We start from the raw sequence: 55,794 nt of genomic DNA, 5'->3' as shown, positions 1-55,794 counted from the left end.
CGTCGGCGGGCTCTTCCGAGCCTTCGGGCCCGAGGCGCTCGAGAAGGATCAGCGCCGCGACGGCTTCCCGCTGCTGCTCGTGCTGCTGGCGGTCGCCGGCGCCGTCACCGAGTGGTTCTTCATCGGCAACGAGGTCGCCGCGAACATCAGCGCGTACTCGTTCGGCCTCATGATCGGCCGCGTGGCCTTCGTCTTCCCGGTGGCGCTGCTGCTGCTGGCGGGGTGGCTGTTCCGTCACCCGTCCTCCGTGCACGACAACGGCCGCATCGGCATCGGCTTCGCGCTGCTCACGATCACGGTCGCCGGCTTCTGCCACATCGCCGGTCTCCGCCCCGAGCCGTATCAGGGGATGCCCGCGCTGAGCCAGGCGGGCGGCCTGCTCGGCTGGATGGTCGGCGAGCCGACGGCGCTGCTGCTCAGCGACGTCGGCGCGTACGTGCTGCTGTCGCTCGTCGCGGCCCTCAGCGTGCTGATCATCACCAAGACCCCGCCGAACCGCATCGGCCGTCGCCTGGGCGAGCTCTACGCCTGGATGTTCGGCGCCGAGCGTGCGGAGGAGGGCGAGAACGGGACCGCGAAGGGCCAGACGGCGCCCACCGAGGTGCTCGACGCCGACGAGCAGGACGACCACGTGCCGTGGTGGCGCCGCAACAAGTCGGGGCGCGAGGAGGATCCGGACGTCGTCGACTCGCCGCAGGACCTCACCGAGCTGCTGACCGAGCAGTCGGACGGCGGATACGACAAGGCCATCGTCGTGGCCGAGCCCGAGCCGGACCCGCGCGACGCCGCGACCCAGGTGCTCAGCTCGATCAGCGGCGTCACGGGCTCGCTCGCCGAGGGCGGCTCGACCGGCCTCGTGGGGGACGGCGACGACTCGGACACGGGTGAGCTGCCCGGACTGCTGGGCTTCGGCACGGACGGCCCCGGCGCGCGCGGCCCCCAGCCGCCGTCGGCACCGTACGTGCTGCCGTCGCCGGCATCGCTGTCGGCCGGCCCGCCCTCGGTGGCGCGCAGCGAGGCGAACGACCGCGTCGTCGAGCAGCTCACGCGCGTGCTGGCCGAGTTCAAGGTCGAGGCCAAGGTGACCGGCTTCTCGCGCGGCCCGACGGTGACCCAGTACGAGATCGAGCTCGCCCCCGGCGTCCGCGTCGAGCGGATCACGCAGCTGCAGAGCAACATCTCGTACGCGGTGGCCTCGAACGACGTGCGCATCCTCGCGCCGATCCCGGGCAAGAGCGCGATCGGCATCGAGATCCCGAACACCGACCGCGAGACCGTCGCGCTCGGCGACGTGCTGCGCTCGGCCGCCGCGCAGAAGTCGAGCCATCCGCTCACGGTCGGCGTGGGCAAGGACGTCGGCGGCGGGTTCGTCGTCGCCAACCTCGCCAAGATGCCGCACCTTCTCGTCGCGGGCTCCACGGGCTCCGGAAAGTCGAGCTTCATCAACTCGATGATCACGAGCATCCTGATGCGCGCGAAGCCCAGCGAGGTGCGCATGGTGCTGGTCGACCCGAAGCGCGTGGAGCTGACGAACTACGCCGGGGTGCCGCACCTGATCACGCCCATCATCACGAACCCCAAGAAGGCCGCCGAGGCGCTGCAGTGGGTCGTGAAGGAGATGGACATGCGGTACGACGACCTGGCGTCGTTCGGCTTCCGCCATGTCGACGACTTCAACGCGGCGCTCGCCAAGGGCGAGGTCGAGGTGCCCGTCGGCAGCGAGCGCGTGCTCAAGCCGTACCCGTATCTGCTGGTCGTGGTCGACGAGCTCGCCGACCTGATGATGGTCGCTCCGCGCGACGTCGAGGACTCGATCGTCCGCATCACCCAGCTGGCGCGCGCCGCGGGCATCCATCTGGTGCTCGCGACACAGCGCCCGTCCGTCAACGTCGTCACCGGCCTCATCAAGGCGAACGTCCCGTCGCGTCTCGCGTTCGCGGTGACGAGCGTCACCGACAGCCGCGTGATCCTCGACGAGGGCGGTGCCGACAAGCTGATCGGCCAGGGCGACGCGCTGTTCTCGCCCATGGGGTCGTCCAAGCCGTTGCGCGTGCAGGGCGCCTGGGTCACCGAGGACGAGATCGACCGCGTCGTGGGGCACGTCACGGGGCAGGCGCGCCCGGAGTACCGCTCCGACGTCGCCGAGGCGATCGAGTCCAAGAAGAAGGAGATCGACGAGGACATCGGCGACGACCTCGAGGTGCTGCTCGCGGCCGCCGAGCTGGTCGTCACGAGCCAGTTCGGGTCGACCTCGATGCTGCAGCGCAAGCTGCGTGTGGGGTTCGCGAAGGCGGGCCGCCTCATGGACCTCCTCGAGTCGCGCGAGGTCGTCGGGCCGTCGGAGGGCTCCAAGGCCCGTGACGTGCTGGTCACGCCCGAGCAGCTGCCGCGGGTCCTCGCACGGATCAAGGGCGAGGAGCCTCCGGCGGGCGCCGCTCCCGCCGCAGCTCCCGCTCCCGCCGCCGGATCCGAGGCGCCCGCCGCGGCGCCGTCGGACGACGACGGCTACGGCGACGACGACCGTTACGGCGACGACCCGATCGAGGCGCAGTTCCAGGGCCGGCCGGTCGAGGACGACGAGGGCGACGAAGACGCCTGGCAGCTGACCGGCCGGGACTGACCGCGATGGCCATCCCGAGGCAGCTGCCGAACGCGATCACGATCGCCCGCATCCCGCTCGCCGTCGTCTTCTTCGTCCTCCTGCTCCTGGGCGGCTGGTTGGGGTCCGCCGACCTCGGCCTGCGCATCGCCGCGGCGGTGATCTTCATCGTCGGCATCTCGACCGACTGGGTGGACGGCTACCTCGCGCGGCGGTACGACCTCGTCAGCGATTTCGGCAAGCTCTGGGATCCGATCGCCGACAAGCTGCTCACCGGCTCGGCGTTCGTGGGCCTGGCCATCCTGGACGAGGTGCCGTGGTGGATGGTGGTGATCATCCTGATCCGCGAGTGGGGCATCACGATCCATCGCTTCACGATCGTGAAGCAGCACGACGTCGCCGCCGCCTGGATGGGCAAGCTCAAGACCGCCGTGCAGGGTGTGGCGCTCGGCTGGGCCCTCCTGCCGCTGCAGGGGATCATCGGCCTGTTCCCGTGGGCGCTCGGCACCGCGGTGCTGATGTGGGCGGTGCTGATCCTCACGGTCGCGAGCGGCATCGACTACATCGCGGCGCAGGTGCGCGGCGCGCGGACGGTTCGATGAGCCCGACGGTCGACCCCGTCGCCCTGCTCGCCGCGCTCCGCGACCGCGGATGGACGGTGGGTGTCGCCGAGTCGCTGACGGGAGGCCTCGTCGTGGCGACGCTGGTGGACGTTCCGGGCGCTTCGGCGAGCGTTCGCGGCGGCGTCGTCGCCTACGACACGGCCGTGAAGGCGTCGCTGCTGGGTGTCGATGCGGCGCTGCTCGCGGAGCACGGCCCGGTGCACCCCGAGGTGGCTCGGCAGATGGCGGACGGTGTGCGTCGCGCGATGGCCGTCGACGGTCGGCCGGCGGACGTCGGCATCGCGACCACGGGCATCGCGGGCCCGGAGTCGCCGGACGGACAGCGGGTCGGCACCGTCCACATCGGCGTGGCGACGCCCGACGGGGTGTCGGCGACGTCGTGGGTGTTCGCGGGCGGTCGCGCGGCGGTGCGGGAGGCCGCGCGCACGCAGGCCATCGTCGACCTCGCGCGCGCCGTGGGCCTCGGCGGATGAGCCGGCGCCGCGCGCGTGTGTTTCCTCCGCGTGAAAACTTGGACGATTCCCACCCCGCGCATAATCACGCGGGATTAGATTGGCCGCAACGGTGTTGTACTGTTGTGCACCCGGATGGGACGCAGTGAGGAGGGGGCCCGAGATGATCCTGGTTCGTCAAGAGATCGGCGATGTTCTGCGTAGCATGCGCCAGCAGAAGGGTCAGACCCTCCGACAGGTCGCCGGCAAGGCGAGCGTCGCGCTCGGCTACCTCAGCGAGGTGGAGCGCGGCCAGAAGGAGGCGTCGAGCGAGATCCTGGCATCGGTGGCCGAGGCCCTCGACGTGCCCATCTCGTCGATCATGCGAGAGGTCGGCGATCGGATCGCCGTGCTCGAAGGCGTGCAGCCTTTCCCGGACGTCGTCCCCGACGACCTCGTGGCCGAGGTCGGCCCGGAACTGTCGCTGCGCTGAGCCCGGCATGAGGCGCAGCGAGTTCCTGCGCGCCGTGGACGACGAGTTCGGCGCGCGCGCATCGTCCCTGTTGAACGATCTGGTGCTGCCGGGGATCGGACGAACGGCGTCTGAGGCGCTGGACGTCGGCGTGCCCCCTCGCGACATCTGGCTCGCGCTGTGCGTCGAGACCGACGTGCCGCCGTCGCGCCGCTACGGCGCCGGCCGGCTCGAGCCGCGCCGCTGACCCGGTCCCGCGCGGAATTCGAAACACGCGCGTCTTCTTTCGGCGTGTCATCGAAGATGTGTTCGAAGGCGGCGTAGTGTCGTCCACAGGTGGTGAGTGCCGCTCATCTGCTCTCCAGGGCAGGGCTCAGCGATGTGATGTCGGTGGTCCTCCCTAGCGTTGCAGGTGGCACATGAGCCACGCGCCTTGTCGCTGGATCCGGTCACCGAGGCCGGGCGCGACAGCCTACAGGCGACGGACACACGAGCAGAAGGAGCAGGTCATGGCAGCAGCAGCCGATCGCGAGAAGGCGTTGGACGCGGCACTCGCGCAGATCGACAAGCAGTTCGGCAAGGGCTCGGTCATGCGGCTGGGCAGCGACGAGCGGGCACCCGTCGAGGTGATCCCGACCGGCTCGATCGCCCTCGACGTGGCACTCGGCGTCGGCGGCCTGCCGCGCGGGCGCATCATCGAGATCTACGGGCCGGAGTCGTCGGGTAAGACGACGCTCACCCTCCACGCGATCGCCAACGTGCAGCGTGCCGGCGGCATCGCGGCGTTCGTCGACGCGGAGCACGCACTCGACCCCGAGTACGCCAAGAAGCTCGGCGTCGACATCGACCAGCTGCTCGTCTCCCAGCCCGACACGGGTGAGCAGGCGCTGGAGATCGCCGACATGCTGATCCGCTCGGGCGCCATCGACCTCGTGGTCATCGACTCCGTCGCCGCGCTCGTGCCTCGCGCCGAGATCGAGGGCGAGATGGGCGACTCGCACGTGGGCCTGCAGGCTCGCCTGATGTCGCAGGCTCTCCGCAAGCTCACCGGTGGCCTGAACCAGACCAAGACCACGGCGATCTTCATCAACCAGCTGCGCGAGAAGATCGGCGTCTTCTTCGGCTCGCCCGAGACGACCGCCGGCGGCAAGGCGCTGAAGTTCTACGCGTCGGTGCGCCTCGACATCCGTCGCATCGAGACGCTGAAGGACGGCGCCGACGCGGTGGGAAACCGCACCCGTGTCAAGGTCGTCAAGAACAAGATGGCGCCGCCCTTCAAGCAGGCCGAGTTCGACATCCTGTACGGCACGGGCATCTCCCGCGAGGGCAGCCTGATCGACTTCGGTGTCGAGCACGGCATCGTGAAGAAGTCCGGCTCCTGGTACACCTACGACGGCGACCAGCTCGGTCAGGGCAAGGAGAACGCCCGCAACTTCTTGATCGAGAACGCGGACATCGCGCTCGAGATCGAGAACAAGATCAAGGACAAGCTGGGGATCGGTCAGCGCGCCGCCGCCACCGAGACCGCGCCCTCTGACGAGGTGGCCGCTCGTCGCACGGCGTGATGACGATCGTCGACGCAGCTCGACGCAAGCGTCTCGGCGCGGCACGGTCGACGGGGGAGAGCGATGACTGACGAGGACGATCGTCTCGCCCCCGTGATCCCGCTGTTCGGCGGTGGTCAGACGGTCTCCGGCGCCACCGCCGAACCGACGGCACCGGAGACCGAGCCCGCAGAGGCGGCGGCCGAGCAGGCCGGGGACGATGCACCGAGCTGGCACACGACCTGGCGTGACCTCGGCTCGAGACCGGGGGAGCGCCGCCCACGGGCGGTCAAGCCGCTCGCGGTGAGGAACAGCGGCGGCGTCCACTTCGTCGAGATGCCCGAAGAGGACGACTCTGCCGAGCCGGACCTCGACGAGGTGCGCGCGGAAGCGCAGGAACGGCTCGTCAAGGCCCTTCGGCGACGTTCGCTGTCGGTGTCCGAGGCTCGGGCGAAGCTGCGCGAGAGCGAGCTCGATGCCGAGTCCATCGACGAGATCGTCGAGCAGCTGATCCGCTTGGGGGCACTCGACGACGCGGCGCTCGCCGACCAGCTCGTCTATGCGGGCGTGGAGCGGAAGAATCAGGGACGCCGCGCGATCGCGCAGTCGCTCTCCGCGCGCGGCATCGACCGAGCGGTCATCGACCGGGCGCTCGCCGAGCTGCCGGACGACGACTTCGAGCGCGCCCTCGAGTACGCGCGGGGCAAGGCCCGGCAGCTGCTGCGCTTCGACGACGACACCGCCCTTCGCCGGCTATCGGGCCAGCTGGCCCGTCGCGGATACGGCGGCGGACTGGCGCTGACCGCCGCGCGGGCGGCCCTGGATGAGGCACGGCGTCCGAGCTCCGGCGTCCGCTTCGACTGACCCGCAGGCTCCGTTCGACTCATCGCACGACGCGGGCCGTGCACGTCCGCTTCTCGGGTGCGAATCGTAGAATGGCCTCGCCATGACCACTTCAGCCAGCGCTCCTTCGAACGCCCCCACGCTCATCGAGCCCTCCTCCGCAGCCCTCGCCCTGGACGGCCGGCCGCGCTCGTACGAGGTGCGCACCTTCGGGTGCCAGATGAACGTCCACGACTCCGAGCGGCTCTCGGGGTCGCTGGAGAGCGCCGGATACGTCCGGGCCGAGGCCGGCACCGACGCCGACGTCGTCATCATCAACACCTGCGCCGTGCGCGACAACGCGGCGGGCAAGCTGTACGGCACGCTCGGCCATCTCAAGTCGCGTAAGGACAAGCACGAGGGAATGCAGATCGCCGTCGGCGGATGCCTCGCGCAGATGGACAAGGACGCCGTCCAGACGAAGGCGCCCTGGGTCGACGTGGTCTTCGGCACCCACAACATGGGGTCGCTTCCGAGCCTGCTGGAGCGTGCCCGGCACAACGGCGAGGCCGAGCTGGAGATCCTCGAGTCGCTGGAGACGTTCCCGTCGACGCTGCCGACGAAGCGCGACTCGGTCTACAGCGGCTGGGTCTCGATCTCGGTCGGCTGCAACAACACCTGCACGTTCTGCATCGTGCCGAGCCTGCGCGGCAGGGAGAAGGACCGCCGCCCCGGCGACATCCTGAACGAGATCCGCCTGCTGGTCGACGACGGCGCGATCGAGGTCACCCTCCTCGGCCAGAACGTGAACTCCTACGGGGTGGAGTTCGGAGACCGGCAGGCCTTCGGCAAGCTGCTCCGCGCAGCGGGCGAGATCGACGGGCTCGAGCGCATCCGCTTCACCAGCCCGCACCCCGCCGCGTTCACCGACGACGTGATCGACGCGATGGCAGAGACGCCTGCGGTGATGCCGCAGCTGCACATGCCGCTGCAGTCGGGCAGCGACCGCATCCTGCGACAGATGCGTCGCTCGTACCGCAGCGCGAAGTTCCTCGGGATCCTCGACAAGGTGCGAGAGCGCATCCCGAACGCGGCCATCTCGACCGACATCATCGTCGGCTTCCCCGGCGAGACCGAGGAGGACTTCCAGGACACGATGCGCGTGGTCGAGCAGGCCCGTTTCGCGAGCGCGTTCACCTTCCAGTACTCGATCCGTGAGGGCACGCCGGCGGCGACCATGCCCGACCAGGTCCCGAAGGAGATCGTGCAGGAGCGCTACGAGCGCCTGGTCGCGCTGCAGCAGCGCATCACGTTGGAGGAGAACCAGCGACAGCTCGGGCGTTCGCTTGAGGTGCTGGTGTCGACCGGCGAGGGCAAGAAGGACCAGAGCACCCACCGCCTCACGGGCCGGGCCGAGGACAACCGCCTGGTCCACTTCGAGGTGCCCGCCGGCTCCGAGGCGCCGCGCCCAGGAGACGTCGTCACGGTCGTGGTCACCCACGCCGCGCCCTCCCACCTGCTCGCGGACTCGACGGACGGCGCGCCGCTGCGCATCCGCCGAACGCGCGCCGGCGACGCCTGGGACCGCTCGCAGGCCGAGTCGTGCGCCGTGCCGGCGGCACCGACGACGGCCGACGGAGCGGTGCGGCTCGGGCTGCCGACGCTGCGCGTGGGCGTGTGAGGTGCCGCTGCGCGCGGCCGAGGCGGACGACCACGATGACACGGGAGGCGCGGCGGCGCGTCTGATCGCGATCGTCGGGGCCACCGGCACCGGCAAGAGCGATCTCTCGCTGGACCTCGCCGAGTATCTCGAGGCCCGCGGCACCGGGGCCGAGGTCGTCAATGCCGACGCCATGCAGCTTTATCGCGGCATGGACATCGGAACGGCCAAGCTGCCCGTCGACGCGCGGCGCGGGGTGCCGCACCACCTCCTCGACGTGCTCGACGTCGTGGAGGACGCCGCCGTCGCCCGGTACCAGGCCGACGCGCGCGCGGCGATCGAGGACATCCTCGCCCGCGGCCGTCACGCCATCCTCGTGGGCGGGTCGGGGCTCTACGTCTCCAGCGTGCTGTTCGACTTCCGCTTCCCGCCTCGTGACGAGGCGCTGCGGGCTCGGCTGGAGGCCGAGCTCGAGAGCGAGGGGTCGGGAGCCCTGTACGAGCGGCTGCGCCGGGCCGACCCCGCCACCGCCGAGCGAGTCGATCCGCGCAACGGCAGGCGCGTGGTGCGAGCCCTGGAGATCCTGGCGCAGGGGGAGCGCACCCACGGCGCTGCTCTGCCGGAGGCGCCCGAGGCCTGGCGCCCTGCGACGGTCCTCGGCCTGCACGAGGACCGCGCGACGCTGGTCGAGCGTCTCGACCGCCGAGTCGAGCGGATGTGGGCGGAGGGAATGGTCGACGAGACCGCGCGCCTACGCGAGCAGGGACTCGACCGCGGTGCGACCGCGGGGCGCGCGATCGGCTACGCGCAGGCGCTGGCACAGCTGCGCGGCGAGAGCACGCAGGCGGAGGCGATCGCGCAGACGCAGGCGTTGACCCGCCGCTACGCGCGGAGGCAGGTGTCGTGGTTCCGCCGATACTCCTCATCCGCGACGGTGCGGGTGCGGTGGGCCGAGGCGGGGGCGGTCGACGTCCAGGAGCTGGCGGCGGGGGCCTGACCCACGTCGGAGGCCCGTGCCACGCTCGAGACATGGACATCCGATTGCGCGAGGTGGGAGAAGACGACCTCGAGGTGCTGTTCGCGTTCGAGCAGGAGCCGGAGGCCGTCTCCCGTTCGCGGTTCCCGCCGCGCGATCACGACCGCTTCATGGCCCACTGGCGCGCGAACGTGATGCGGGGCGACGGCGTCCTCGTGCGGGCCGTGGTGGTCGACGGCACGGTCGCGGGAAGCCTCGTCACGTGGGACGAGGACGACGGACGACGCTTCCTCGGGTACTGGCTCGGGCGGGCGTTCTGGGGCCGAGGCATCGGCACGGCAGCCCTTCGTGCCTTCCTCGGCATCGACCGGAGCCGTCCCCTCCATGCCGACCCGCACGAGGGGAACACCGCCTCGCGTCGGGTGCTGGAACGCGTCGGGTTCGCGGACGAGGGCGTCGTCCTGCACGGCGCCCAGCGCCACGTGCTCTACGTGCTGCGCTGACGGCGGGGCGCGTGCAGAACGACGGGAGCCTCGGCGCCCGTCACGACGAGGCGCTGCGGTGCGGGCCCGATCCGCCGCCCTGGCAGAATCGCTCGGGTGACGATCACCATCCGCCCCCTCCACGCCGCAGACGACGACCAGGCCGTCGCCCTCTGGAACACCGTGGGGCTCGTCAAGCCCTGGAACGACCCGCACCGCGACCTGTCACGAGCGCGTGCCGTCTGGCCCGACCTGCTGCTCGCCGCCGCCGACGGCGACGAGGTCGTGGGCACGGTCATGGCCGGCTACGACGGCCACCGCGGCTGGCTGTACTACCTGGCGAGCGCGCCCCACCGCCGCGGCGAAGGCATCGGCCGCGCCCTCGTGGCCGAGGCGGAGCGGCGGCTCGAGGCACTCGGCTGCCCCAAGGTGATGCTGATGGTGCGCGCCGACAACGAGCCCGTCCTGGAGTACTACGACGCGCTCGACTACCAGCGCGAGACCACGCGGCTGACCGGACGCCGGCTGATCCCCGACGTGTGAGGGGCGGCGGGGCGCGCCGACCGGCGGGCGAAATAGACTCGAGGGCATGGCAGAGATCGCGTTCACCAAGGGCCACGGCACGGGAAACGACTTCGTGATCGTCGCGGACCCGGACGGTGAGCTCGATCTCGGCGACGCGCAGGTCGCCGCCCTGTGCGATCGCCGCTTCGGCATCGGAGCGGACGGGCTGCTGCGCGTGGTCCGCTCGTCCCGCATCCCCGAGGGGGCGGCGTCGCTCGCCGAGGAGCCCGACGCCGAGTGGTTCATGGACTACCGGAACGCCGACGGCTCCAAGGCCGAGATGTGCGGCAACGGCGTGCGCGTCTTCGTCCACTACCTGCTGGAGTCGGGCCTTGCCGACCTGCCGGCGGGGTCCACGCTGCCTGTCGGGACGCGAGCCGGCGTGCGCGACGTGATGCGGTCGGAGACCGGCTATCAGGTGGACCTCGGTCGCTGGCGCGCGGAGGAGGGCGAGCCCACCGTGCGCGCCAGGGGACTCGGGGTGCCGCGTCCGGGCCTCGGGATCGACGTCGGCAACCCGCACGTCGTGGTGGCCCTGGCCTCGGATGACGAGCTCGACGGCCTCGAGCTGACGGCGAAGCCCGAGATCGAGCCCTCGCCGCCGCACGGCGCGAACGTCGAGTTCGTGGTGCCGCGGGAGCCGCTCGTGAAGGACGGCGTCGGGCGCGTCCGGATGCGCGTGTTCGAGCGCGGCGTGGGCGAGACCCTCAGCTGCGGCACCGGCGTCGCCGCGACGGCCCTGGCGGTCCGAGACTGGGCGGGGCGGACCGCCCCCGATCACTGGCGGGTCGATGTCCCCGGCGGCACCCTCGGTGTGCGGATGTTCGCGGCGGAGGACGGCGAGCACGTGGCGCTCTCCGGGCCTGCGGCGCTCGTCTACTCGGGCACCGTCACGCTCGCCTGAATCGGACCATGGGCGAGGGCGGCGTGCTGCGGGGCATCGTGCTCGCGGGCGGCCGAGCGTCTCGTCTCGGTGGGCTCCACAAGCCGGGCATCCCGATCGCGGGCGAGCCGATGGTCGCCCGGGTCGTCGGCGCGTTGCGTCAGGTCGGCGCCGAGCCGCTGGTGGTCGGCGAGCACGAGGGCGTGCCGGATGGCGTGCCGGTCGTGCGTGAGGACCCGCCCTACTCGGGCCCGGTGTCGGCCGTGTCCGCGGGGATGCGGGCGCTGCCCCCACGGTCCGGGACGGTGCTGCTGCTGGGCGGGGACATGCCGTTCGTGACCGCCGCGGCCCTGCGCTCGCTGCTGCGCGCGCGCACGGGCCCCGTCGCCCTGGCCGTCGACGGCTCGGGGCGGGATCAGCCCCTGTGCGCGGCGTGGGAGGAGGAAGCCCTGCGGGAGCGCCTGGCGGCGATCGGCGACCCCCGTGACCGTCCTCTGCGGGCTCTGCTCCAGGGCGAGGAGCGGATCGTCCGGCTGCCGTTGCCGGACGAGGTGCTGTTCGACGTGGACACCCCCGACGACCTGCAGGCGGCCCGCGGCGACGAGCCGTGACGTCTCAGAACGCGGGCAGCTCCACCGGCTCCGTGGGCGGCGAGCCGTGGCGGCGCACCTTCAGGACCCGGTAGCCCTTGCCCGTGGCGGTGCGGTAGACGCTGAAACCGGCGTCGAAAGTGGACGCCAGCCATCGCTGCAGCGAGTCGGAGCCGAGGTCCCGCTTCACGACCAGGTGCGCGTCGCTGCGCTCGGCCAGGCGCGGGATCCAGGTCTCCATCAGCTCGTGCAGCACGGACTTGCCGACGCGGATCGGCGGGTTCGACCAGATGGCGCGGAACGCGATCTCGGTGGGAACATCCGCGGGCAGGACGGCGTTGACGTTGGAGAGTCCGAGGGAGGCGGCGTTGCGACGCACGAGGTCCAAGGCCCTCTCGTTGACGTCGACCGCCCAGACACGGGCGTGCGGCGACAGCGTGGCCAGGCTGAGGGCGATCGGCCCCCAGCCGCAGCCGAGGTCGAGGAAGTCTCCGCCCGCCGGCGGCTCGGGAGTGTTCGCGAGCAGCACCGAGGTTCCCACATCGAGGCGTTCGGGGCTGAACACCCCGCCCGCCGTGGTGAGCTCCACGGTGCGTCCGACGATCGGGACCCGGATGCGTCGCAGGTTCTCGGCACTGGTGGGACTCGCGGAGAAGTAGTGGTCCACCATAGGTGGCCAGCGTACCGGAGGACCCCTCCCGCCGGGAGGGGCACGGGGCCGCGACGGGGAGCCCGCCGGCGCTCCCCGAACGCACCCTAGCCGCGCGTGTCGCGGGAGAATAGGCTGGAGAGCTCGGCATCGCCGCCCCGGTGGCGGCGAGCCGGAACGAAAGGCATGGATGACTGACACGACCCCCGACCCGACCGTCGAGCGGACCGACGCGGTCCAGGGCGGAACCGACCCGGTGGCGAACGACCTGATCGATCGCGTGATCTCGCGCGCCGACGCGCGCACGGGCGCGCGCCTCTTCGGTGCGGCGCAGGCCCTGCAGGAGCGCGGCACCACGGGCGACGGCCAGGCGGACGGCGAGCAGTGGGATCGCGAGGAGCGCGCCGCTCTGCGGCGCGTGGCCGGGCTGTCGACCGAGCTCGAGGACGTCACCGAGGTCGAGTACCGCCAGCTCCGCCTGGAGAACGTCGTCCTGGTCGGCGTGTACTCGCAGGGCTCGCTGGGCGACGCGGAGAACTCGTTGCGCGAGCTGTCGGCGCTTGCCGAGACCGCCGGCGCCGTCGTCCTCGACGGGGTGCTGCAGCGCCGTCCGCATCCGGACCCCGCGACCTACATCGGTCGAGGGAAGGCCGACGAGCTCAAGGACATCGTGGCCGCGGTCGGCGCGGACACCGTCATCGCCGACACCGAGCTGGCGCCCAGTCAGCGGCGCGCGCTGGAGGACGTCGTGAAGGTGAAGGTGATCGACCGCACCACCGTGATCCTCGACATCTTCAGCCAGCACGCCAAGAGCCGAGAGGGCAAGGCGCAGGTCGAGCTCGCGCAGCTCGAGTACCTGCTGCCGCGCCTGCGCGGCTGGGGCGACTCGATGAGCCGTCAGGCCGGTGGACAGGTCGGCGCCGGCGGCGCCGGCATGGGCTCCCGAGGACCGGGTGAGACGAAGATCGAGCTCGACCGGCGGCGCATCCGGACCAAGATGGCGCAGCTGCGTCGGCAGATCCGCGAGTTCGCCCCCGCCCGCGAGGCGAAGCGGGGGGAGCGCAAGCGCAACACGATCCCCTCGGTCGCCATCGCCGGCTACACCAACGCCGGCAAGTCGAGCCTGCTGAACCGTCTCACCAGTGCGGGCGTGCTGGTCGAGAACGCGCTGTTCGCGACCCTCGACGCCACCGTGCGGCGCTCCGAGACCTCGGACGGCCGCGTCTACACGATCGCCGACACCGTCGGGTTCGTCCGCAACCTGCCGCATCAGCTGGTCGAGGCGTTCCGCTCGACGCTCGAGGAGGTCGCCGACGCGGACGTCATCCTGCACGTCGTCGACGCACACCACCCCGATCCGGCCGGGCAGATCCAGACGGTCCGCGACGTGATGGGGGACGTCGGTGCGCGGGAGATCCACGAGATCGTCGTGTTCAACAAGGCGGACCTCGTGGACGAGGACACCCGTCTCGTCCTGCGCGGGCTCGCACCGTCGGCCGTCTTCGTCTCGTCGCGCACCGGAGAGGGCGTCGATGAGCTGCGAGCCGTCATCGAGGATGCGCTGCCGCTGCCCGAGGTCGAGATCCGAGCACTGGTGCCGTACGACCGCGGAGAGCTGATCTCGCAGATCCACGAGCACGGGCACCTGCTGGTTCGATCGCACGAGGAGGGTGGCACGCTCGTCCACGCGCACGTGTCCGAGCGACTGGCGGCCGCGCTCGAGCCGTACCGGGTCGCCTGAGGTGCGGATCCGTCCCTACCTTCCGGCCGACCGCGATGCGGTGGCGGACGTCTGTCTGCGCACCGCCGACGCCGGGGCGGACGCCACAGGGGTGTTCGAGGACGACGGCCTGTGGGCGCAGGTGTTCGCCCTCCCGTACGTCACCCGGCACCCGGAGCTCGCGCGCGTCGTGGAGGGGGAGGACGGCCGGGCGGTCGGCTATGTGGTGGCGACGGACGACACCGACGCGTTCGAGGACTGGTTCCACGACGAGTGGTGGCCGTCGATCGCCGAGCGCCACCCCTTCCCGCCCGTGGAGCGCAGCCGGCAGGACGGCACCCTGATCTACGCGTACGGACGCCGCGCCGGCGCGGAGCCCTATGCGGCGCTCGGCTACCCCGCGCATCTGCACATCGACCTGCTGCCCGAGGCGCAGGGCAGCGGGTGGGGGCGCCGCCTGATCGGCGCTCTCCTCGACGATCTGCGCGCCCGCGGGGTCGCCGGGCTGCACCTCGTCGCGGCGGAGCGCAACGCGGGTGCCCTCGCCTTCTACGATCGCCTGGGATTCCGGCGACTCGACTCCCACCCGGGCGTGCAGGCGTTCGGCATCCGGCTGGACGGCTCCGCGGACGACGAGGCGTGAGCGAGCCGGAGCCCGCCGGCGCCCGCGTCGTCCTGTGGGACTTCGACGGCACGCTGGCCCGCCGCGACGGTCTCTGGGCGGGAGCGATGCTCGACGCGGCGGCCCGCGCCGGCGTGGGCTCGTCGCTGCGCGCCGAGCTCCTGCGTCCGCAGCTCGTCAGCGGCTTCCCCTGGCACACGCCTGAGGCCCCGTGGGGTCCGCTCCCCGCTTCCGAGTGGTGGGGACGGATGCGGCTGGTGCTGCAGGCGGCTTACGCGCGTGCAGGGCTGACGGAGCCGGATGCCGCTCACGCGGCCGAGTTCGTCGCGCTCGAGTACTACCGCCCCGACGCCTGGGCGGTCCTCGACGGAGCACGGGAGGCGCTCGCGATCACGCAGGAGGCGGGCTACCGCAACGTCGTGCTGGGCAATCACCCTCCCGAGCTCGGCGGTCTCGTGACCGCTCTCGGGCTGGCGCCGTTGATCGAGCTCGTCGTCACGAGCGCCGATGCCGGCGCCGACAAGCCCAATCGGCTGATCTTCGAGCACGCGCTGCGTGTCGCGGACGCGGGCGACGACGTGTGGATGATCGGCGACAACCCGATCGCCGACGTCGCCGGCGCGGAGGCAGCGGGCATCCGAGCCCTGCTCGCCGACGGCGCGTATGCCGACGCCGTCGGCCTGACGGTGCGGGACGCCGCGCGTCACGTCGCCGACGAAACCGGCTGACCGGTCGAGGGCCGCCGGTCAGTCGAGCGGCAGCGCCGGGACGCCGGGGGTGTCGAAGCCGAGCACGCCGCCGAGGAACGCGAGCTCGGCCTCGAAGGCGCGCACGAGCGTCTCGGCCCCGCGGAAGCCGTGCGACTCGCCCTCGAAGAGCAGATACGCGTGAGGCACGCCGTTCATCGCGAGCGCGTCGCGCAGCGCCTCGGACTGGGACGGGGGCACGACCGGGTCCTCCGAGCCCTGCAGGATCAGCAGCGGAGTGCGCAGCGTCTCGGGGCGCGAGAGGGGGGAGCGGCTGACGTACAGCGGCTCCGCCTGCGGCAGCGGGCCCACCAGGCCGTCGATGTATCGCGCCTCGAAGTCGTGCGTGTCGGCTGCCAGCCGCCGCAGGTCCGCGACGCCGTAGCGGCTGATGCCGGCGGCGAAGGCGTCGGTGTCGGCGACCGCGCACAGGACGGTCCAGCCCCCCGCCGATCCGCCCTTGATGGCGATGCGTGACGGGTCTGCCAGGCCGGCCGCCGCGAGGCCTCGGGCAGCCGTCGCCGTGTCGGCGACGTCCACGATGCCCCAGCGGCCCAGGAGGCGCTCGCGATACGCGCGACCGTATCCGGTGGACCCGCCGTAGTTGACGTCGAGCACGCCGATCCCGCGGCTCGTGAAGTACGCGACGGCGAGCGACAGCTCCCCGGAGACGTGCGCGGTGGGTCCGCCGTGCACGAGCACCAGGTAGGGCGGCAGCTCGTCCTCGGGGGCGGAGACGTCCGGGTTCGTCGGGGGGTAGGCGAAGGCATGCACGTCGCCCTCGGGGCCTTGGAAGGTGAGGGCGCGGGAGCCGGGCAGCCACGAGGGGTCCACCGGCGGCACTCCGCCGCGCACGGCCGAGAGGGTGCGGGCGTCGGCGTCGAGCAGCCACAGGCCGCTCGGGACGAGCCTGCCCGCACCGGAGAGCAGCACGCGCGGACCACGTGCGTCGCGGACCAGCACACCGCCGGACAGAGGCGTCTCCAGCGGCTCCGCGGCGCCGCTCTCGGGATCCACCACCACGAGCTCGTCGCTGCCGTGCGTGCGGACGGCGACGATGCGCCCGTCCTCCAGGGGCGCGAACCAGCGAGCGCCGAGGTTCCACAGCGGGCCGCCCGTGTCCGCGTCGTCGGCGAGGATCGGCTCGGGTGGCGTCGCCTGCAGGCCGTCGAGCCGCACGCGGTGCAGGTTCCAGCGCCCCGTGCCGTGCGGTGCGGGCGGGTCGGCGCTGAAGACGAGCTCGTCGTCCGACGTCCACTCCGGTTGCAGGGCGGCGACCGGGCCGGCCGGGGTGTGCCCGCCCGCGAGGACGACGTGCTCGGCGATCGTCCCGTCGGCGCCGAGTCGGCCGACGCGCAGCTCCGCGGCGTCCCAGGGCATGTCGGGGTGCTGCCAGGCGATCCAGGCGAGGCGATCGCCGCGCGGGGCGGGCGCGGCGAGGAAGTCGGATCCCGCGACGACGCTGACGATCGCGGAGGGGTCGTCGGCGGCCGAGCCGTCGAGGGGGATCGTCACGATGTCCCGCGCCGGCACACGAGAGTCGCCCTGCGTCTCCCGCACGGCGAACAGCAGCGCGCCGGACGGCCCTTCGGCGAACGTCAGGTCGCCGAAGGCCATCCCCCGGGCCGCGGGGGTGAGCGGGACAGGCTCTCCGCCGGGCGTCAGGCGATGGACGCGCTGGTCTGAGCCCTCGACGAAGAGCAGCTCGCCGTCGTCCGTGGTCGTCCAGGCGCCGCCGCCGTACTCGTGCACGCGGGAGCGGGCGCTCCACGGGGCCGGCAGCACGACGTCGTCGTCCTCGCCGCGCCGCCGCCGGACGGCGGTGCGACCGCGCTCGGCCGGCACGCTCTCGCTCCACCAGATCTCCGCATCCGCCCCGACGAAGCGGGCGCCGTCGATGCGCGGCGAGCCGCCCGCGATGTCGGCGGCGGAGATCGGCGACGGCCAGGAGCCGTAGGGGAGGGTATGGGGCATGTGCCCCACGCTAGGGCACACGCCGCGCACCGGCGGCCGGGCGCCGACCCGACGTCAGACGGCGCGCATCACCGCGACGATCTTGCCGAGCACCACTGCCTCGTCGCCCAGGATCGGCTCGAACGCCGAGTTGCGGGGCAGCAGCCAGGTGTGGCCGTCACGCTGCCGGAAGACCTTCACGGTGGCCTCGCCATCGAGCATGGCCGCGACGATGTCGCCGTTCTCGGCGGTGTTCTGCACCCGCACGACCACCCAGTCGCCGTCGCAGATGGCGGCGTCGATCATCGAGTCGCCGCTGACCTTGAGCATGAACAGCTCGCCCTTGCCGACGAGCTGACGGGGCAGCGGGAAGATCTCCTCGACCTGCTGGTCGGCCGTGATCGGCACGCCGGCGGCGATCCGGCCGACGAGCGGGACCATCGCCGCGTCGCCCACCGAGGGCACGCCGGCGTCGAGGTTCTCCGCCGCCTGGCCGGGCAGATCGATCAGCACCTCCATCGCGCGGGTCTTGCCCGGGTCGCGTCGGAGGTAGCCGCTCAGCTCGAGCTGCCCGAGCTGATGGGTGACGCTCGACAGCGACTTGAGCCCGACCGCGTCGCCGATCTCGCGCATCGTGGGCGGGTAGCCCTTCGACTGGATGGAGCGCTGGATCACCTCGAGGATCGCCAGCTGCTTCTCGCTCAGGTTCTTGCGGCGCCGGGTACGGCGCTTCTCCTCGAGGTCGGCAGGCGTCTCTACGGCGCTCATCTGCGGTTCTCCTTCTGGGCCGGCCGGCAATGTCGGTGGTCCGTGGTGGGCTGTGCTCTGTCGAAACCGTATCCGAAACAAGCGCGGAATCGGAAGATCCGTTCGAGCGTGTCGCACCGATCGCCGGATCGGATTTCGAAGAAGACGTTGACAGATTCGAAAATTCGAAGATAGGTTCGGAACAGAGCTTCGCATTCGGCCCTCCCGGCCGAGGAGCCGGATGCGAAGCCTCTCCCTGACAGAAGGAGCCACCCATGAGCACGATGAGCATCACCGCCTACGAGGCCCACTCGGTCCGCCCGGCTGCGACGCGCCTGCGGCTCACGCGCCGGGGGCGCCGGGTGCTGGCCACGCTCGCCGCGGCACCCGTCGCCTTCGGTCTCGGCCTCGCCATCATGAGCGGCGGCAGCGCGCTCGCCTCGCGCGAGGACGGCGCTCCTGCCGGCACGTTCGACACCGTGACCGTGATGCCGGGCGGCACTCTCTGGGCGATCGCCGAGGACGTCGCTCCGACCGCCGACCCGCGCGACGTGGTCGACGCGATCATCGCTCTCAACCAGCTGTCCGGGTCCTCCGTCGACGCGGGTCAGCAGATCGCCATCCCCGCGGAGTACTCCGCGGGCTGAGCGGCCGCCGCCGGGCCGGGACGGTCCGGAGCCGTTCGGCTCTAGCATGGAGGGGTGACGGTCACCCTCGACGAGCTGCCGATTCGCGACGATCTCCGCGGGCAGACTCCCTACGGAGCGCCTCAGGCGCCGCTGCCGGTAGCGCTCAACGTCAACGAGAACACGCACCCCGTGCCGACGGAGGTCGCCGACGACATCGCCGACGCCATCGCGCAGGCGCTGCGCGGCGTGAACCGGTACCCGGACCGGGAGTTCCTGTCGCTCCGAGAGGGGTTCGCCCAGTACCTCGGCCACGGCCTCGAGCCCGCGCAGATCTGGGCGGGCAACGGATCGAACGAGGTGCTGCAGCACCTGCTGCAGGCCTTCGCGGGCCCCGGTCGGACGGTCTTCGGCTTCGAGCCGACGTATTCGATGTACCGCCTGCTCACGCGGGGCGTCGGCTCGCAGTGGATCGGCGGCACCCGCGGGCACGACTACACGGTCTCCGCCCAGGACGCCGCCGATCAGGTGGCGCGTGCCCGCCCGGACGTGGTCTTCCTCTGCGCCCCGAACAACCCGACGGGCACGCCGCTCCCGCTCGACGTGGTCGAGGCGGTGTACGACGCGACCGACGGCATCGTCATCGTCGACGAGGCCTACGAGGAGTTCGCGCCCCGCGACGCGCCGTCCGCGGTGACCCTCCTCGGCGGCAGGCCCCGGCTCGCCGTGTCCCGCACCATGAGCAAGGCGTTCGCCTTCGCCGGCGCGCGCGTCGGCTATCTCGCCGCGGACCCGGCGCTCATCGACGCGCTCCGGCTCGTCCGCCTGCCGTACCACCTCAGCGCCCTCACACAGGCGGCGGCGGTGGCAGCCCTTCGCCACGCCGACACGATGCTGAAGATGGTCGACGAGATCGTCGCGCAGCGCGATCGCATGTCCGCGACCCTCGAGGCGCTGGGCTACCAGGTGCACGAGTCGTGGACGAACTTCGTGCTGTTCGGCGGAGTCGCGGATCCCGCGGCGACGTGGCAGGCGCTGTACGACCGCGGCGTGCTGATCCGCGACATCGGCATCCCGGGGCACCTGAGGGTGACCGCGGGCACCGAGGACGAGACCACCGCGTTCCTCGAGGCGCTCGCCGACGTCGGCTCGCGCTGAGCCTGCGGTGCGGCGCCCGCTCGGCCGCGCGAGTGGGGCGGCGGCCGACGTCATTAGACTCGGAGCATGACGACTGCCCGTATCGCGCGCCGCACCCGCTCCACCAGTGAGTCGAGCGTGGAGCTGGAGCTGAACCTCGACGGCACCGGCAAGAGCTCGATCTCGACGGGCGTGCCGTTCTTCGACCACATGCTCACGGCGTTCGCGAAGCACTCGCTGACCGACCTCACGGTGACCGCGACCGGCGACACCCACATCGATGCGCACCACTCGGTCGAGGACGTCTCCATCGTGCTCGGTCAGGCGATCCGCGAGGCGCTCGGCGACAAGGCCGGGATCTCCCGGTACGGCGACGCGCTCGTCCCGCTGGACGAGGCCCTCGCGCAGGCGGTCGTGGACATCTCGGGTCGCCCGTACCTCGTCCACGAGGGCGAGCCCGAGGGCTTCGAGCACCACCTGATCGGCGGGCACTTCACCGGATCGCTGGTGCGGCACACGCTGGAGGCGATCGCGTTCAACGCGGGGCTGACCGTGCACGTGCGCGTGATCTCGGGTCGCGACCCGCACCACATCGCCGAGGCGGAGTACAAGGCGCTCGCCCGCGCGTTCCGTCAGGCCAAGGCGCTCGACCCGCTGGTCGAGGGCGTGCCCTCCACCAAGGGCGCCCTGTGAGCGAGGCCGGCAACGGCGGCGAGCGCCGGCCGATCGTCGCGGTCCTCGACTACGGTTCCGGGAACATCCACTCGGCGGTCAAGGCTCTCGAGGAGGCAGGCGCCGATGTGCGTCTCACGCGCGACCGCGGCCTCGTGATGGACGCCGACGGTCTGCTGGTGCCGGGCGTGGGGGCGTTTCAGGCCGTCATGGAGCAGCTGCACGCCGTGCGCGGTCCCGAGCTCATCGAGCGTCGCCTGGCGGGCGGCCTGCCGGTGCTCGGCATCTGCGTGGGCATGCAGGTCATGTTCGAGCGAGGCATCGAGCGCGGCGTGGACACCGAGGGGCTCGGCGAGTGGCCCGGCGTGGTCGAGGAGCTCACGGCGCCCGTCGTGCCGCACATGGGCTGGAACACCGTCGAGGCAGGGGAGGGGACGCGCCTCTTCCGGGGCCTCGAGGACGAGCGCTTCTACTTCGTCCACTCGTTCGCCGCCCAGGAGTGGGCGCTGGACGCCCACGGGCCGTTCGCGCAGCCGGTGGTGACGTGGGCGCAGCACGGCGGCCGGTTCATCGCCGCGGTCGAGAACGGCCCCCTGTCTGCGACGCAGTTCCACCCGGAGAAGTCGGGAGAGGCGGGCATCCGCCTGCTGCGGAATTGGATCGGGACGCTCCCCGGGGCTACTCTCTGAGATCGTGCCCGGGCGGAAGAGCCGCCACGGCCCAGTCGAACCCGACGCACTGAGGGAGCCATGAACGATTTCGCGTCCACCCCTGCACTCACCCTGCTTCCGGCCGTCGACGTGCAGGGCGGGAAGGCCGTGCGCCTGACGCAGGGCGCCGCCGGCTCGGAGACCGACTACGGCGACCCGTTCGAGGCCGCGGAGAACTGGGCCGAGCAGGGTGCCGAGTGGATCCACCTCGTCGACCTCGACGCCGCCTTCGGCCGCGGAAGCAACGCGGGTGTCCTGCGTAAGGTCATCAAGCACCTGCGCGGCACCAACATCGAGCTCTCGGGCGGCATCCGCGACGACGCATCGCTCGAGGCGGCGCTCGAGAGCGGTGCGCAGAGGATCAACCTCGGCACGGCGGCGCTCGAGAACCCCGAGTGGACCGCTTCGGTGATCGGCCGCTACGGAGAGGCGATCGCCGTGGGTCTCGACGTGCGCGGCACCACCCTCGCCGCGCGCGGGTGGACGCAGGACGGCGGCGACCTCTGGGACGTGCTCGAGCGTCTCGAGGAGGCCGGGTGCAGCCGCTACGTGGTCACCGACGTGACGAAGGACGGCACGCTGCGCGGCCCCAACCTCGACCTCCTGCGCGAGCTGACGTCGCGCACGCCGAAGCCCGTCGTCGCCTCCGGCGGCGTCTCGAGCCTCGACGACATCGCGGCGTTGCGGGAGCTCGTGCCGAACGGCGTCGAGGGAGCGATCGTCGGCAAGGCGCTGTATGCGGGAGCGTTCACGCTCGCCGAGGCACTGGATGTCGCGGGCGACTGACGACGCCGACGCTCCGCACGAGAGCGGCGGCGACGCGGCCGCCGACTCGGCGGGTGTGCCGTGGGAGGGGCGCCACTTCGAGGCGAACCCGCACTCAGGCGACGATGGATCCGCCGATCCCGCGCTGCTGGCCGCCCTGACCGCGTTCCACGCGGGGGACGGGGACCAGACGGCGGTGATCGATGCGCTGCGTCACGCGCGGGTGCTCATCCCGCTCGTGGCGGAGAAGGGCGACGAGGGGATCGGGGCGCACGGTCTGCCCGTCGACAAGACCCAGGAGCTGTCGATCGTGACGGTCGCGGCGCCGGACGGCCGCAAGGTGCTGCCGGTGTTCAGCTCGGTGCAGGCGCTCTCGCGCTGGGACGCCGGCGCGCGGCCGATCCCGGTCGACGCCGTGCGCGCCGCCCTCGCGGCGTCCGCTGAGCAGACCGACCTCATCGTCCTCGACCCGACGTCGGACACCGAGTTCGTCGTGCGTCGCCCCGCGGTCTGGGCCATCGCCCAGGGGGAGCCCTGGCACCCGAGCTTCGCGAACCCCGACGTCTATCTGGGGCTGCAGGAGAGCATCTCCGGCGAACTGGCGGTGATCGACCTCCGGCTCGAGCCGGGCGACCCGCAGGCGCGGCTGCGTGGCCCCGAGCTGGTCGTGCGCCTGACCCTCATGTCGGGCCTGGACCGCACCGAGCTCGACGCCGTGCTGGCGCGTCTCGCTCGGCGGTGGTCGACCGACGACCGCGTCGCGACCCTCGTCGACTCGCTGTCGGTCAAGCTCGACCGCGCCGGCTGAGCACGCCCGTCGCCCACCGCGCCGCGATGGCGTCACGACAGCGCCGAACGACGGGCGAGGGCGCTCCATCTGCCCTGGACCTGGGCAGATATACCCCTGGGTTTGGTGTTGCCTCTCCGCTAGAACGGATGGTTCAACCGATCCGGAGGAGGAGTCTGATGAAGAAGCTCACGAGACCGATCGTGACGGCGGCCCTGGCCGCGGTGCTGGTGCTGGGTGGTGCGACGGCCGCGAACGCGGGCGGAGCGGGATGCGACACATGCCCGTCCGGGGGAACGGGCTACACCGAGATCGGCGGTGGTGGCGGGCTGCCCTTCTTCTTCTACTGAGCCGCCATTCGGTCTTCCCGTGACCCGCGTACACGGGTTCCGTCAGCTGACGGGACCCGTGTACTTCTCGCCCGGCCCCTTGCCCGGGGCGTCCGGGATGGTCGAGATCTCCCGGAACCGCAGCTGCAGCGAACGCAGGCCGTCGCGGATGGGACGTGCGTGCATATCGCTGATCTCGGGGGCGGCGGCGGTGACCAGCCCGGCGAGGGCGTTGATGAGCTTGCGGGCCTCGTCGAGGTCGATGTCGGCCTCTGCCCCGGGGGCGTCGGCCAGCCCGAGCTTGACCGCGGCCGCGCTCATCAGGTGGACGCACGCCGTGCCGATGACCTCGACGGCGGCGACGTCTGCGATGTCGCGGACGGCGGAGGTGTCGGCGCCGGCGCGCTCCTGCTCCTCCCAGCGCGCCTCGCGCGAGGCGTCGAAGGAATGGGTGTGGGCCGGGTTGGTGCTCATGAGCCGCCTTCTGCTAGACTTTCCCGGGCTCCGGCCTTCTCGCACTGAGAGACCGGACGAAAGAGGATTCACTTCCCACCCGCGCTTGCCGTTACAAGGCTACCGGGTCATGCACTCCCTCGCGTTCCACGCGGGTGTTCCGGGCACGCGCTTGCGCGTGGTCGACAGGGTGAGGCCGACGCGTGACGTCTGCCGGGTGGATGCTGAGTCTCTCTCCCGCCCGTGGCACGACATCGCGTCACGGTGGCCGTCATCACCCCACCCAAGGAGTCCGCATCAGCGATCCCCGTACCAACGACCGAATCCGCGTTCCGGAGGTCCGACTCGTCGGCCCCGCCGGCGAGCAGATCGGCGTCGTCCGCATCGAGGCCGCCCTGCGTCTGGCGCAGGAGGCCGATCTCGACCTGGTCGAGGTCGCCCCCAACTCGAAGCCTCCCGTCGTCAAGATCATGGACTACGGAAAGTTCAAGTACGAGGCCGCGCAGAAGGCCAAGGAAGCCCGTCGCAACCAGGCGAACACGGTCCTCAAGGAGGTCCGCTTCCGCTTGAAGATCGACGAGCACGACTACGAGACCAAGCGCAAGCGCGCAGAGGGCTTCCTCAAGACGGGCGACAAGGTCAAGGCCATGATCCTGTTCCGCGGTCGCGAGCAGTCGCGACCCGAGCAGGGCGTCCGCCTGCTGAAGAAGTTCGCGGACGACGTGGCCGAGTTCGGGACCGTCGAGTCGAACCCGAAGGTGGACGGCCGCAACATGGTGATGGTCATCGCGCCGCACAAGAACAAGTCCGAGGTCAAGACCGAGCAGAACGCCCAGCGCGCCGCCAACAAGCAGGCCGCGCGCGAGGCCAAGGGCCAGTCGCCCGACGCCCCGGTCGCCGAGGCCACCGCCGCGGAGTAATCCGCCCCACAGACTCCCGCCTCCCACGGAGCGCCGCCCGGCGGCACTCCCGAAGAACCGGGTGCACACAACGTCGCCCCGAGGGGCGCACTCACGAAGGAAGAGAAGATGCCGAAGCAGAAGACCCACTCGGGCAGCAAGAAGCGCTTCAAGATCACCGGCAGCGGCAAGATCAAGAAGCAGCAGGCTGGTATGCGCCACAACCTCGAGCACAAGTCGAGCCGTCGCACGCGCCGTCTGAACCAGGACCAGGTCATCTCGGGCAACGACCTCAAGCAGGTCAAGAAGCTCCTCGGTCGCTGAGCGCCGAAGAATATTCGTGGAGGTGCCGGGCCGACCGGCGCTTCCGGGTTAGGAAGATAAGAAATGGCTAGAGTCAAGCGGGCAGTAAACGCCCACAAGAAGCGTCGCGTCATCCTCGAGCGGGCCTCGGGCTACCGCGGACAGCGTTCGCGCCTGTACCGGAAGGCGAAGGAGCAGGTCACCCACTCGCTCGTCTACGCGTACCGCGACCGCCGCAAGCGCAAGGGCGACTTCCGCCGCCTGTGGATCCAGCGCATCAACGCCGCCTCGCGTGCCAACGGCATGACCTACAACCGCTTCATCCAGGGCCTCGGCCTGGCGGGCGTGCAGGTCGACCGGCGCATCCTGGCCGAGCTCGCCGTGAACGAGCCCGCCACGTTCGCCGCGCTCGTGGCGACGGCGAAGGCCGCGCTGCCCGCCGACGTGAACGCGCCGAAGTCGGCCGCGTAAGCATCAGCTTCCGAAGGAGGGCGTCCCGAGCGGGCGCCCTCCTTTCGCGTACGTGCGGGCAGCCGGCGCCGGTGGGACCTGTTCGTTCGCCGGGCGTGCGCCGGTCATCCGCGCGTCATTCATCCCGCCTTCACGGCTGTATGCCCGGGCGGCCATAGACTGACTGCGTGCTGGAGAATCCGCGGTCGCCGCGTGTGAGAGCCGTCGCCAAGCTGGCGAAGCGCAACGCGCGCAAGGAGACGGGGCTGTTCCTGCTCGAGGGGCCCCAGGCGGTCCGCGAGGCGCTGCGGTTCGGTCCCGGCACCATCGTCGAGCTGTTCGCGACGCCGACGGCCCTCGAACGGCACCAGGACATCCGCACGCTGCTGCACGACGAGGGCGTCGAGGCCGAGTTCGTCTCGGAGGCCGTGCTCGAGGCGATGGCCGACACCGTGACGCCCCAGGGGTTCGTCGCGGTCGCGCGTCAGAACCCGACGGCGCTCAAGGAGATCTTCGCCGCGGGCCCCCGGCTGGTCGCGATCTGCGAGGAGGTGCGCGACCCGGGCAACCTCGGCACCATCATCCGCGCCGCCGACGCCGCCGGTGCCGACGCGGTCGTCCTGACCGGGCGCACGGTCGACCCCTACAACCCGAAGGTGGTCCGCTCCACCACCGGGTCGCTCTTCCACCTGCCGATCGCGGTCGGGGGAGAGCTCGCCGACGTCGTCGAGCGCGCCCACGCCGCGGGGATCACGGTGCTGGCGGCGGACGTGAAGGGCGACGACCTGCTGACGGCGCGGGCCGACGGGGTCCTCGCGAGACCGACGGGCTGGCTGTTCGGCAACGAGGCGCACGGCCTGGAGGATCACGCCCTCGGCCTGGCCGACCGCGTGCTGAGACTGCCGATCTTCGGGCGCGCGGAGTCGCTCAACCTGGCGACCGCCGCGAGCGTCTGCCTGTACGAGAGCGCGTTCGCGCAGCGCGCCTGACCTCTCGGCGGCGCTCGACACGCCCGGTCCTCTCGGCTGGCGGGAGCGTTCCGCCTCCGCGCGGCGCCTGTTACAAGTCGGTAAAGCGGGGTCCGGCGCGCTGGTCCGCCCCCGACCCACCCCCTAGGGTGAAACGCATGGCAGAGCCCCTCGTCGTCGTCACGGACGTGCAGAAGCACTATGGCGACTTCCACGCACTCAAGGACGTGAACCTCACGGTCGACAAGGGCGAGGTCGTCGTCGTCATCGGACCCTCCGGCTCGGGCAAGTCCACCCTGTGCCGCACGATCAACCGCCTCGAGACGATCACGAGCGGATCGATCACGATCGACGGCAAGGAGCTGCCCAAGGAGGGCAAGGGCCTCGCCGAGCTCCGTGCGGAGGTCGGCATGGTCTTCCAGTCGTTCAACCTGTTCGCCCACCTGACGATCCTCGAGAACGTCACGCTCGGTCCGATCAAGGTGCGCGGCCTGAAGAAGGCCGAGGCCGAGAAGGAGGCGCAGGCGCTGCTCGACCGGGTGGGCGTCGGCCACCAGGCGTCGAAGCTACCCGCCCAGCTCTCGGGCGGCCAGCAGCAGCGCGTCGCGATCGCGAGGGCGCTGGCCATGAAGCCGAAGGTCATGCTCTTCGACGAGCCCACCAGCGCGCTCGACCCCGAGATGATCAACGAGGTGCTCGACGTCATGGTCTCCCTCGCCAAGGAGGGCATGACGATGATCGTCGTGACCCACGAGATGGGCTTCGCCCGCAAGGCCGCCAACCGCGTGGTGTTCATGGCCGACGGCCAGATCGTCGAGCAGGCGACGCCCGACGAGTTCTTCACGTCCCCGAAGAGCGATCGCGCCAAGGACTTCCTCTCCAAGCTCATCACGCACTGACCCTGCCGGGACGCCGTCGGCGCCCCGAACGACACGCACCCCGCGCGACGAGGCGCGGGGCGGACGGACCACCCCACCAAGGAGGAATCACATGTTCACTCAGCACAAGAAGGCGCGGGCGCTCGCGGGCGCCGGCATCGGCCTGACGGCCCTTCTCGCGCTCACGGCGTGCAACAGCGGCTCGCCGACCGATCCGGGATCCGGTGACGGCGACGGCGAGGCATCGGGCGCCGCGTGGACGGTCGCCACCGACGTCGAGCTCGACGGCAGCCCCACGTTCGAGCGGATCACGGAAGACGGCGTCGTCAAGATCGGCGTGAAGGAAGACCAGCCGAACCTGGGCTACCTCGACCCGGTGACCAACGAGCGCACGGGCTTCGACGTGGACATCGCGCGCTGGATGGCCGCGTCCCTCGGCTACGACGAGGACCAGCTCGAGTTCGAGGCGATCGCCTCGGCCAACCGCGAGCAGGCGATCGTGAACGGCGACATCGACTTCTACGTCGGCACCTACTCGATCACCGACGCCCGCAAGGAGCAGATCAACTTCGCCGGCCCGTACTTCGTGACGGGTCAGGGCCTGCTGGTCGCCGCGGACAGCGACATCACGAGCGTCGACGATCTGACCTCCGACACGACGGTCTGCTCGGCCACGGGGTCCACGCCGATCCAGAACATCAAGGACAACTACCCCGACGTGCCGACCAAGGAGTACGACACGTACTCGAAGTGCGTCGAGGACCTGAAGAACGGCCAGGTCGACGCGGTCACCACCGACGAGGCGATCCTCATCGGCTACGCCGCCCAGGACCCGGACAACCTCCAGGTCGTCGGTGAGCCCTTCAGCGAGGAGCGCTACGGCATCGGCCTCGCCAAGGACGACACGGTGCTCGCCGAGTACTTCAACGAGCAGCTCACCGAGGGCGGCGACATCTGGCAGCAGATCTTCGACGACAACCTCGGCGCCTCGGGCGTCACGGCCACGCAGCCCGAGGTCGACGCGGTCGAGTGACCCTGATGGGCAGCCGGTGACCGCACCGGCTGCCCATCCCTCCGGCAAGTTGGACATCCCACCACGCGGACAGGAGCATACGTGGGCGTCATCACAGATCATCTCGACCTCTGGGGCCAGGCCCTGAGCGGGACGCTCGTGCTGTTCTTCGGCGGTGGCCTCATCGCCGTCGTCCTCGGCTTCATCGTCGGCGCCGCACGTGTCTCGCCCGTGCCGATCGCGCGCGCGGTGGGCACCGTGTACGTCAACTGGATCCGGAACACCCCGCTCACGCTGGTGATGTTCTTCTTCGCGTTCTGCCTGCCGATCATCCTCGGCGAGCGCGTGAACGCCCTGACGCTGGCGGTCTGCGCCCTCGGCGTCTACACCGCCACGTACGTCGCGGAGACGCTGCGGTCCGGCATCAACACCGTGCCGGTCGGGCAGGCCGAGGCCGCCCGCGCCATCGGGCTCAGCTTCACCCAGGTGATGCGGTACGTCGTGCTGCCGCAGGCGGCGCGGTCCGTGATCCCCCCGCTGATGAGCGTTCTCATCGCCCTGCTGAAGAACACGACCGTCGCGGCGGGCTTCTCGGTGCTGAACCTCGGTTCGATCCGATCCTGGCTGAGCGAGCAGGGCGAGAACCAGCTCGTCGTGCTGCTGTGGGTCATGGCCATCTTCGTGGTCCTGGTGCTGGTGCTCGGCAGGCTGCAGAGCAAGCTCGAGGAGACCTGGAGGATCGCGCGATGAGCTCGGTGCTGTTCGACGTCCCCGGCCCGAAGGCCATCGTCCGAAACCGTCTCATCGGTGTCGTCACGGTCCTGGTGGTGCTGGCGGTCCTCGCCTGGGTCGTGTGGCGTCTCGCCGCGACGGGCCAGTTCGCCGCGGCGAAGTGGAACATCTTCACCTACACCGCCGTCTGGGGTCGCTTCGCAGACGGTCTGGTCAGCACGCTGTCGGCCTTCATCGTCGCCGCGATCGGCTCGCTCGTCGTCGGGTTCGTCCTGGGCGTCGGCCGGCTGTCGGAGCACGCCTGGGTGCGCGTGCCGGTCGCCTGGATCGTCGAGGTGCTGCGCGCGGTCCCCGTCCTGATCTTCATGATGCTGCTGTACTACGGGCTCCCGGTGCTCGGCATCAAGCTGAGCCCGTACACCGCGGTCGTGGTGGCGTTGATCGCGTACAACGGATCGGTCCTCGCCGAGGTGGTGCGCGCGGGCGTGGAGTCGCTGCCGCGCGGACAGAAGGAGGCCGGCTACGCGATCGGCCTCCGCAAGACCGGAGTGATGTGGCTCGTCCTGCTGCCGCAGGCCGTGCGGGCGATGATGCCGGTGATCATCGCGCAGCTGGTGGTGGCGTTGAAGGACACCGCGCTGGGCTTCATCATCACGTACCAGGAGCTCCTCTACGTGATCAACCAGCTCGGCAACCAGGCGCCCTACGGGTCGCCGCTCATCCCGTCGGCGATCATCGGCGGCTCGATCTACGTGGCCGTGTGCCTCCTCCTCTCGGGCGTCGCGCGGCTGGTCGAGAAGCGCATGCAGAAGTCGCCCCGCGTGCGCGCCACGCAGGCGGCGATCGCCCCCAGGCTGCACGAGGGCACGAACACCGAGCTCATCGGCGTGCAGGACCTCGCGCACCTCGACGACGTGGAGCGCGGCGACGCGGCCGCGAGCCGTCGACAGCTCGGCAAGCACGATCCCGGCGGCACCCCGGGCGCGTCCCTCTAGCCGGGCGGGCGGCATCCGACCGCCCGGCTAGACTCGGTGATCGTGTCCGACGTACCCGAGATCACCCCGCCTTCGATCAGTGCCGAGGCGGTGGAGGCGGCGGTCGCGGATGCGCTGGCGGCCATCGCCGGCGCCCCCGACACCGCGGCCCTGAAGGCCGCCAGGTCCGCCCATGCGGGAGAGGGCTCGCCCCTCGCCGCCCTCAACGCGCAGATGCGGCACGTGCCGAACGAGCGCAAGGCCGAGTTCGGCAAGCTCGTCGGCCAGGCGCGCGGGCGTGTCACGCAGGCCCTCGCGGCCCGCGAGGCCGAGCTCGCCGAGGCCGAGACGGCCGCGCGGCTCGAGGCCGAGCGCATCGACATCACGGCGGTCGCTTCGCGCACGCGGGTCGGCGCCCGTCATCCGATGAGCGTGCTGCAGGAGCAGATCAGCGACATCTTCGTCGGCATGGGGTGGGAGATCGCGGAGGGCCCCGAGCTCGAGCACGAGTGGTACAACTTCGACGCGCTCAACTTCGACGAGGACCACCCCGCACGCCAGATGCAGGACACGTTCTTCGTCGACCCGGTGGCGCGTCACCTGGTGATGCGCACGCACACCAGCCCCGTCCAGGTGCGCTCGATGCTCGAGCGCGACCTGCCGATCTACGTGCTGTGCCCCGGGCGGGTGTACCGCACCGACGAGTTCGACGCGACCCATCTGCCGGTGTTCACGCAGGCGGAGGGGCTCGTGATCGACAAGGGCATCACGATGGCCCACCTCAAGGGCACCCTCGACCACATCGCCAAGGCCCTGTTCGGCGAGGAGGCCAAGACGCGCCTGCGCACCAACTACTTCCCCTTCACCGAGCCCTCCGCCGAGTTCGACCTGTGGCACCCGACCTTCAAGGGCGGCGCGCGCTGGATCGAGTGGGGCGGATGCGGCATGGTCAACCCCAACGTGCTGCGCGCCGCGGGCATCGACCCCGAGGTGTACTCGGGCTTCGCGTTCGGGATCGGGATCGAGCGGGCGCTGATGTTCCGCTCCGACGTGCAGGACATGCGCGACATGGCCGAGGGCGATGTCCGCTTCAGCGAGCAGTTCGGGATGGTGGTGTGATGCGCGTCCCGCTTTCGTGGCTGCGTGAGTACGTGGACGTGCCGGCCTCGGCGACGCCCGAGGACGTCCTGGCGGCGTTCGTCTCGGTCGGTTTCGAGGAGGAGGAGGTCGTCGGCTTCGAGTTGAGCGGCCCCGTCGTGGTGGGCCGCGTGCTGTCGTTCGAGGCCGAGCCGCAGAAGAACGGCAAGACCATCCGCTGGTGCCAGGTCGACGTCGGCCCCCACAACGGACCGGACGGCGAGCCCCGCGGCATCGTGTGCGGCGCGGGCAACTTCGAGACCGGCGACGAGGTCGTCGTCTCCCTGCCGGGCGCCGTTCTGCCCGGGCCGTTCCCCATCTCGGCGCGCAAGACCTACGGACACGTGTCGGACGGCATGATCGCCTCGGCGCGTGAGCTGGGCCTCGGCGATGAGCACAACGGCATCCTCCGCCTCGTCGAGCTCGGCATCGAGGCGGAGCCCGGCACCGACGCGATCGCCCTCCTCGGCCTCGACGACGTGGCGGTCGACGTCAACGTGACGCCGGACCGCGGCTACGCGCTGTCGATCCGCGGGCTCGCCCGCGAGTACGCGCACGCGACCGGCGCCGCCTTCCGTGACCCGGCGCTGGCCGTGTCGCCGGTCGCCGCGTCCGGCTTCCCGGTGGTCGTGGACGACGCGTCGCCGATCCGCGGTCGCGCCGGCGTGGCCGAGTTCGTCACCCGCGTCGTGCGCGGGGTGGACGCCTCCCGTCCTACGCCGCCGTGGATGATCGCGCGCCTGGCGCTGGCGGGCATCCGCTCGATCTCGCTGCTGGTCGACATCACCAACTACGCGATGATCGAGCTCGGCGGGCCGATCCACGGCTACGACCTGGGCAGGCTCCGCGGCGGCATCACCGTGCGCCGCGCGGCGGCGGGGGAGAAGCTCGAGACCCTCGACGGCCAGGTCCGCACGCTGAACGCGGAGGACCTGCTCATCACGGACGAGTCCGGCCCCATCGGCCTGGCCGGCGTGATGGGCGGCGCGCAGACCGAGATGGGCGAGACGACGACGGACGTCCTGGTCGAGGCGGCCGTGTTCGACACGGTCTCGATCGCCCGCACCGCCCGCCGTCACAAGCTGCCGAGCGAGGCGTCGCGTCGCTTCGAGCGCGGGGTCGACCCGCTGCTGCCGCCGGCGGCCGCGCAGCGCGTGGTCGACCTGATGGTCGAGCTCGCCGGCGGCGTCGCGGACGACCTCGGCAGCGCCCTCGGCGCGACCTTCGAGCGTCGCTCTATCGCCCTGCCCGCGGGCTTCGTGCAGGGGCTCATCGGCGTCGACTACACGGCGGCGCGCATCGCCGAGACGCTCACGACCATCGGCTGCGACGTAGAGGAGACCGCCGACGGCTGGCGGGTCGCACCGCCGTCGTGGCGCCCGGACCTCACCGACAAGTGGACGTTGGCCGAGGAGGTCGCCCGCATCGACGGGGTGGACCGCATCCCGTCGGTGCTGCCGACCCCGCCGTCCGGCCGAGGCCTGACGCCCGCGCAGCAGGGCCGACGCCGCGTCGCGAACGGCCTCGCGGCCGCCGGCTTCGTGGAGACCCCCTCGTTCCCGTTCACGACCGAGCAGCAGAACGACCTCCACGGCTCGGCGAGCGGCGAGCACCTGCCGAGCGTCCGCCTGGCGAACCCGCTCGACGGGCAGGCGCCGTTCCTTCGCCGTTCGCTGGTGCCCGGCCTGCTGCAGACCGCGCACCGGAACGTCGCGCGCGGCGCCACCGACCTCGCTCTGTTCGAGGTCGGAACGGTGTTCCGTCCCCTGCCGGGCGTCGACTACGGCACGGCGACCATCCCGCCGGGCGCCGTGCGTCCCGATGCGGAGACGCTCGCGCGGCTCGACGCGTCCATCGCGCCGCAGCCGCGTCACGTGGCGCTGCTGCTCACGGGCTCCGTCGCACCGAAGCAGCCGGGGCGAGAGGCAGAGCCGGCGGGCATCGAGGTCGCCCTCGACGCGGTCCGCGTCGTCGCGGCGGCCGCGGGCGTCGAGATCGAGGTCGCACAGGGCGAGCGCGCAGCGCTGCATCCGGGGCGCACGGGCGTGCTCTCGGTCGTCGGCGCATCCGGGACGTCCACGGTGGTCGGCTACGTCGGCGAGCTGCTGCCGGCGGTGGCGGACGACGCCGACCTGCCCGGGCGCGTGACCGTCGCCGAGCTCGACCTCGACGTGGTCCTGTCGCTGGCGGGCGACCGTGTGACGGTCGCCTCGCTGTCGACGTTCCCGGCGGCGACGCAGGACGTCTCCCTCGTGGTCGACGCCGCGCTCCCGGCCTCGGAGCTGCGCCGCGCCCTGGTCGAGGGGGCCGGCGAGCTGCTGGAGTCCGTCCGCCTCGTCGACGACTACCGCGGCCGCGGCGTCCCCGAGGGGTCGAAGAGCCTGACGTTCGCACTCCGCTTCCGCGCTCCCGACCGCACGCTGACGGCGGCCGAGGCGACCGAGGCCAAGCTGGCCGGCGTCGCGCTCGCATCCTCGCGGCACGGCGCCTCCCTCCGCGAGTAACCGCGACAATCCCTCTTCGCGCCGAGAATGCAGCGACCACACGCATTCTCGGCGCGGAGTCGTATTGTCGGCGTCAACGGCCGCGCAGCGCCGCGGACAGCGAGCGCAGCGGAGCGGACACGGGCGGTCGTACGTGTCGCAGGCCCGCCTGCAGCAGCAGGTCGTCGAGGACCGGCGGGTCGGACGCCTCCGGCCACCCCCAGCGGGCGAAGCCGTCCGACGCCCGGCGCAGCTCGTCCTCGCGGCGCTTCTCGCGCCACAGGCGGCGGGTGTCGTGACCGAACGTCCCGTCGTACTTTATCCGCCCGTCCGTCTCGCCGATGATGCGGCGCGCGCGCCAGTAGAGGTCGGCTCGATGCTCGCGTCCGTGGCGCGAGGGGAACGTCACCTGCAGCTCGGGGTCCGGATAGCCGAGCCACTCGATGACGGCGCGACTCAGTGACTCGAGGGCCGTCTCGGCGAGGGCGGTCGCGCGACCGAGCGACCAGCGTGCGGCGGCGCGGCCTCGGCCGCTCGCGCGCGACTCGTTGAGCTCGACCAGGACTCCGGGATCGTCGAGGCCGAGCATCCGCAACGTGCCGTCCACGGCGGCCAGGCCGACGGCGGGATGACGCGCGCGAGCGAGGTCGACAGCCGTGTCCTCCGGGGAGAGCAGGAGGAGGCCGGACGCGCTGACGACCTCCCGCCGGTCGCTCGTCACGTGGAAGCGGACGTCCCCGATCCGCCGCCCGGCGGTCTGAGCGCTCACCACGTGCACCTCGCTCGGCGATCCGATCACGGGGATGCCGAGCAGCGCGGCCGCCGACTCGAGGCAGAACACCGCGTCCGGATGCTTCAGGGCGTGGGCGTGGACCCGGGCGAGGTAGCGATCCCAGGGCGCCAGCGCGTCCCACATGGCCGACGGCGCGTAGACCCCGTGGGCCACGCGTCGCACCTCGCCACGGCGGTGGGCGAGGTCGAGGCGCTCGATCGACTCGGCCTGCCGCAGGAGGGGGACGGGGGAGGGCTGCAGTGCGCGTGTGGCGTCCATGCCGCCCAGGCTGCGCGCCCCGTCCTCGTCCCTCCGCGCACCGGAGCCCGGGACGGCACAACCGCGGCATCCTGCCGCCCTGGGAGCGACAGAGCCGCCCGCGGCGTCCGCAACCCCCGACAATCCCTCCGCGCGCCGGGAATGCAGCGACCACACGCATTCTCGGCGCAGGGACGGATTCTCGTGCGGGGGTGGAGCGGGGCGGAGGGGCCGCGGTAGGTCGCGGCGTGCGGACTCTGCTACGCTCGCCGCATGTCCGCCTCCCCGATGCTCGCTCCGAGCGTCGACGTGCGCCGACGTCCGCGTGGCCGCCGAATCCCGGCGACGCCGCGAAGCTCCCGCGCCTGAGTCCTGCACTCGGAACCCGGTCGAGCAGCCTCCCGAAGGTCTCGTGGTGTCGCCGTCTCCGGCCCATCCCCACGGACAATAAGGTGGAATCATGACCTATTCGGTCGCCGTATCCGGCGCTTCTGGCTATGCGGGCGGCGAGCTCCTTCGTCTGCTCGCCGACCATCCCGACATCGAGATCCGCACCGTCACCGCGCACTCGAACGCGGGCCAGCCGCTGGTCGCCCATCAGCCGCACCTGCGCTCTCTCGCGCACCTCACCCTGCAGGAGACGACCCCCGAGATCCTCTCCGGCCACGACATCGTGTTCCTCGCGCTGCCGCACGGCCAGTCGGGGCAGTACACGGACGCGCTGACGGACGTCTCGCTCGTCGTGGACTGCGGCGCCGACCATCGCCTCACCGGCCGGGAGGACTGGGACGCCTTCTACGGCGGCGCGTTCCACGAGCCCTGGGCGTACGGCGTGCCGGAGCTCGTCACCGCCGCCGGAAAGCAGCGCGAGAACCTGGTCGGCGCCACGCGCATCGCCGCCCCCGGCTGCAACGCGTCGACCGTGAGCCTGAGCCTGGCGCCGGGCGTGGCGGCGGGGGTGATCGACCCCTCCGACCTGGTCAGCGTTCTCGCCGTCGGCCCGTCGGGCGCGGGAAAGAGCCTGAAGACCCACCTGCTGGGCAGCGAGATCCTCGGATCGGCGAACCCGTATGCGGTGGGCGGCACTCACCGGCACATCCCGGAGATCCGTCAGGCGCTGCGCGCCGCGGGCGCGTCCGGCGACGTCCGCCTGTCGTTCACGCCGGTGATCGTGCCGATGGCGCGCGGCATCCTCGCCACGAGCACCGCCCGGATCGCGGACGGCGCGACGGACGCGCAGGTGCGCGACGCGTGGGAGGCGGCGTACGGCGACGAGACGTTCGTGCAGCTGCTGCCCGAGGGTCAGGTGCCGCGCACCGCCGACGTGATCGGCGCGAACACGGCGCTCATGGGCCTCGCGATCGATCGGGCCGCGGGCCGCGTGGTGGTGGTCACCGCGGTCGACAACCTGACCAAGGGCACCGCGGGAGCGGCGATCCAGTCGATGAACATCGCGCTCGGCCTCCCGGAGGGCCGCGCGCTCAGCGTGAATGGAGTGGCCCCGTGAGTGTGACGGCAGCCCAGGGGTTCGAGGCGGCCGGCACGGCCGCCGGGCTCAAGTCGACCGGCGCGAAGGACGTCGCCGTGGTGGTGAACCGCGGGCCGCTCAAGGCGGGCGCCGCGGTGTTCACCAGCAACCGCGCCAAGGCCAATCCGATCCTGTGGTCGCAGCAGGCGGTCTCGGACGGCGTGGTGGAGGCTGTCGTCCTCAACTCGGGCGGCGCCAACTGCTTCACCGGCTCGTTCGGCTTCCAGACCTCGCACCAGACGGCCGAGCGCGCCGCCGAGCTGCTCGGCGTGAGCGCGGGCGACGTGCTGATCTGCTCGACGGGCCTGATCGGCACCGGCGACGAGCAGTTCCGCGCCCGGGTGCTCGACGGCACCGCCCAGGGAGTCGCCTCTCTGTCGGCCGACGGCGGGGACGACGCGGCGGCGGCGATCATGACCACCGACACCGTGCCGAAGACGGCCGTCCGCCAGGCTGACGGCTGGACGATCGGCGGCATGGCCAAGGGCGCCGGCATGCTGGCGCCCGGGCTGGCCACGATGCTCGTCGTGATCACGACCGACGCCGTGCTGGACGCCGCGCAGCTGGACGCGCACCTGCGCGCCGCGACGCGGGTGAGCTTCGACCGGCTCGACTCGGACGGCTGCATGTCGACGAACGACCAGGTGACGCTGCTGGCCAGCGGAGCGTCCGGCGTCGTGCCCGACGAGACCGCCTTCCGCGACGCGCTCGTCGATCTCTGCCGCGAGCTCTCGGCGAAGCTGCAGGACGACGCCGAGGGCGCCAGCCACGCGATCACGATCGAGGTGCGGGGCGCGGCGAGCGAGGACGACGCGGTCGAGGTCGGCCGCTCCGTCGCCCGCAACAATCTCTTCAAGGCCGCGATCTTCGGGAACGACGCGAACTGGGGCCGCGTGCTCGCGGCGATCGGCACGACCGATGCCGAGTTCGACCCGTACGACGTGGACGTATCGATGAACGGCGTGCGGGTGTGCACGAAGGGCGGCCCCGATCGCCCGCGCGAGGAGGTCGACCTGACGCCGCGCGCGACGCACGTGCTGATCGACCTGCGGACGGGCGACGCCGAGGCGACGATCCTGACCAACGACCTGACCCACGACTACGTCCACGAGAACAGCGCCTACTCCTCATGACAGATCATCCCGTCGACCTGCAGGACACCAGCCCCGAGGAGGCCGCCGCGAAGGCGGCGACCCTCATCGAGTCGCTGCCCTGGGTGAAGAAGTACCGCGACCAGATCGTCGTGGTGAAGTACGGCGGCAACGCGATGATCAGCGAGGAGCTGCAGGACGCCTTCGCGCAGGACATCGCCTACCTGCGCTACGTCGGCGTGCGCCCCGTCGTGGTGCACGGCGGCGGACCGCAGATCTCCAGCATGCTCGACCGCCTCGCCATCCCGAGCGAGTTCAAGGGCGGGTATCGCGTCACGAGCACCGAGGCGATCAGCGTGGTGCGCATGGTGCTGACGGGCCACATCAACCCCCAGCTCGTCGCGAAGATCAACTCATACGGCCCGCTCGCCACGGGGCTCAGCGGCGAGGACGCGGGCCTGTTCGGCGGTCGCAAGCGCGGCGTGGTGATCGACGGGGTCGAGGAGAGCCTCGGCCGGGTCGGCGACGTCGTGCGCGTCGACCCGACCGCCGTGCTCGACCACCTCAAGGCCGGGCGCATCCCGGTCGTCTCGAGCATCGCGCCGGACCTCGACCACCCGGGCCAGTCGCTCAACGTGAACGCCGATGCGGCGGCCGCCGCCCTGGCGATCGCATTGAAGGCGCGCAAGCTCGTCGTCCTCACGGACGTCGCCGGTCTGTACGCCGACTGGCCCCACCGCGATTCGCTGGTCTCACACCTGACGGCGTCGGAGCTGCGGGAGATGATGCCACGCCTGGAGTCGGGGATGATCCCGAAGATGCAGGCATGCCTCGACGCCGTCGAGGAGGGGGTCGACGCCGCGGCGATCATCGACGGGCGCGTGCAGCACTCGGTGCTGGTGGAGCTCTTCACGAGCAAGGGAATCGGAACGCAGGTCGCGTCGTCGACCGAGTCGAGCGGGGGGTCGAAGTGAGCGGGACGGAGCCGGGCATGACGAACGAGGACTGGCAGGACGTCGCGTCTCGCGACCTGATGAGCCTCGGCGGACGGCTGGCGCTGCTGGTGCGCGGCGAGGGCTCGCACGTCTGGGACGCCGACGGCACCCGCTACCTCGACTTCCTCGGCGGGATCGCCGTGAACGCGCTGGGCCACGCGCACCCGGTGTTCGCCGAGACGGTCGCGCGCCAGGCGGCGACGCTGTCGCACGTCTCGAACTACTTCGCGACGCCGCAGCAGCTCGAGCTCGCCGCGCGGCTCAAGCAGCTCGCCGGCACGGGGGAGAAGGGGCGGGTGTTCCTCGCGAACTCCGGCACCGAGGCGAACGAGACCGCGATCAAGCTCGCCCGCCTCCACGACCGCGACGGCCTGATCGTCAGCCTGGAGGGCGCCTTCCACGGCCGCTCGACGGGGGCGCTCGCGCTCACCCCGAAGGCCGCGTACCAGGATCCGTTCCGCCCGCTGCTGCCCGGCGTCGTGCACCTCGCCCCGACGATCGAGGCGCTCGAGCAGCTGTTCGCGTCGGGCGAGCGGATCTCCGCGCTCGTCGTCGAGCCCATCCAGGGCGAGGCCGGAGTGCTGCCCCTGCCGGACGGCTACCTGCGCCGCGCACGCGAGCTCACGACCGCGAACGACGCGCTGCTGATCCTCGACGAGGTCCAGACGGGTATGGGCCGGACGGGCGAGTGGTTCGCCTTCCAGCGGGAGGGCATCCTGCCGGACGCGATCACCCTCGCGAAGGGCATCGCCGCGGGCTTCCCCCTGGGGGCGATGGTGACGTTCGGAGCGGCGAGCGACCTGTTCTACCCCGGTACCCACAATTCGACGTTCGGCGGCAACCCGCTCGCGAGCGCGGTCGCGAACGCGGTGATCCAGGAGATCCAGGATCGCGGCCTGCTCGCGAACGTCGCGGCGCGGAGCGCGCAGCTGCGCGCCGGCGTCGCATCGCTGCCGCTGGTCGGGGGCACCCGCGGCGCCGGTCTGCTGATCGGCATCCCTCTGACGGCGCCCGTCGCCGCCGAGGTGCGCGAGGCCGCACAGGCGCGCGGCCTCATCGTCAACGCCCCCACGGACGACGCGATCCGCATCGCCCCCGCCTACACGATCGGCGACGCCGAGGTCGAGGAGTTCCTCGAGCTCTTCGCCGCCGCGCTGTCCGACGTGTCCGCCCATCACGCCCCCATCCCGACCCAGGAGACCTCCGCATGACCCGCCACTTCCTGCGCGACGACGACATCACGCCCGCCGAGCAGGCCGAGATCCTCGATCTCGCGGCACAGCTCAAGAAGGACCGCTGGGCGGACAAGAGCCTCGCCGGCCCGCAGACCGTCGCCGTCATCTTCGACAAGTCCTCCACGCGCACGCGCGTCTCGTTCGCGGTCGGCATCGCCGACCTCGGCGGGTCGCCGCTGATCATCTCGACCGCCAGCAGCCAGCTGGGCGGCAAGGAGACGCCGGCGGACACGGCGCGCGTGCTCGAGCGTCAGGTCGCCGCGATCGTGTGGCGCACCTACGCGCAGGCGGGCCTGGAGGAGATGGCGGAGGGCACCCGCGTCCCGGTCGTCAACGCCCTGAGCGACGACTTCCACCCGTGCCAGCTGCTGGCGGACCTGCTCACGATCCGCGAGCACAAGGGCGAGCTGAAGGGACTGACGCTGTCGTTCTTCGGCGACGGCCGCAGCAACATGGCGCACTCGTACGTGCTGGCCGGCGTCACGGCCGGCATGCACGTGCGCGTCGCCTCGCCCGAGCCGTACGCGCCGCGGGAGGACGTGATCGCCGATGCCGACCGCATCGCGGCGCAGACGGGCGGCTCCGTGACGCTGTACACCGATCCGCTCGAGTCCGCGGCCGGCGCCGACGTCGTCGTGACGGACACGTGGGTCTCGATGGGCAAGGAGGAGGAGAAGCTCGCGCGCCTGCGCGATCTCGGCGCCTACAAGGTGACGCAGGAGATCATGTCGCTGGCGGATCCGGGTGCGCTCTTCATCCACTGCCTCCCGGCTGACCGCGGCTACGAGGTCGACGCCGAGGTGATCGACGGCCCGCAGAGCGTCATCTGGGACGAGGCGGAGAACCGGCTGCACGCGCAGAAGGCGCTGCTGGTGTGGCTGCTGCGGCAGGTCTGAGAGGCCCGCTCTCGCGCCGCGTGTCCGCCGGCCTGTCACGGCTGGACGGACCGCGACGCGAGGCGGGCGTCGACCTCGCCCGCGGGCTGGCCGTGATCGGCATGTTCGCGGCGCACCTGCTGGAGACGACGGCGTTCGACTGGTCCCATCCGGCGACGTGGACCGATGTCGTCAACGGACGCTCGTCGATCCTGTTCGCCACTCTCGCGGGCGTCTCGCTCGCGCTGGTGACGGGAGGCACGCGACCGTTCTCCGGCGAGCGGATGACGTACGCGCGCATCCGGATCGCCCTGCGCGCGGCCTGCATCTGGGTGCTCGGCATCGCTCTGGTGCTGCTGGGCACTCCGGTGCTGGTGATCCTGCCCGCCTACGCGATCCTGTTCCTGCTGGCGCTGCCGCTGCTGGCGCTGTCGCCGTCGAGGCTGTTCGCGATCGCCGCGACGATCGCGGTGCTGATGCCGTTCGCGGTCTACGCGATCGGGGAGTGGCCGGGCTGGGACGACGAGCTCGGGCAGGGCATCGCCCAGGTGATCGGCTGGAACTATCCGTTCCTCCTCTGGGCGGCGTTCGTCGTGGCGGGAATCGCGGTCGGGCGCATCGCGTTCTCCCGCCCGGCCGTCGCCGGCGCGCTCGCCGCGGCCGGCGCGGCTCTGGCCGCCGTCGGCTACGGCGTGGTGGGACAGTGGGCGCAGCTGTCGCAGGCCGACTCGCTGTGGGGCGTGGTGCTGTCGAGCGGGGCGCACTCCAGCGGCATCGGCGAGGCGATCGGGTCGGGCGGGACGGCGCTCGCGACGATCGGTCTCTGTGCGCTGCTGTGCGTCACGCCCCTGCGCTGGGTCGTGCTGCCGCTGCGCGCCGTCGGCGCCATGGCGCTCACGGCATACACCGTGCAGCTCGTCGTCTGGGCGGCCCTGCAGCCGCCCGCAGGCGCGTACGGCTCGCCTCTGGCATCGTTCCGGGCTCTCGAGCCCTTCTGGCCCATGACCCTCGCGACGATCGCCGGATGCACCCTGTGGACGCTGCTGGTCGGCCGCGGGCCGCTCGAGTGGCTGATCGGCCGGGTCGCGTCGGTGGGACCGCCGCCGAAGGTCGACGCGCGGGCCTGACGTCGACGCGCGGCCCTGACGCCGTCTGCGCTACTGGTCGCCGGGAGACCTCGGCGCCGCGAGGGGCGCCGAGGGCGCACCGGCGAGGAAGCGATCCGGGCGGAATCCGTCCAGCAGCGGATGCGGGTCGCCGCCGAGGATCTCGTCCGCCATCACCTCGGCGAGCCAGGGCGCGAGGACCACTCCGCTGTGCGTGACGACCGCGAAGACGGGTGAGCCGGCCACGACCGGTCCCGCTGCGGTCACGCCGTCGGCGGGGATGACGCGGTGGCCCACGCGCACTCCGTCGACGCGCCCGGCGCGGCTGGGAAGCACCGCGCCGAGGCGCTGCGCGAACTCGCGGACGGTGGCCGCAGGCGCGGCGACCCCCGGCTGTGCGTCGTGGTCGAGGTCGAGCGCCTGCAGCAGCAGGTCGTCGGGGCCGTGAGGACGGAGGCTCAGGAGGTCGGTAGTCACCAGACCGGTCACGCCGTGCCCCGGGACGTGCGCGTCGGCGAGGTAGCCGAAGGCGGGGCCGTCCTGCACCGCCGGGACGAGCGGCAGCCGTCCTCCGGCGGTCGCCACGAGCTGTGAGCTGCCGTTGCCGGCGCAGATCGCCGCGGCATCCGCCTCGAACGTCCCCGCGTCGGTGCCCACCTCGACGCCGTCTTCCAGCGCGGTGACGGAGGTGACGGTCGCCGTGGCCGTCTCCGCCTTGCCGCTCGCGTCGAGCGCACGGCGGAGCGTCTCGATCCGCCGCAGCGGGTACGCGTGGCCCTCGCCGTCGAATGCCGCCGCCAGGGAGTCGTCGGGCACGTCCACGACGGTGCGTGACCGGGCCTCGGCAGGCGTGATCCACGCGGCCCCGTACCCGCGCTGCTGCAGACGCTCGACGCGGGCTCGCAGGCCGGCGCGATGCGCTTCCGCCGCCGCGATCTCGACGTGCCCCGCGAACGTGACCGCCGCGGGATCCGTCCTGGCGACCTCCCGCCAGGCGGCGACGCCCTCGACGTTCAGCCGGTGGTACCCGAGGGGTTCCTTCTTGTGGCTGTTGATCCAGGCGTAGCTGGTGGCCGTGGTGCCGGACGTCGTGCCGGCGGCGTCGATGAGCGTGACACGGGCGCCTCGGCGGACGAGGGAATGGGCGAGGGAGAGCCCGATGATCCCGGTGCCGACGACGATCACGCGCGGGTGGCCGCCGGTCACGGGGACTCCTGTCCGTCGAACGGAGGGAAGCCGAGTCGCTCCGCTGTCAGCTCCACGTCCTGGCTGGACACCTCGGCACGCAGCTCATTGAGCCGCCGCATCCGCTCCAGTGCGCGGTCAGGGTGCCGGGCGGCCACCGCGTTGACCAGCGCCTGGGCGACGATGAGGGGGATGCTCGCGTCGCTCGCCGCCGACAGAGAAGTCGGTGCGGTCGTGATCACATGGTCGACCTCGCCGCGGATGGGCATGCCGATGGCCTCGGTGATGAGGATGACGGGGATGCCGACCTGACGCCCGCGCCGACATGCCGCCGCGACCTCGTCGAACTGGCGGATCGGCGCGAACACGATGAGGGCGTCACCGGGGCGCAGCAGCGCGAGCTCGTCGGCGAGCAGGACGCCGGTGACCTTGGAGGAGCGGGCGTCGACGCCCGTGCGGGCGAGGAAGAAGGCGAGATAGTCGGCGATGTAGCCCGTCGGCGCGAGGCCGTAGCAGAAGACGCGCTCCGCCCCGGCGACGTCGTCGACGACAGCGTCCCAGTCGACGTCGGCCAGCGACTCGCGGAACTGCTCGACGGCGCGAGCGGTGTCGTCGACGACCGTGCGCAGATGGCTGCCGTCGGTCGTGGCGCGCATGCGACGCTGCAGCACCGCGCTGGGGTCGGAGCGCTTCGCGATCGTGTCCAGGGCGGCCTGCCGCACCTCCTTCATGCTGCGGTATCCGAGCGCCCGGGTGGCACGGATGACGCTGGCATCGCTGGTGCCCAGCGCTCGCGCGATCTCCATCGCCGATGCCGCGGCGACGCGGTCGGGGTGCAGCGCGAAGTAGGCCGCGATGTCCGCGAGCGTTCCCCGGAGGGTGGGGCCGATGTGGATGGCGCGCGCGTAGAGGGTGTCGCCCTCCGCCGGCTGGTCCATGCGCCGTCCTCCGTTCGCTGCGCTCGCAGCCATGCTAGGCGCGCGCCGTCGCCGGCCGCGCCGCTTCACGGAGACGTTGCATCCCCGGAATCTGATCGAAACACTACACAAGTTCACTCGTGTGTAGTAAACACGACACAGCGTCGCCGCCGTCGTCGACAAGCTAGGAGCTGCAATGCACGATCTCGCCGTCATCGGCCTGGGCGCCCTCGGGGTGCATGTCGCCGCCGAGGCCGCGCGTCGTGGCCTCGACGTCGTCGCGATCGACTCCGGGAACGGCGACCACGAGCACGCGGCGACCGGAGGGCGCACCCGCATCTTCCGTCTCGCGTACACGTTCGGGGGCGACTACGTGCCCGCGCTGAGAAGGTCGATGGCCGCCTGGGACGCGCTGGCGGAGACCGCTCCCGGCACACGGCACGACACCGGCGCGCTGCTGATCGGCGCGCCGGACGACCCCGAGATCCGCAAGGCGCTGGAGGCCGTCGCCGACCACGGCATCGCCCACGAGCTGATCGAGGACGCAGGACTGCTCGCCGAGCGCTGGCCCCAGCACAGGCTCCTGCCGGGCGATCTCGCGCTGTACGACCCGGCGGGAGCGCTGCTCGTGCCGCCCGCGGTCACCGCCGCAGTGGCGGAGCAGGCCCGCGCGGCGGGCGCCTCTCTGCACTACGGCACGGAGGCGGCGCGGGTCGAGCCGTCCTCGAACGGCAGCGAGGTCGTCACCGCCGCCGGCCGGCGGGTGAGGGCACGTACCGTCGTCGTGGCCGCGGGGGCATGGTCGGGCCGTTTCGTGCCGGCGTTCGATCGGGCCGTCGAGCTGCGTCGGGCACTGCTGCACTGGTACGACGCCGACGAAGAGGCGTACGGGCCCGCGCGCTTCCCCGTGGGGCTGCGCCGCTCGGGCGCCGCCCGATATTCGTTCTTCCCCCGAGTGGACCAGGCGGGGATCAAGGTCAACTTCCACCAGCCGAAGCCGCGCGTCACCGATGCGGGCGCGCGGGACGCGGCCGTGCCGCCCGACATCGACGTGCTCGAGGCCAGACTGCACGACACGATCGCCGGCCTGGGCGCCCGCCGTCGCACGGCTGCGTACGTCGAGAGCTACACGCCCGACTATCGCGTGCTGCTGGGACGGGTCGCGGGCATCCGGGACACATGGCTCCTCGCCGGGGGATCGGGTCAGGCGTTCAAGCTGGCGCCCGCCCTCGCCGAACACGTCGTCGACCGGCTGCTCGATGTCGAGCCCGCGCTGACGCTGAGGGGCGTCGTCCGCGGCCTGGAGGAGGCACCCGCCGCGGCGGTGGTCGGCCCGTGAGGGTGCCCGGGCGGCTCCCCACGACGGACGGGCGGGGCGAGACGGCATGAGACAGGACGACATCGGGCAAGACGGCATGAGAGAGGACCGGGGCAGGACATGCGCGTAGGAGTCGACATCGGCGGCACGTTCACCGACATCACGGCGGTGGACCGGGACGGGGTGTTCCACATCGGCAAGATCCCCAGCACGCTGGGCGACCAGTCGATCGCACTGGCGGACGGGGTGCGCGGCGTCCTCGCGCGCAGCGGAGCCCGGCCGGAGCAGGTCTCGTATCTGGGGCACGGCACGACGGTGGCGACGAACACGCTGCTCGAACTCGACGGATCGTCCACCGCGCTGGTCGTGACCCGCGGCTTCCGCGACGTGCTGGAGATCGCCCGGCAGAAACGGCCGAGCCTGTACGACCTCTTCGCCGACAAGCCCCGAGTGCTCGTGCCGCGACGGCTCGTGTTCGAGCTGGACGAGCGCATCCTGGGCGACGGATCCGAGCTGCGAGCCGTGGCGGACGACGACCTCGCGCGGCTGCTGGACGAGCTGGGGGCGGTGGACGTCGAGTCGGTGGCCATCTGCTTCCTGCACAGCTATCGAGACCCGCGCCACGAGGAGCAGGTGGCAGCAGCGGTCTCGGAGCGCTTCCCCGACCGGTACGTCACCCGATCGAGCGAGGTCGCGCCGGAGTTCCGAGAGTACGAGCGCCTTTCCACGACCGTCATCAACGCCTTCGTCGGCCCGCGCATGCACCGCTACGTCTCTCGTCTCGAGGAGCGCACCCGCGAGCTCGGCGTGCCCGTGGCGCCGAAGATCATCCAGTCCAACGGCGGCATCGTCTCACCCGACTCGATCGTGCGACGCCCCGTCACGACGCTGCTCTCCGGACCGAGCGCTGGCGTGCTCGGAGCCGCCTGGATCGCGGGCCAGTCGGGATACGGCGACCTCGTGACCTTCGACATGGGAGGCACGAGCACCGATGTGTGCCTGGTTCGGGACGGACGGGCCCTCGTCGCGTCGGAGCGCAGCATCGACGGCTACGTCGTGCGCACGCCGAGCGCGAACGTGCACACCGTCGGCGCCGGCGGCGGCTCGATCGCGCAGGTCGACGGCGCGGGAGCGCTGCACGTCGGTCCGCGCAGCGCGGGCGCGGTGCCTGGGCCCGCGGCCTACGGGCACGGAGGCACGGTCGCCACGGTGACCGACGCGAACGTGGTGCTCGGCAGGCAGAACCCCGACCAGGTGATCGGCGAGGGGCTGCGCCTCGACGTCCGCGCCGCACGGAGCGTCGTGGGCGCCGTGGGCGAGCGACTCGGCCTGAACGAGCCGGACGCCGCCCTCGGCATCGTCCGCGTGGCGAACTCGCACATGGCACGGGCGGTGCGCGGCGTGAGCGTCGACAACGGCGACGACCCGCGCGACCTCGCGCTCGTCGCCTACGGCGGCGCGGGGCCGCTACACGCCGTGGAGGTCGCTCGCGAGGTGGGGATGCGGACGGTCATCGTGCCCCCGAACCCCGGCACCCTGTGCGCGCTGGGGCTGCTCGTCAGCGAGGTGCGCACCGAGATCCGCCGGTCGGGGCTCATCGACCTGGACGGCGACGTCGCGCCGTTGCGGGCGCTGATCGCCGAGCTGAGGGACGCGGCAGACGAATGGTTCGAGCGCGAGCGCATCCCCACGGGCGAGCGGCGCACCGGCTTCGTGCTGGACATGCGCTACCAGCGGCAGAACTTCGAGCTGCCGGTCGACATCGGCGACGGCCGTCTGGACGACGACGACCTGCCCGCCATCGTCGACCGGTTCCACGAGGTCCACCGCAAGAGCTACGGCTTCGCCCACCCCGACGCCCCGGTCCGCGTGGTCAACGTCACGGTGGTCGCGGCGCAGCCGATCGAGGAGCCCCGGCCGTCGTCGCTGCCCGAGAGGACGGCCGAGGACACGCCGTCCGTCGTCGCCCGCCGCGTGCTGCGCTTCCCCGACGGCGAGCGGGAGGCCGACATCCATCGTCGGGAGCTGCTGCGCGCGGGCGACGTCGTCCGCGGCCCGGCCGTCGTGGAGCAGGAGGACTCCACCACGGTGCTGCCGCCGGGAGCGACCGGCGAGGTCGATCGTTTCGGAACCCTGATCGTGGAGGTCGGAGCATGAGCGCCCAGCACACCGCGGAGACGCCCGCCCAGGTCGACCCGGTCACCGTGCAGGTGATCGGAAACGCGCTGCTGTCGGTCGCCGAGGAGGCGGGGACGGTGCTGCGGCGGGCGAGCTACTCGACCAACATCAAGGAGCGCGCCGACTGCTCGACCGCGCTGTTCGACGCCGCGGGCCGACTGATCGCCCAAGCCGAGCACATCCCGATCCACATGGGCTCGATGGCCGGCGCCGTGGGACGCCTCAGCGGCCGCATCGCGGGATACGAGCAGGTGGTCGTCGAGCCGGGCGACGTCTTCATCACCAACGACCCGTACGCCGGGGGCGGCACCCACCTGCCGGACATCACGATGGTCGCCCCGGTGCACGACGGCCGGCGGATCGTCGGCTGGAGCGCGAACATCGCCCACCACTCCGACGTGGGGGGCCACGTGCCCGGAAGCAACTCCGGCGACTCCCACTCGCTGTTCATGGAGGGCCTGCGCATCCCGCTGGTGAAGATCGTCAGCCGCGGACGCGTCGTCGACGACGTGCTGGCGTTCGTGCTGCTCAACTCCCGGCTCCCCGAAGAGCGCTACGGCGACCTGCTCGCACAGCAGTCGGCCGCGGCGGTGGGAGCGCAGCGCCTGCTCGAGCTGCACGAGAAGTACGGCGGCGCCGTCGTGACGGCGTGCAGCGAGGCGCTGCTCGACTATGCCGAGCGCCGGCTCGCGCTCGCCGTCTCCGCGGTGCCGGACGGCCGCTACACCGCGACGGACTGGCTGGACCGAGACCGGCCGGGGGAGGACCGGATCCCTATCGTCGCCACGGTGATCGTCGAGGGCGACCGCATCGCCCTGGACTTCGCCGGCACCGGCCGCGAGGCGACCGTGGCGGTGAACGTGGTGCGCAGCGCCCTGGAGGCGACGGTGTTCTACGCGCTCAAGGCCGCGCTCGATCCGGGGATCCCCGCCAACGGCGGCTTCTTCGACGCCGTGGCGATCTCGGCGCCCGAGGGCAGCATCCTGAACCCGCGCCCGCCGGCTCCGGTCGCGGCGCGGACCGACACCTGTCAGCGCGTCGTCGACGCGGTCTTCGCCGCGCTCGCGCAGGCGCTGCCCGACCGCATCCCCGCCGGCAGCCATTCGTCCATCACCTACGTGAACTTCTCGGGCCTCGGCGACGACTTCTACGTCTATCCCGAGGTCGTCGCAGGAGGGGCCGGGGCCCGACCGGACGCCGACGGGCTGGACGCGGTGCAGGTGCACATCACCAACTCGTCGAACCTGCCGATCGAGTCGCTCGAGACCGAGTACCCGCTGATGGTCGAAGCGTACGAGCTCGTCGCCGACTCCGGCGGGCCGGGGCTGCAGCGCGGCGGGCTCGCCATCCGTCGCGACATCCGCATCCTGGGCGACGGCGCCGAGTTCTCCGCTCATGCCGACCGCCAGTCCCTGCCGCCGGCGGGGTACGCGGGCGGGGGCGACGGCACGCCCGGCCGCTTCACCGTGCGGCCGGGCGAGTCGGACGAGATCGTGCTGCCGGGCGGGCGCGTCAGCGGCGTCGTGCTGCGGCGCGGAGACGTCATGCGGGTGCAGAGCCCGGGCGCCGGAGGGTTCGGCCCGCCGCGCCGGCGCGACCCGCTGCTCGTGCTCCGCGACGTGCAGGACGGACGCGTGACGCCCGAGTCGGCTCGCGCGGACTACGGCGTCGTGATCGCCGACGGAGCGATCGACCTCGAGGCGACCGCCGCCCTGCGGGCGCACGACGGACATGCCGGCTGATCGACGGGCCGTGACGGCGCGCCCGAGCACACACAGGCACCACAACGAGACAGGAGACAGGACCATGCGAACCAGAACGCTCACCGGCGCGGCGCTCGCCGCGACCCTGGCGGTCGGCCTCACCGGCTGCGCGGGCGACCTGCCCGGCGCCGGCACAGCCGAGTCCGACTACCCGACGCGGGCCGTCGAGCTCGTGCTGCCCTTCGGCTCCGGCGGCGCGACCGACATCGCCGCCCGCGCCATGGCGGAAGCGCTCGGACAGCAGCTCGGACAGCCGCTGAACGCGACGAACCAGACCGGCGCGCAGCAGGTGCCCGCCGTCAGCGGAGTGCTGGGGGCTGCGGCCGACGGCTACACGCTGCTCGCGGACGGCGCGGGATCCTCGTCGATCCAGTCGCTGCTGCCGGATCTGCCCTATGAGTGGGACGACCGCACGTTCATCGCCAACGTCGCCAGCGGTGCACACGCCTACGCCGTCGGAGCGGCGAGCGGCGTCACGACGCTCGGTGAGCTCGAAGAGAAGGCACAGGCCGATCCGTCCTCCTTCCGCGTCGCCTGGCTCGGCGGCACGACCACCAGCGACTACGCCACGCTCCAGCTGCTCGACGAGATCGACGTCGACCCGGCGGACGTGGTGCGCGTGCCGTTCGACGGCTCCGGCGAGGCGATGCAGGCCGCCGCGGCGGGAGACGTCGACCTCGCCAGCGGAGGATCCAGCGCGATCGCCTCGCTGTACAGCTCGGGCGACCTGGTGCCTCTCGCGCTGACGGCGGAGGACCCGAACTATCCGGAGATCCCGCTCGCATCGGACGAGGGGTACGAGGAGCTCGACCTGCAGTACTGGGTCGGGCTTTCCGGCCCGGCCGGGTTGCCCGAGCCGGTGGTGCAGTCGCTCGTCGACGCGCTGGGCGAGCTCGCCGAGGGCGGTCAGCTCGACGACACGTTCGCCAAGCTCGGGATGACCGTGGACATCGTCACCGGCGACGAGCTCGACGCGGCCGTGCACGAGGAGGCGGAGACCTTCCGCGAGCTCGGCGAGCTGGTGGGCTGATGCCGGCGGCCCTCTTCCGGCTGCTGCGCGAGCCCGACGGCTGGGCCTACGCGCTGCTCGCCGTGGCGGCGCTCGCGGCGGCCGTCGACGGCATCGTCCTCGTCGCCCAGGCGGGGGGCTCCGGCGAGCGGGCCGCAGCCGGCTGGTTCGTCGGGGCGGTCGGTGTCGTGCTGCTGGCCCTCGTCGTCGCCGGGGTCGGACAGGATCTGCGCGGCAGACAGGTGTCGGTCGTCACGGCGATCGCCACCGTCATCATCGCCGAGGAGGAGGCGGCGGGCCGCGACGTCGAGGACCGCTTCTCGGCCGACGCGCCGCTGCTGCCGCGCCGCCGCATCGTCCGCACCCTGGCGGTGTCCGCCGTGCTCATGATCGCGTGGATGGTGCTGCTTCCCTGGCTGGGCTTCGGGCTCGTCACGGGGCTGTTCTGCCTGGCGTTCATGAGGCTCGTCAGCGCATCGCGATGGTGGGTCGCGATCGTCACGGCCGTCTGCGTGGGCGCAGGACTCGCCGTGCTCTTCCCGCTCTCCGGCGTGCTGCTGCCCACGGGCGCTCTCTGGTACCTCATCTGACCCTTCGAACGACAGGAGCGAGGGCATGGACCTCGACACCATCCTCCAGGGCTTCGCGACCATCCTGACGCCCGAGCATCTGCTGGTCGCGTTCCTGGGCTGTTTCGCCGGGACGTTCTTCGGCGTCCTGCCCGGGCTCGGCCCCGTCACGGCGATCGCGGTGCTCTTCCCGCTGACGACCTATCTCGATCCCGTCTCCGGCATCCTCATGCTGGCGGCCGTCTACTACGGCGGGATGTACGGCGGGTCGACCACGGCCATCCTGCTGAACATCCCGGGGGAGGTGTCCTCGCTGCCCTCGGCGCTGGAGGGCTACCCCCTCACCAAGCGAGGCCGTGCGGGAGCCGCCCTCGCCACCGCGGCCGTCTCGTCGTTCTTCGCCGGGATCGTCGGCACGATCGGGGTGATGCTGATCGGGCCGTCGCTGGCGCACTTCGCCCTGGCTTTCGGGCCCCCGGAGCAGTTCGGCCTGATCCTGTTCAGCCTCACCGCGATCTCGGGGCTCGTCTCGGGGTCCATGGTCAAGGGGCTCGCCATGGCGGTGCTCGGGATGCTGCTCTCGCTGGTCGGCTACGACGCCATCTCGGGCGCCCAGGTGCTCACCTTCGGGTCGTGGACCCTCGCCCAGGGCTTCAGCGTCGTGCCGGTGATGATCGGGCTGTTCGGTATCGGAGAGATCCTGAAGACGCTGCTGCAGCGCGACCCGGACACGTCGGTGGCGAAGGTGGGCAGTCTCATGCCCACCCGGGAGGAGCGTCGCGCGAGCGTCGGACCGACCGTGCGGGGCACCTTCCAGGGGTTCTTCCTCGGTCTCATCCCCGGCATGCTGCCGTCGGTCACCTCGTTCCTGAACTACTCGTGGGAGCGGCGACGGGGCGAGCGCCGCGGCGACTCGCGGTTCGGCCGCGGCGCGATCGAGGGGATCGCCGGGCCGGAGGCGGCCAACAACGGCGCGGCGATGGGCGGTTTCGTGCCCCTGTTCAGCCTGGGCATCCCCACGGGGCCGTCGATGGCCCTCATCCTGGCGGCCCTCCTGGTCTACGGGCTCGTCCCTGGGCCCACCCTCTTCACCGAGCGGTCCGACTTCACCGCCGGCATCATCGCGAGCTTCCTCGTGGCCAACGTCATCCTGCTCGTGCTGAACCTGCCCCTCGTGGGGCTCTGGGCGAAGATCGCGCGGGTGCCGTTCAGCATCATGGGGCCGATCGTGATCGTCTGCTGCCTCGTCGGAGCGCTGCTCGAGCGCAACAGCACGTTCGACGTCGGCGTCTGCGCGGCGTTCGGCTTCATCGCGCTGCTGCTCGACCGCGCGAGACTGCCGCTCGCGCCGCTCGTCATGGGGTTCATCCTCGGGCCGTCGCTGCAGCAGACGATGCGGCAGTCGTTCACGATGTCGCCGACCTTCTTCGCGGAGCGGCCGATCTTCGTGTTCTTCGCTGTTCTCAGCCTCGCGACGGTCGGCTGGTCGGTCTTCCGCGCGGTACGGACGCGGCGGGAGTCCGCGCCGCGGAGCTCCCGGCCCCGGGCGGCCCGGGAGCGGGCGGGGCGGGCCGGCTCGGATCGATAGGCTGGACGCATGAGCAGCGAGCAGCACCAGGCCGGCCAGGTCACGAACGAAGGGGCCCTCTGGGGGGCGCGTTTCGCGACGGGGCCGTCGCCGGAGCTGCAGGCGCTCAGCCGCTCCACGCACTTCGACTGGCAGCTTGCGCTCTATGACATCGCGGGCTCCCACGCGCACGCCAAGGCGCTGGCCGCCGCGGGGTATCTCGAGGCGGACGAGGAGCGGCGGATGCACGAGGGCCTGGATGCCCTCGCGGCCGGCATCCGCGACGGATCGCTGCAGCCCCGCCCGGGCGACGAGGACGTGCACGGCGCGCTCGAGTCGGCTCTCATCGAGGTGGTCGGCGCCGAGCTCGGCGGGCGCCTGCGCGCCGGTCGCAGCCGCAACGACCAGATCGCGACCCTGGTGCGCATGTACCTGCTGGACCACGCCAGGGTCATCGCCCGAGACCTGCTCGCGCTGATCGACGCGCTCGTGGCGCAGGCGGACGCGCACCCCGCCGTCATCCTGCCCGGGCGCACCCACCTGCAGCACGCGCAGCCCGTGCTGCTGGCGCACCACCTGCAGGCGCACGCCTGGCCCCTCGTCCGCGACCTCGAGCGTCTGCGCGACTGGCGCGTGCGGGCGGCGGTGTCGCCCTACGGCGGCGGCGCGCTGGCCGGCTCGACGCTCGGGCTCGACCCGCAGCTGGTCGCGACCGAGCTGGGGCTCGACCGGCCCTCCGAGAACTCGCTCGACGGCACGGCCGCGCGCGACGTGGTGGCGGAGTTCGCGTTCATCGCGGCGCAGATTGGGATCGACCTGTCGCGCTTCGCGGAGGAGATCATCCTCTGGAACACGCGGGAGTTCGGCTTCGTCACCCTCGACGACGGCTACTCGACGGGCTCGAGCATCATGCCCCAGAAGAAGAACCCGGACATCGCCGAGCTCGCTCGGGGGAAGGCGGGGCGCCTCGTCGGCAACCTGTCCGGCCTCCTCACGACGCTCAAGGGACTGCCGATCGCGTACAACCGCGACCTGCAGGAGGACAAGGAGCCGGTGTTCGACTCCGTGGCGACGCTCGAGGTCGTGCTGCCCGCCTTCACCGGGATGGTCGCGACGCTGAGCTTCCACGCCGACCGCATGGCCGAGCTCGCGCCGCAGGGCTTCTCGCTCGCGACCGACGTCGCGGAGTGGCTGGTGAAGCGCCGCGTCCCGTTCCGCGAGGCACACGAGATCTCGGGTGCGCTCGTGCGCGCCTGCGAGCAGCGCGGCATCGGCCTCGAGGACGCGTCGGACGAGGTGCTCGCCGAGGTGTCTTCGCACCTGACGCCGGACGTGCGCGAGGTGCTCTCGATCGAGGGCTCGGTCGCAAGCCGGACGGGTGCCGGCGGCACGGCCCCCGCTCGGGTCGCCGAGCAGCGCGTCGAGCTGGTCGAGCGCGCCCAGGCGGCGGTGCGCGTGCTCGGCGCCTCGTCCTAGGGCGGGGCGACCCGCCGGGCGCGCGCGACACGATGTCGGAGGCGACCGGCATCATGGGCTCATGATCGTCGCCGGCCTCCTCCTGCTGGCGGTCGGCGCGGCGGCACTGGTCCGCACGCTGTTCCGCCGTGCGGGTCGCACCGCCGTGCGCATCGGCCTGAGCGCGGTGACGGTCGGCGTGCTGCTCATCGGCCTGCTGACCGACGCGTTCGTCGCGGGCCTCGCGGCGGTCCTCGTGGCCGCGCTGTGGCTATGGCTGATGCCCGACCACGGGCGTTCCCCGGCGTCGATCTGGCCGACCGCGGGGCTCGGCGTGCTCGTGGCGGCGAGCCTGCTGCTGATCCCGGCCGATTACGGCACGGGCCTGACCGCGCAGGGCGCGATCGCCTCGCCGCTCGGTCCGCTCTCGGCGCCCGTGGCGCTGTTGATGATCGGGGCCGCGGTCTACCTGCTCGAGCCGGCGAACGTCGTGGTGCGCGCCGCCCTCGAGCGCGAGAACATCGCGCCCGCCGCGGATCCGGACGACCCGCCGGCGTCGGCGGAGCAGACGGTTGCCGCGTCCCTGCCTGCGGCGACTCCGAAGCCCGGGCCGGGGCAGGTGATGAAGGGCGGCAGGCTGATCGGTCCGCTCGAGCGCACGATCGTCTTCGGGCTGACCCTCGCGGCGGCGTACCCGCTGCTGGCCGCGTTCATCGCGGCGAAAGGGATCGTGCGCTTCCCGGAGATCTCGCGCGACCGCGACGACGGCGATCGGGCCGAGTACTTCCTCGTCGGCAGCATGGTCAGCTGGGTGCAGGCGCTGGCCGCGGCTTTCCTCGTCTGGTGGGGGCTGAACTCCTGACGTCCGTGGCGGGTCCGAGCCCATAGGCTAGATGCCGTGAGTGCTGAGACCGTTGCCGTGCCGGCGATCGATCCGACGTTCGACAACGTCTGGGACGAGATCGTCTGGCGTGGGCTGATCCACGTGTCGACCGATCGCGACGCGCTTCGCGAGCTGCTGTCCGGACCGCCGATCGTCTACTACTGCGGTTTCGACCCGACGGCCCCGAGCCTGCACCTCGGCCACCTCGTCCAGCTGCTGCTGATGCGCCGGCTGCAGCTCGCCGGTCACCGGCCGCTCGGCCTCGTGGGCGGCTCGACCGGACTCATCGGCGACCCGCGGCCCACGGCCGAGCGCACCCTCAACACGAGAGAGACGGTCGCGGACTGGGTCGCGAAGCTCCGGTCCCAGGTGGAGCGGTACCTCAGCTTCGAGGGCGACAGCGCCGCCCGGATGGTCAACAACCTCGACTGGACCGCGCCGCTCAGCGCGATCGACTTCCTGCGCGAGATCGGCAAGCACTTCCGCGTGGGCACGATGCTCAAGAAGGACGCGGTGAGCGCGCGCCTGAACTCCGATGCGGGCATCAGCTACACCGAGTTCAGCTACCAGATCCTGCAGGGCCTCGACTACCTCGAGCTGCACCGCCAGTACGGCTGCATGCTGCAGACGGGCGGCAGCGACCAGTGGGGCAACCTGACGAGCGGGACCGACCTGATCCACCGGGTCGAGGGCACCTCGGTGCACGCCATCGGCACGCCCCTGATCACGAACAGCGACGGCACCAAGTTCGGCAAGAGCGAGGGCAACGCGATCTGGATCGACGGCGAGCTGACCAGCCCGTACGCGTTCTACCAGTTCTGGCTCAACACCGACGACGCCGACGTCGTCGAGCGGCTGAAGGTGTTCACGTTCCTGTCGCGCGCCGAGATCGAGGGCTACGAACGGCTCGTGGCCGATGAGCCGTTCCGTCGCGCGGCGCAGAAGCGCCTCGCGCTGGAGGTGACGACGACCGTGCACGGCCAGGACGCGACCGCGGCCGCCGTCGCGGCGTCGGAGGCGCTGTTCGGCAGGGGAGATCTGGCCGCGCTCGATGCGCGCACTCTCGCCTCGGCGCTGCGCGAGCTGCCGCACGCCGAGCTCGCGTCCGGCACCCCTGTGGTGCAGGCGCTGGTGGACACCGGCCTGGTGTCGTCGGCGTCGGAGGCCCGCCGCGCGATCGCGCAGGGCGGCGTCTCGATCGACGGCGAGAAGGTGGGCTCGGACGAGGCGACCGTCGAGGGCTCGCTGCCCGGGGGAGTGTCCGTGCTGCGGCGCGGCAAGAAGGCGCTGGCGGGCCTGTTCGTCTCGTGACGGTCGCGGTCCTCCGACCGCGACACGCCCGGGACCGGCTCCGGTTTGCCCGAGGGTCGGGCTCCGCGTAATGTATTCCCTTGTCGCCGCCAAGCGGTGAGGTTGAGCCGGAAGGCTCCCACCCCAGGTCGACGACAACCCCACGTGAAGATCACGCTCTTGAGCATGCTGGCCTTCGGGTCTAGCGTGGGGGATCCAGCTTCTCGGGCTCGCCTCGACGATGTCGGGTCGGCCCGCTCAGGCGGTCACCGAGACGGCGTGTCGGTTTGACAGGCCGAACGAGCTGGATAAGATAGAGAAGTTGCCCCGGAGGGCTGCGGCGGGAGTCGCAGGGCTGGGAGCATCCGATCCTTGAGAACTCAACAGCGTGCACTTGTCAAA

General features: G+C 71.8%; 55 protein-coding genes (1 of these 55 only partly in view). 48 read left to right on the top strand and 7 right to left on the bottom strand.

Translation table 11 applies throughout. The features are described 5' to 3' along the window. The 13 genes from K5S26_RS15035 to mobA form a co-directional block, all read left to right on the top strand. Positions 1-2,620: the 3' portion of an FtsK/SpoIIIE family DNA translocase gene (locus tag K5S26_RS15035; RefSeq protein WP_221859662.1), read on the top strand. The gene continues 194 nt to the left of window position 1, outside the view; only the last 2,620 of its 2,814 coding nucleotides appear in the window; its start codon lies off the left edge, out of view; its stop codon occupies positions 2,618-2,620. A gap of 5 nt (positions 2,621-2,625) precedes the next feature. Continuing rightward, positions 2,626-3,201, top strand: a complete 576-nt coding sequence (pgsA, locus tag K5S26_RS15030) for a CDP-diacylglycerol--glycerol-3-phosphate 3-phosphatidyltransferase (protein WP_221859660.1) — start codon at positions 2,626-2,628, stop codon at positions 3,199-3,201. Beyond that, on the top strand, positions 3,198-3,695 hold the full coding sequence (locus K5S26_RS15025; protein WP_221859658.1) for a CinA family protein: 498 nt from the start codon (positions 3,198-3,200) through the stop codon (positions 3,693-3,695). Before pgsA ends, K5S26_RS15025 begins: the two co-directional genes overlap by 4 nt. Before the next feature lie 142 nt (positions 3,696-3,837). Next, on the top strand, positions 3,838-4,146 hold the full coding sequence (locus K5S26_RS15020) for a helix-turn-helix domain-containing protein (protein ID WP_221859656.1): 309 nt from the start codon (positions 3,838-3,840) through the stop codon (positions 4,144-4,146). A gap of 7 nt (positions 4,147-4,153) precedes the next feature. Then, positions 4,154-4,372, top strand: coding sequence for a DUF3046 domain-containing protein (locus K5S26_RS15015; protein WP_221859654.1), 219 nt, complete (start codon positions 4,154-4,156; stop codon positions 4,370-4,372). Positions 4,373-4,634: 262 nt separating this feature from the next. After that, complete coding sequence (gene recA, locus K5S26_RS15010; RefSeq protein WP_221859652.1) at positions 4,635-5,690, top strand: recombinase RecA; 1,056 nt, start codon at positions 4,635-4,637, stop codon at positions 5,688-5,690. A 63-nt stretch (positions 5,691-5,753) separates the two neighbouring features. Next, a complete protein-coding gene (locus tag K5S26_RS15005; RefSeq protein WP_221859650.1) occupies positions 5,754-6,533 on the top strand; it encodes a regulatory protein RecX in 780 nt (259 codons plus the stop codon). An 82-nt stretch (positions 6,534-6,615) separates the two neighbouring features. After that, complete coding sequence (gene miaB, locus K5S26_RS15000; RefSeq protein ID WP_221859648.1) at positions 6,616-8,172, top strand: tRNA (N6-isopentenyl adenosine(37)-C2)-methylthiotransferase MiaB; 1,557 nt, start codon at positions 6,616-6,618, stop codon at positions 8,170-8,172. Position 8,173: 1 nt separating this feature from the next. Further along, entirely contained in the window at positions 8,174-9,148 is a 975-nt protein-coding gene (gene miaA, locus K5S26_RS14995) for a tRNA (adenosine(37)-N6)-dimethylallyltransferase MiaA (protein ID WP_372454412.1), read from the top strand. Between the two features lie 32 nt (positions 9,149-9,180). After that, entirely contained in the window at positions 9,181-9,630 is a 450-nt protein-coding gene (locus tag K5S26_RS14990; protein ID WP_221859646.1) for a GNAT family N-acetyltransferase, read from the top strand. Positions 9,631-9,726: 96 nt separating this feature from the next. After that, entirely contained in the window at positions 9,727-10,152 is a 426-nt protein-coding gene (locus tag K5S26_RS14985; RefSeq protein WP_221859644.1) for a GNAT family acetyltransferase, read from the top strand. Between the two features lie 46 nt (positions 10,153-10,198). Beyond that, entirely contained in the window at positions 10,199-11,077 is an 879-nt protein-coding gene (dapF, locus tag K5S26_RS14980) for a diaminopimelate epimerase (RefSeq protein WP_221859642.1), read from the top strand. Between the two features lie 8 nt (positions 11,078-11,085). After that, a complete protein-coding gene (gene mobA, locus K5S26_RS14975) occupies positions 11,086-11,667 on the top strand; it encodes a molybdenum cofactor guanylyltransferase (protein ID WP_221859640.1) in 582 nt (193 codons plus the stop codon). Positions 11,668-11,671: 4 nt separating this feature from the next. On the opposite strand, the gene K5S26_RS14970 is transcribed toward mobA, so the two are convergent. Then, positions 11,672-12,316: a class I SAM-dependent methyltransferase gene (locus K5S26_RS14970; protein ID WP_221859639.1), complete on the bottom strand. Its 645-nt coding sequence runs from the start codon at positions 12,314-12,316 to the stop codon at positions 11,672-11,674. 169 nt (positions 12,317-12,485) lie between these two features. Between K5S26_RS14970 and hflX the strand changes: the two genes are divergently transcribed. The 3 genes from hflX to K5S26_RS14955 are packed head-to-tail and all read left to right on the top strand — an operon-like array spanning position 12,486 to position 15,365. Further along, on the top strand, positions 12,486-14,036 hold the full coding sequence (gene hflX, locus K5S26_RS14965) for a GTPase HflX (protein ID WP_221859637.1): 1,551 nt from the start codon (positions 12,486-12,488) through the stop codon (positions 14,034-14,036). A gap of 1 nt (position 14,037) precedes the next feature. Beyond that, on the top strand, positions 14,038-14,658 hold the full coding sequence (locus tag K5S26_RS14960) for a GNAT family N-acetyltransferase (RefSeq protein WP_221859635.1): 621 nt from the start codon (positions 14,038-14,040) through the stop codon (positions 14,656-14,658). Next, positions 14,655-15,365: an HAD family hydrolase gene (locus tag K5S26_RS14955; protein ID WP_221859634.1), complete on the top strand. Its 711-nt coding sequence runs from the start codon at positions 14,655-14,657 to the stop codon at positions 15,363-15,365. The genes K5S26_RS14960 and K5S26_RS14955 overlap by 4 nt, the downstream gene beginning before the upstream one ends. Positions 15,366-15,383: 18 nt before the next feature. On the opposite strand, the gene K5S26_RS14950 is transcribed toward K5S26_RS14955, so the two are convergent. Both K5S26_RS14950 and lexA read right to left on the bottom strand, forming a co-directional pair. Beyond that, positions 15,384-17,357, bottom strand: a complete 1,974-nt coding sequence (locus K5S26_RS14950; protein ID WP_221859632.1) for an alpha/beta hydrolase family protein — start codon at positions 17,355-17,357, stop codon at positions 15,384-15,386. A 54-nt stretch (positions 17,358-17,411) separates the two neighbouring features. Continuing rightward, the gene (gene lexA, locus K5S26_RS14945; protein ID WP_221859630.1) at positions 17,412-18,104 is read right to left on the bottom strand and encodes a transcriptional repressor LexA; all 693 of its coding nucleotides are present in this window, start codon (positions 18,102-18,104) and stop codon (positions 17,412-17,414) included. 254 nt (positions 18,105-18,358) lie between these two features. Between lexA and K5S26_RS14940 the strand changes: the two genes are divergently transcribed. The 7 genes from K5S26_RS14940 to K5S26_RS14910 all read left to right on the top strand — a co-directional run bounded on the left by K5S26_RS14940 (position 18,359) and on the right by K5S26_RS14910 (position 23,130). Then, positions 18,359-18,730, top strand: coding sequence for a LysM peptidoglycan-binding domain-containing protein (locus tag K5S26_RS14940; RefSeq protein WP_221859628.1), 372 nt, complete (start codon positions 18,359-18,361; stop codon positions 18,728-18,730). A 54-nt stretch (positions 18,731-18,784) separates the two neighbouring features. Further along, on the top strand, positions 18,785-19,867 hold the full coding sequence (locus K5S26_RS14935; protein WP_221859626.1) for a histidinol-phosphate transaminase: 1,083 nt from the start codon (positions 18,785-18,787) through the stop codon (positions 19,865-19,867). 66 nt (positions 19,868-19,933) lie between these two features. Beyond that, positions 19,934-20,539: an imidazoleglycerol-phosphate dehydratase HisB gene (hisB, locus tag K5S26_RS14930; protein WP_221859624.1), complete on the top strand. Its 606-nt coding sequence runs from the start codon at positions 19,934-19,936 to the stop codon at positions 20,537-20,539. After that, a complete protein-coding gene (hisH, locus tag K5S26_RS14925) occupies positions 20,536-21,207 on the top strand; it encodes an imidazole glycerol phosphate synthase subunit HisH (protein WP_221859622.1) in 672 nt (223 codons plus the stop codon). The genes hisB and hisH overlap by 4 nt, the downstream gene beginning before the upstream one ends. A gap of 60 nt (positions 21,208-21,267) precedes the next feature. After that, positions 21,268-22,014, top strand: a complete 747-nt coding sequence (gene priA, locus K5S26_RS14920; protein WP_221859620.1) for a bifunctional 1-(5-phosphoribosyl)-5-((5-phosphoribosylamino)methylideneamino)imidazole-4-carboxamide isomerase/phosphoribosylanthranilate isomerase PriA — start codon at positions 21,268-21,270, stop codon at positions 22,012-22,014. Then, on the top strand, positions 21,998-22,801 hold the full coding sequence (locus K5S26_RS14915) for an SseB family protein (protein WP_221859619.1): 804 nt from the start codon (positions 21,998-22,000) through the stop codon (positions 22,799-22,801). Before priA ends, K5S26_RS14915 begins: the two co-directional genes overlap by 17 nt. Before the next feature lie 158 nt (positions 22,802-22,959). After that, positions 22,960-23,130 (top strand): hypothetical protein, encoded by a 171-nt coding sequence (locus K5S26_RS14910; RefSeq protein ID WP_221859616.1) that lies wholly within the window; start codon positions 22,960-22,962, stop codon positions 23,128-23,130. A gap of 42 nt (positions 23,131-23,172) precedes the next feature. Here K5S26_RS14910 and K5S26_RS14905 read toward each other — a convergent pair whose 3' ends face one another. Next, complete coding sequence (locus K5S26_RS14905; protein WP_221859614.1) at positions 23,173-23,583, bottom strand: DUF1844 domain-containing protein; 411 nt, start codon at positions 23,581-23,583, stop codon at positions 23,173-23,175. 275 nt (positions 23,584-23,858) lie between these two features. On the opposite strand from K5S26_RS14905, the gene infC reads away from it, so the two are divergent. The 10 genes from infC (at position 23,859) to pheT (ending at position 33,419) form a co-directional block, all read left to right on the top strand. Next, positions 23,859-24,482 carry a translation initiation factor IF-3 gene (gene infC, locus K5S26_RS14900; protein ID WP_308123014.1) on the top strand — a complete coding sequence of 208 codons (624 nt, stop codon included), beginning with the start codon at positions 23,859-23,861 and terminating at the stop codon, positions 24,480-24,482. 108 nt (positions 24,483-24,590) lie between these two features. Further along, on the top strand, positions 24,591-24,785 hold the full coding sequence (gene rpmI / locus K5S26_RS14895; RefSeq protein WP_221859612.1) for a 50S ribosomal protein L35: 195 nt from the start codon (positions 24,591-24,593) through the stop codon (positions 24,783-24,785). 63 nt (positions 24,786-24,848) lie between these two features. After that, positions 24,849-25,235, top strand: coding sequence for a 50S ribosomal protein L20 (rplT, locus tag K5S26_RS14890; protein WP_221859610.1), 387 nt, complete (start codon positions 24,849-24,851; stop codon positions 25,233-25,235). 167 nt (positions 25,236-25,402) lie between these two features. Then, entirely contained in the window at positions 25,403-26,203 is an 801-nt protein-coding gene (locus tag K5S26_RS14885) for a TrmH family RNA methyltransferase (RefSeq protein WP_221859608.1), read from the top strand. Between the two features lie 137 nt (positions 26,204-26,340). Beyond that, positions 26,341-27,081 carry an amino acid ABC transporter ATP-binding protein gene (locus K5S26_RS14880; RefSeq protein WP_221859606.1) on the top strand — a complete coding sequence of 247 codons (741 nt, stop codon included), beginning with the start codon at positions 26,341-26,343 and terminating at the stop codon, positions 27,079-27,081. Positions 27,082-27,172: 91 nt separating this feature from the next. Continuing rightward, positions 27,173-28,093 carry a glutamate ABC transporter substrate-binding protein gene (locus K5S26_RS14875; RefSeq protein WP_221859604.1) on the top strand — a complete coding sequence of 307 codons (921 nt, stop codon included), beginning with the start codon at positions 27,173-27,175 and terminating at the stop codon, positions 28,091-28,093. 81 nt (positions 28,094-28,174) lie between these two features. Further along, the gene (locus tag K5S26_RS14870; protein ID WP_221859602.1) at positions 28,175-28,822 is read left to right on the top strand and encodes an amino acid ABC transporter permease; all 648 of its coding nucleotides are present in this window, start codon (positions 28,175-28,177) and stop codon (positions 28,820-28,822) included. Beyond that, positions 28,819-29,799 carry an amino acid ABC transporter permease gene (locus tag K5S26_RS14865; RefSeq protein ID WP_221859600.1) on the top strand — a complete coding sequence of 327 codons (981 nt, stop codon included), beginning with the start codon at positions 28,819-28,821 and terminating at the stop codon, positions 29,797-29,799. The genes K5S26_RS14870 and K5S26_RS14865 overlap by 4 nt, the downstream gene beginning before the upstream one ends. A gap of 42 nt (positions 29,800-29,841) precedes the next feature. Beyond that, on the top strand, positions 29,842-30,897 hold the full coding sequence (gene pheS / locus K5S26_RS14860) for a phenylalanine--tRNA ligase subunit alpha (RefSeq protein ID WP_221859598.1): 1,056 nt from the start codon (positions 29,842-29,844) through the stop codon (positions 30,895-30,897). Next, the gene (gene pheT, locus K5S26_RS14855; RefSeq protein WP_221859596.1) at positions 30,897-33,419 is read left to right on the top strand and encodes a phenylalanine--tRNA ligase subunit beta; all 2,523 of its coding nucleotides are present in this window, start codon (positions 30,897-30,899) and stop codon (positions 33,417-33,419) included. Before pheS ends, pheT begins: the two co-directional genes overlap by 1 nt. Before the next feature lie 73 nt (positions 33,420-33,492). Here the strand turns inward: pheT and K5S26_RS14850 are convergent, their stop codons facing one another. Further along, complete coding sequence (locus K5S26_RS14850) at positions 33,493-34,449, bottom strand: type IV toxin-antitoxin system AbiEi family antitoxin (protein WP_221859594.1); 957 nt, start codon at positions 34,447-34,449, stop codon at positions 33,493-33,495. 439 nt (positions 34,450-34,888) lie between these two features. Between K5S26_RS14850 and argC the strand changes: the two genes are divergently transcribed. The 6 genes from argC to K5S26_RS14820 are packed head-to-tail and all read left to right on the top strand — an operon-like array spanning position 34,889 to position 41,279. Continuing rightward, entirely contained in the window at positions 34,889-35,935 is a 1,047-nt protein-coding gene (gene argC / locus K5S26_RS14845; protein WP_221859591.1) for an N-acetyl-gamma-glutamyl-phosphate reductase, read from the top strand. Continuing rightward, complete coding sequence (gene argJ / locus K5S26_RS14840; protein ID WP_221859589.1) at positions 35,932-37,089, top strand: bifunctional glutamate N-acetyltransferase/amino-acid acetyltransferase ArgJ; 1,158 nt, start codon at positions 35,932-35,934, stop codon at positions 37,087-37,089. Before argC ends, argJ begins: the two co-directional genes overlap by 4 nt. Then, the gene (gene argB, locus K5S26_RS14835) at positions 37,086-38,021 is read left to right on the top strand and encodes an acetylglutamate kinase (protein WP_221859587.1); all 936 of its coding nucleotides are present in this window, start codon (positions 37,086-37,088) and stop codon (positions 38,019-38,021) included. Before argJ ends, argB begins: the two co-directional genes overlap by 4 nt. Positions 38,022-38,038: 17 nt before the next feature. Beyond that, positions 38,039-39,253 (top strand): acetylornithine transaminase, encoded by a 1,215-nt coding sequence (locus K5S26_RS14830; protein ID WP_221859585.1) that lies wholly within the window; start codon positions 38,039-38,041, stop codon positions 39,251-39,253. Further along, entirely contained in the window at positions 39,250-40,173 is a 924-nt protein-coding gene (argF, locus tag K5S26_RS14825) for an ornithine carbamoyltransferase (protein ID WP_221859584.1), read from the top strand. The genes K5S26_RS14830 and argF overlap by 4 nt, the downstream gene beginning before the upstream one ends. Further along, positions 40,152-41,279, top strand: a complete 1,128-nt coding sequence (locus K5S26_RS14820) for a heparan-alpha-glucosaminide N-acetyltransferase domain-containing protein (RefSeq protein ID WP_308123000.1) — start codon at positions 40,152-40,154, stop codon at positions 41,277-41,279. Before argF ends, K5S26_RS14820 begins: the two co-directional genes overlap by 22 nt. Positions 41,280-41,309: 30 nt before the next feature. Here the strand turns inward: K5S26_RS14820 and K5S26_RS14815 are convergent, their stop codons facing one another. Both K5S26_RS14815 and K5S26_RS14810 read right to left on the bottom strand, forming a co-directional pair. Continuing rightward, the gene (locus K5S26_RS14815) at positions 41,310-42,464 is read right to left on the bottom strand and encodes an NAD(P)/FAD-dependent oxidoreductase (protein WP_221859582.1); all 1,155 of its coding nucleotides are present in this window, start codon (positions 42,462-42,464) and stop codon (positions 41,310-41,312) included. Continuing rightward, positions 42,461-43,381 carry a MurR/RpiR family transcriptional regulator gene (locus tag K5S26_RS14810; protein WP_221859580.1) on the bottom strand — a complete coding sequence of 307 codons (921 nt, stop codon included), beginning with the start codon at positions 43,379-43,381 and terminating at the stop codon, positions 42,461-42,463. Before K5S26_RS14810 ends, K5S26_RS14815 begins: the two co-directional genes overlap by 4 nt. A gap of 175 nt (positions 43,382-43,556) precedes the next feature. On the opposite strand from K5S26_RS14810, the gene K5S26_RS14805 reads away from it, so the two are divergent. The 9 genes from K5S26_RS14805 (at position 43,557) to tyrS (ending at position 55,413) form a co-directional block, all read left to right on the top strand. Next, complete coding sequence (locus tag K5S26_RS14805) at positions 43,557-44,699, top strand: FAD-dependent oxidoreductase (RefSeq protein WP_221859578.1); 1,143 nt, start codon at positions 43,557-43,559, stop codon at positions 44,697-44,699. Positions 44,700-44,798: 99 nt separating this feature from the next. Further along, positions 44,799-46,835, top strand: a complete 2,037-nt coding sequence (locus K5S26_RS14800; protein WP_221859576.1) for a hydantoinase/oxoprolinase family protein — start codon at positions 44,799-44,801, stop codon at positions 46,833-46,835. Then, the gene (locus K5S26_RS14795) at positions 46,832-48,598 is read left to right on the top strand and encodes a hydantoinase B/oxoprolinase family protein (RefSeq protein WP_221859574.1); all 1,767 of its coding nucleotides are present in this window, start codon (positions 46,832-46,834) and stop codon (positions 48,596-48,598) included. Before K5S26_RS14800 ends, K5S26_RS14795 begins: the two co-directional genes overlap by 4 nt. A gap of 64 nt (positions 48,599-48,662) precedes the next feature. After that, positions 48,663-49,649, top strand: coding sequence for a tripartite tricarboxylate transporter substrate binding protein (locus tag K5S26_RS14790; protein WP_221859572.1), 987 nt, complete (start codon positions 48,663-48,665; stop codon positions 49,647-49,649). Then, complete coding sequence (locus K5S26_RS14785) at positions 49,649-50,218, top strand: hypothetical protein (protein ID WP_221859570.1); 570 nt, start codon at positions 49,649-49,651, stop codon at positions 50,216-50,218. The genes K5S26_RS14790 and K5S26_RS14785 overlap by 1 nt, the downstream gene beginning before the upstream one ends. A gap of 25 nt (positions 50,219-50,243) precedes the next feature. Next, on the top strand, positions 50,244-51,785 hold the full coding sequence (locus tag K5S26_RS14780) for a tripartite tricarboxylate transporter permease (RefSeq protein ID WP_221859569.1): 1,542 nt from the start codon (positions 50,244-50,246) through the stop codon (positions 51,783-51,785). A 9-nt stretch (positions 51,786-51,794) separates the two neighbouring features. Further along, positions 51,795-53,240, top strand: coding sequence for an argininosuccinate lyase (gene argH / locus K5S26_RS14775; RefSeq protein ID WP_221859567.1), 1,446 nt, complete (start codon positions 51,795-51,797; stop codon positions 53,238-53,240). A 61-nt stretch (positions 53,241-53,301) separates the two neighbouring features. Next, on the top strand, positions 53,302-54,081 hold the full coding sequence (locus K5S26_RS14770; RefSeq protein WP_221859565.1) for a hypothetical protein: 780 nt from the start codon (positions 53,302-53,304) through the stop codon (positions 54,079-54,081). Between the two features lie 36 nt (positions 54,082-54,117). After that, positions 54,118-55,413, top strand: coding sequence for a tyrosine--tRNA ligase (tyrS, locus tag K5S26_RS14765; RefSeq protein ID WP_221859563.1), 1,296 nt, complete (start codon positions 54,118-54,120; stop codon positions 55,411-55,413). Positions 55,414-55,794 lie beyond the last annotated feature (381 nt).

It is taken from the genome of Microbacterium marinilacus, assembly GCF_019753765.1.
GTDB classification, from domain to species: Bacteria; Actinomycetota; Actinomycetes; order Actinomycetales; family Microbacteriaceae; genus Microbacterium; species Microbacterium marinilacus.
The sequence above is the reverse complement of the archived record's forward strand: the minus strand, read 5'-3'. Positions and strand labels throughout refer to the sequence as shown.

What these genes read in the sequence shown, in the direction of transcription:
- pgsA (WP_221859660.1), top strand. Translation starts at nt 2,626, where the DNA reads ATGGCCATCCCGAGGCAGCTGCCGAACGCGATCACGATCGCCCGCATC.
- K5S26_RS15025 (WP_221859658.1), top strand. Translation starts at nt 3,198, where the DNA reads ATGAGCCCGACGGTCGACCCCGTCGCCCTGCTCGCCGCGCTCCGCGAC.
- K5S26_RS15020 (WP_221859656.1), top strand. Translation starts at nt 3,838, where the DNA reads ATGATCCTGGTTCGTCAAGAGATCGGCGATGTTCTGCGTAGCATGCGC.
- K5S26_RS15015 (WP_221859654.1), top strand. Translation starts at nt 4,154, where the DNA reads ATGAGGCGCAGCGAGTTCCTGCGCGCCGTGGACGACGAGTTCGGCGCG.
- recA (WP_221859652.1), top strand. Translation starts at nt 4,635, where the DNA reads ATGGCAGCAGCAGCCGATCGCGAGAAGGCGTTGGACGCGGCACTCGCG.
- K5S26_RS15005 (WP_221859650.1), top strand. Translation starts at nt 5,754, where the DNA reads ATGACTGACGAGGACGATCGTCTCGCCCCCGTGATCCCGCTGTTCGGC.
- miaB (WP_221859648.1), top strand. Translation starts at nt 6,616, where the DNA reads ATGACCACTTCAGCCAGCGCTCCTTCGAACGCCCCCACGCTCATCGAG.
- K5S26_RS14990 (WP_221859646.1), top strand. Translation starts at nt 9,181, where the DNA reads ATGGACATCCGATTGCGCGAGGTGGGAGAAGACGACCTCGAGGTGCTG.
- dapF (WP_221859642.1), top strand. Translation starts at nt 10,199, where the DNA reads ATGGCAGAGATCGCGTTCACCAAGGGCCACGGCACGGGAAACGACTTC.
- mobA (WP_221859640.1), top strand. Translation starts at nt 11,086, where the DNA reads ATGGGCGAGGGCGGCGTGCTGCGGGGCATCGTGCTCGCGGGCGGCCGA.
- K5S26_RS14970 (WP_221859639.1), bottom strand. Translation starts at nt 12,316, where the DNA reads ATGGTGGACCACTACTTCTCCGCGAGTCCCACCAGTGCCGAGAACCTG.
- hflX (WP_221859637.1), top strand. Translation starts at nt 12,486, where the DNA reads ATGACTGACACGACCCCCGACCCGACCGTCGAGCGGACCGACGCGGTC.
- K5S26_RS14950 (WP_221859632.1), bottom strand. Translation starts at nt 17,357, where the DNA reads ATGCCCCATACCCTCCCCTACGGCTCCTGGCCGTCGCCGATCTCCGCC.
- lexA (WP_221859630.1), bottom strand. Translation starts at nt 18,104, where the DNA reads ATGAGCGCCGTAGAGACGCCTGCCGACCTCGAGGAGAAGCGCCGTACC.
- K5S26_RS14940 (WP_221859628.1), top strand. Translation starts at nt 18,359, where the DNA reads ATGAGCACGATGAGCATCACCGCCTACGAGGCCCACTCGGTCCGCCCG.
- hisB (WP_221859624.1), top strand. Translation starts at nt 19,934, where the DNA reads ATGACGACTGCCCGTATCGCGCGCCGCACCCGCTCCACCAGTGAGTCG.
- priA (WP_221859620.1), top strand. Translation starts at nt 21,268, where the DNA reads ATGAACGATTTCGCGTCCACCCCTGCACTCACCCTGCTTCCGGCCGTC.
- K5S26_RS14915 (WP_221859619.1), top strand. Translation starts at nt 21,998, where the DNA reads ATGTCGCGGGCGACTGACGACGCCGACGCTCCGCACGAGAGCGGCGGC.
- K5S26_RS14910 (WP_221859616.1), top strand. Translation starts at nt 22,960, where the DNA reads ATGAAGAAGCTCACGAGACCGATCGTGACGGCGGCCCTGGCCGCGGTG.
- K5S26_RS14905 (WP_221859614.1), bottom strand. Translation starts at nt 23,583, where the DNA reads ATGAGCACCAACCCGGCCCACACCCATTCCTTCGACGCCTCGCGCGAG.
- rpmI (WP_221859612.1), top strand. Translation starts at nt 24,591, where the DNA reads ATGCCGAAGCAGAAGACCCACTCGGGCAGCAAGAAGCGCTTCAAGATC.
- rplT (WP_221859610.1), top strand. Translation starts at nt 24,849, where the DNA reads ATGGCTAGAGTCAAGCGGGCAGTAAACGCCCACAAGAAGCGTCGCGTC.
- K5S26_RS14880 (WP_221859606.1), top strand. Translation starts at nt 26,341, where the DNA reads ATGGCAGAGCCCCTCGTCGTCGTCACGGACGTGCAGAAGCACTATGGC.
- K5S26_RS14875 (WP_221859604.1), top strand. Translation starts at nt 27,173, where the DNA reads ATGTTCACTCAGCACAAGAAGGCGCGGGCGCTCGCGGGCGCCGGCATC.
- K5S26_RS14865 (WP_221859600.1), top strand. Translation starts at nt 28,819, where the DNA reads ATGAGCTCGGTGCTGTTCGACGTCCCCGGCCCGAAGGCCATCGTCCGA.
- pheT (WP_221859596.1), top strand. Translation starts at nt 30,897, where the DNA reads ATGCGCGTCCCGCTTTCGTGGCTGCGTGAGTACGTGGACGTGCCGGCC.
- K5S26_RS14850 (WP_221859594.1), bottom strand. Translation starts at nt 34,449, where the DNA reads ATGGACGCCACACGCGCACTGCAGCCCTCCCCCGTCCCCCTCCTGCGG.
- argC (WP_221859591.1), top strand. Translation starts at nt 34,889, where the DNA reads ATGACCTATTCGGTCGCCGTATCCGGCGCTTCTGGCTATGCGGGCGGC.
- argB (WP_221859587.1), top strand. Translation starts at nt 37,086, where the DNA reads ATGACAGATCATCCCGTCGACCTGCAGGACACCAGCCCCGAGGAGGCC.
- K5S26_RS14830 (WP_221859585.1), top strand. Translation starts at nt 38,039, where the DNA reads ATGACGAACGAGGACTGGCAGGACGTCGCGTCTCGCGACCTGATGAGC.
- argF (WP_221859584.1), top strand. Translation starts at nt 39,250, where the DNA reads ATGACCCGCCACTTCCTGCGCGACGACGACATCACGCCCGCCGAGCAG.
- K5S26_RS14810 (WP_221859580.1), bottom strand. Translation starts at nt 43,381, where the DNA reads ATGGACCAGCCGGCGGAGGGCGACACCCTCTACGCGCGCGCCATCCAC.
- K5S26_RS14805 (WP_221859578.1), top strand. Translation starts at nt 43,557, where the DNA reads ATGCACGATCTCGCCGTCATCGGCCTGGGCGCCCTCGGGGTGCATGTC.
- K5S26_RS14800 (WP_221859576.1), top strand. Translation starts at nt 44,799, where the DNA reads ATGCGCGTAGGAGTCGACATCGGCGGCACGTTCACCGACATCACGGCG.
- K5S26_RS14795 (WP_221859574.1), top strand. Translation starts at nt 46,832, where the DNA reads ATGAGCGCCCAGCACACCGCGGAGACGCCCGCCCAGGTCGACCCGGTC.
- K5S26_RS14790 (WP_221859572.1), top strand. Translation starts at nt 48,663, where the DNA reads ATGCGAACCAGAACGCTCACCGGCGCGGCGCTCGCCGCGACCCTGGCG.
- K5S26_RS14785 (WP_221859570.1), top strand. Translation starts at nt 49,649, where the DNA reads ATGCCGGCGGCCCTCTTCCGGCTGCTGCGCGAGCCCGACGGCTGGGCC.
- K5S26_RS14780 (WP_221859569.1), top strand. Translation starts at nt 50,244, where the DNA reads ATGGACCTCGACACCATCCTCCAGGGCTTCGCGACCATCCTGACGCCC.
- argH (WP_221859567.1), top strand. Translation starts at nt 51,795, where the DNA reads ATGAGCAGCGAGCAGCACCAGGCCGGCCAGGTCACGAACGAAGGGGCC.
- K5S26_RS14770 (WP_221859565.1), top strand. Translation starts at nt 53,302, where the DNA reads ATGATCGTCGCCGGCCTCCTCCTGCTGGCGGTCGGCGCGGCGGCACTG.